The sequence below is a fragment of the Micromonospora sp. H33 genome, from assembly GCF_052068455.1.
Lineage (GTDB): Bacteria > Actinomycetota > Actinomycetes > Mycobacteriales > Micromonosporaceae > Micromonospora.
This window is the reverse complement of record NZ_JBQHDE010000012.1, coordinates 1-57671: the sequence shown is the minus strand read 5'-3', so window position 1 is coordinate 57671 and position 57671 is coordinate 1. Positions and strand designations below refer to the sequence as shown.

The 57671-nt window shown below is 73.9% G+C and carries 48 protein-coding genes (1 of these 48 running past the window's edge); 31 read left to right on the top strand and 17 right to left on the bottom strand.

Annotation, left to right across the window (positions count from 1 at the left end; translation table 11 throughout):
* Positions 1 to 3363, bottom strand: partial view of a type VII secretion protein EccCa gene (eccCa, locus tag ACTMS0_RS22745; RefSeq protein ID WP_441157277.1) — the 5' portion only. The gene continues 594 nt to the left of window position 1, outside the view; the window shows 3363 of its 3957 coding nt (coding positions 1-3363); its start codon is at positions 3361 to 3363; its stop codon lies beyond the left edge, outside the window.
* A 101-nt stretch (positions 3364 to 3464) separates the two neighbouring features.
* Between eccCa and eccD the strand changes: the two genes are divergently transcribed.
* Positions 3465 to 4868 (top strand): type VII secretion integral membrane protein EccD, encoded by a 1404-nt coding sequence (gene eccD / locus ACTMS0_RS22740; RefSeq protein WP_441157276.1) that lies wholly within the window; start codon positions 3465 to 3467, stop codon positions 4866 to 4868.
* 30 nt (positions 4869 to 4898) lie between these two features.
* Here eccD and ACTMS0_RS22735 read toward each other — a convergent pair whose 3' ends face one another.
* Positions 4899 to 5405, bottom strand: a complete 507-nt coding sequence (locus ACTMS0_RS22735; RefSeq protein ID WP_441157275.1) for an inorganic diphosphatase — start codon at positions 5403 to 5405, stop codon at positions 4899 to 4901.
* Positions 5406 to 6082: 677 nt separating this feature from the next.
* Between ACTMS0_RS22735 and dacB the strand changes: the two genes are divergently transcribed.
* The 4 genes from dacB to ACTMS0_RS22715 all read left to right on the top strand — a co-directional run bounded on the left by dacB (position 6083) and on the right by ACTMS0_RS22715 (position 11514).
* Positions 6083 to 7507 (top strand): D-alanyl-D-alanine carboxypeptidase/D-alanyl-D-alanine endopeptidase, encoded by a 1425-nt coding sequence (gene dacB / locus ACTMS0_RS22730; RefSeq protein WP_441157382.1) that lies wholly within the window; start codon positions 6083 to 6085, stop codon positions 7505 to 7507.
* A gap of 149 nt (positions 7508 to 7656) precedes the next feature.
* Positions 7657 to 8727: a zinc-dependent metalloprotease gene (locus ACTMS0_RS22725; RefSeq protein WP_441157274.1), complete on the top strand. Its 1071-nt coding sequence runs from the start codon at positions 7657 to 7659 to the stop codon at positions 8725 to 8727.
* 10 nt (positions 8728 to 8737) lie between these two features.
* Positions 8738 to 9730: a tRNA lysidine(34) synthetase TilS gene (gene tilS / locus ACTMS0_RS22720; protein ID WP_441157273.1), complete on the top strand. Its 993-nt coding sequence runs from the start codon at positions 8738 to 8740 to the stop codon at positions 9728 to 9730.
* A gap of 149 nt (positions 9731 to 9879) precedes the next feature.
* Positions 9880 to 11514 carry a gamma-glutamyltransferase family protein gene (locus ACTMS0_RS22715; protein ID WP_441157272.1) on the top strand — a complete coding sequence of 545 codons (1635 nt, stop codon included), beginning with the start codon at positions 9880 to 9882 and terminating at the stop codon, positions 11512 to 11514.
* 45 nt (positions 11515 to 11559) lie between these two features.
* Here ACTMS0_RS22715 and ACTMS0_RS22710 read toward each other — a convergent pair whose 3' ends face one another.
* Entirely contained in the window at positions 11560 to 12522 is a 963-nt protein-coding gene (locus tag ACTMS0_RS22710; RefSeq protein ID WP_441157271.1) for a GlxA family transcriptional regulator, read from the bottom strand.
* 42 nt (positions 12523 to 12564) lie between these two features.
* Here ACTMS0_RS22710 and ACTMS0_RS22705 point away from each other — a divergent pair, with 42 nt between their 5' ends.
* From ACTMS0_RS22705 to folE, 4 genes are all read left to right on the top strand, one after another.
* The gene (locus ACTMS0_RS22705) at positions 12565 to 12810 is read left to right on the top strand and encodes a hypothetical protein (RefSeq protein ID WP_441157386.1); all 246 of its coding nucleotides are present in this window, start codon (positions 12565 to 12567) and stop codon (positions 12808 to 12810) included.
* A gap of 101 nt (positions 12811 to 12911) precedes the next feature.
* Positions 12912 to 13487 (top strand): hypoxanthine phosphoribosyltransferase, encoded by a 576-nt coding sequence (gene hpt, locus ACTMS0_RS22700; protein ID WP_441157270.1) that lies wholly within the window; start codon positions 12912 to 12914, stop codon positions 13485 to 13487.
* Positions 13488 to 13847: 360 nt separating this feature from the next.
* Positions 13848 to 15866, top strand: coding sequence for an ATP-dependent zinc metalloprotease FtsH (ftsH, locus tag ACTMS0_RS22695; RefSeq protein WP_441157269.1), 2019 nt, complete (start codon positions 13848 to 13850; stop codon positions 15864 to 15866).
* Between the two features lie 35 nt (positions 15867 to 15901).
* Complete coding sequence (gene folE, locus ACTMS0_RS22690) at positions 15902 to 16567, top strand: GTP cyclohydrolase I FolE (RefSeq protein WP_441157381.1); 666 nt, start codon at positions 15902 to 15904, stop codon at positions 16565 to 16567.
* A gap of 74 nt (positions 16568 to 16641) precedes the next feature.
* On the opposite strand, the gene ACTMS0_RS22685 is transcribed toward folE, so the two are convergent.
* Positions 16642 to 17364 (bottom strand): hypothetical protein, encoded by a 723-nt coding sequence (locus tag ACTMS0_RS22685; RefSeq protein ID WP_441157268.1) that lies wholly within the window; start codon positions 17362 to 17364, stop codon positions 16642 to 16644.
* On the bottom strand, positions 17361 to 19973 hold the full coding sequence (locus ACTMS0_RS22680) for an FtsK/SpoIIIE domain-containing protein (RefSeq protein WP_441157267.1): 2613 nt from the start codon (positions 19971 to 19973) through the stop codon (positions 17361 to 17363). Before ACTMS0_RS22680 ends, ACTMS0_RS22685 begins: the two co-directional genes overlap by 4 nt.
* Positions 19974 to 20169: 196 nt before the next feature.
* On the opposite strand from ACTMS0_RS22680, the gene ACTMS0_RS22675 reads away from it, so the two are divergent.
* Positions 20170 to 20727: a hypothetical protein gene (locus ACTMS0_RS22675; protein ID WP_441157380.1), complete on the top strand. Its 558-nt coding sequence runs from the start codon at positions 20170 to 20172 to the stop codon at positions 20725 to 20727.
* Here the strand turns inward: ACTMS0_RS22675 and ACTMS0_RS22670 are convergent, their stop codons facing one another.
* Genes ACTMS0_RS22670 through ACTMS0_RS22640 form a run of 7 tightly spaced genes read right to left on the bottom strand, consistent with a single transcriptional unit; the run spans position 20728 to position 29158 of the window.
* Entirely contained in the window at positions 20728 to 21321 is a 594-nt protein-coding gene (locus ACTMS0_RS22670) for a hypothetical protein (protein ID WP_441157266.1), read from the bottom strand.
* 13 nt (positions 21322 to 21334) lie between these two features.
* On the bottom strand, positions 21335 to 22504 hold the full coding sequence (locus ACTMS0_RS22665; protein WP_441157265.1) for a M23 family metallopeptidase: 1170 nt from the start codon (positions 22502 to 22504) through the stop codon (positions 21335 to 21337).
* The gene (locus ACTMS0_RS22660) at positions 22501 to 23049 is read right to left on the bottom strand and encodes a hypothetical protein (protein ID WP_441157264.1); all 549 of its coding nucleotides are present in this window, start codon (positions 23047 to 23049) and stop codon (positions 22501 to 22503) included. The genes ACTMS0_RS22665 and ACTMS0_RS22660 overlap by 4 nt, the downstream gene beginning before the upstream one ends.
* A 4-nt stretch (positions 23050 to 23053) precedes the next feature.
* Entirely contained in the window at positions 23054 to 24988 is a 1935-nt protein-coding gene (locus ACTMS0_RS22655) for an MFS transporter (RefSeq protein ID WP_441157263.1), read from the bottom strand.
* A 1-nt stretch (position 24989) separates the two neighbouring features.
* Positions 24990 to 28433, bottom strand: a complete 3444-nt coding sequence (locus ACTMS0_RS22650; RefSeq protein ID WP_441157262.1) for an ATP-binding protein — start codon at positions 28431 to 28433, stop codon at positions 24990 to 24992.
* A 34-nt stretch (positions 28434 to 28467) separates the two neighbouring features.
* Positions 28468 to 28830 carry a hypothetical protein gene (locus ACTMS0_RS22645; RefSeq protein ID WP_093409867.1) on the bottom strand — a complete coding sequence of 121 codons (363 nt, stop codon included), beginning with the start codon at positions 28828 to 28830 and terminating at the stop codon, positions 28468 to 28470.
* A 13-nt stretch (positions 28831 to 28843) separates the two neighbouring features.
* Complete coding sequence (locus ACTMS0_RS22640) at positions 28844 to 29158, bottom strand: hypothetical protein (protein ID WP_155329903.1); 315 nt, start codon at positions 29156 to 29158, stop codon at positions 28844 to 28846.
* 341 nt (positions 29159 to 29499) lie between these two features.
* On the opposite strand from ACTMS0_RS22640, the gene folP reads away from it, so the two are divergent.
* From folP to ACTMS0_RS22610, 6 genes are all read left to right on the top strand, one after another.
* Positions 29500 to 30402, top strand: a complete 903-nt coding sequence (gene folP / locus ACTMS0_RS22635) for a dihydropteroate synthase (protein ID WP_441157261.1) — start codon at positions 29500 to 29502, stop codon at positions 30400 to 30402.
* Entirely contained in the window at positions 30399 to 30764 is a 366-nt protein-coding gene (gene folB / locus ACTMS0_RS22630) for a dihydroneopterin aldolase (RefSeq protein ID WP_441157260.1), read from the top strand. The genes folP and folB overlap by 4 nt, the downstream gene beginning before the upstream one ends.
* Positions 30761 to 31288 (top strand): 2-amino-4-hydroxy-6-hydroxymethyldihydropteridine diphosphokinase, encoded by a 528-nt coding sequence (gene folK / locus ACTMS0_RS22625; RefSeq protein ID WP_441157259.1) that lies wholly within the window; start codon positions 30761 to 30763, stop codon positions 31286 to 31288. Before folB ends, folK begins: the two co-directional genes overlap by 4 nt.
* Before the next feature lie 19 nt (positions 31289 to 31307).
* A complete protein-coding gene (locus ACTMS0_RS22620) occupies positions 31308 to 31844 on the top strand; it encodes a DUF3180 domain-containing protein (protein ID WP_441157258.1) in 537 nt (178 codons plus the stop codon).
* 118 nt (positions 31845 to 31962) lie between these two features.
* On the top strand, positions 31963 to 33174 hold the full coding sequence (locus ACTMS0_RS22615) for an ABC transporter permease (protein ID WP_441157257.1): 1212 nt from the start codon (positions 31963 to 31965) through the stop codon (positions 33172 to 33174).
* 79 nt (positions 33175 to 33253) lie between these two features.
* Positions 33254 to 33568, top strand: a complete 315-nt coding sequence (locus ACTMS0_RS22610; protein WP_441157256.1) for a hypothetical protein — start codon at positions 33254 to 33256, stop codon at positions 33566 to 33568.
* Between the two features lie 145 nt (positions 33569 to 33713).
* Here ACTMS0_RS22610 and ACTMS0_RS22605 read toward each other — a convergent pair whose 3' ends face one another.
* Positions 33714 to 34715: an ABC transporter ATP-binding protein gene (locus tag ACTMS0_RS22605; RefSeq protein WP_441157255.1), complete on the bottom strand. Its 1002-nt coding sequence runs from the start codon at positions 34713 to 34715 to the stop codon at positions 33714 to 33716.
* A gap of 2 nt (positions 34716 to 34717) precedes the next feature.
* Between ACTMS0_RS22605 and ACTMS0_RS22600 the strand changes: the two genes are divergently transcribed.
* The 4 genes from ACTMS0_RS22600 to ACTMS0_RS22585 all read left to right on the top strand — a co-directional run bounded on the left by ACTMS0_RS22600 (position 34718) and on the right by ACTMS0_RS22585 (position 39165).
* On the top strand, positions 34718 to 35407 hold the full coding sequence (locus ACTMS0_RS22600; RefSeq protein ID WP_441157254.1) for an ABC transporter permease: 690 nt from the start codon (positions 34718 to 34720) through the stop codon (positions 35405 to 35407).
* Between the two features lie 82 nt (positions 35408 to 35489).
* Positions 35490 to 36212, top strand: a complete 723-nt coding sequence (locus ACTMS0_RS22595; protein ID WP_441157253.1) for an ABC transporter permease — start codon at positions 35490 to 35492, stop codon at positions 36210 to 36212.
* Between the two features lie 199 nt (positions 36213 to 36411).
* Positions 36412 to 37416, top strand: coding sequence for a glycine betaine ABC transporter substrate-binding protein (locus ACTMS0_RS22590; RefSeq protein ID WP_441157252.1), 1005 nt, complete (start codon positions 36412 to 36414; stop codon positions 37414 to 37416).
* A gap of 156 nt (positions 37417 to 37572) precedes the next feature.
* Positions 37573 to 39165 (top strand): hypothetical protein, encoded by a 1593-nt coding sequence (locus ACTMS0_RS22585; protein WP_441157251.1) that lies wholly within the window; start codon positions 37573 to 37575, stop codon positions 39163 to 39165.
* A 27-nt stretch (positions 39166 to 39192) separates the two neighbouring features.
* On the opposite strand, the gene ACTMS0_RS22580 is transcribed toward ACTMS0_RS22585, so the two are convergent.
* Both ACTMS0_RS22580 and ACTMS0_RS22575 read right to left on the bottom strand, forming a co-directional pair.
* Entirely contained in the window at positions 39193 to 40359 is a 1167-nt protein-coding gene (locus ACTMS0_RS22580) for an NADH-quinone oxidoreductase subunit D (protein WP_441157250.1), read from the bottom strand.
* Positions 40356 to 41453, bottom strand: coding sequence for an SAM-dependent methyltransferase (locus tag ACTMS0_RS22575; RefSeq protein ID WP_441157249.1), 1098 nt, complete (start codon positions 41451 to 41453; stop codon positions 40356 to 40358). The genes ACTMS0_RS22580 and ACTMS0_RS22575 overlap by 4 nt, the downstream gene beginning before the upstream one ends.
* A 54-nt stretch (positions 41454 to 41507) precedes the next feature.
* Here ACTMS0_RS22575 and ACTMS0_RS22570 point away from each other — a divergent pair, with 54 nt between their 5' ends.
* The 7 genes from ACTMS0_RS22570 to nadC all read left to right on the top strand — a co-directional run bounded on the left by ACTMS0_RS22570 (position 41508) and on the right by nadC (position 49055).
* Positions 41508 to 42773, top strand: coding sequence for a phytase (locus tag ACTMS0_RS22570; protein ID WP_441157248.1), 1266 nt, complete (start codon positions 41508 to 41510; stop codon positions 42771 to 42773).
* Positions 42774 to 42935: 162 nt separating this feature from the next.
* Positions 42936 to 43883 carry a Rossmann-like and DUF2520 domain-containing protein gene (locus tag ACTMS0_RS22565; protein ID WP_441157247.1) on the top strand — a complete coding sequence of 316 codons (948 nt, stop codon included), beginning with the start codon at positions 42936 to 42938 and terminating at the stop codon, positions 43881 to 43883.
* Entirely contained in the window at positions 43880 to 44728 is an 849-nt protein-coding gene (gene panC, locus ACTMS0_RS22560; protein ID WP_441157246.1) for a pantoate--beta-alanine ligase, read from the top strand. Before ACTMS0_RS22565 ends, panC begins: the two co-directional genes overlap by 4 nt.
* 28 nt (positions 44729 to 44756) lie before the next feature.
* On the top strand, positions 44757 to 45194 hold the full coding sequence (gene panD / locus ACTMS0_RS22555; protein WP_441157245.1) for an aspartate 1-decarboxylase: 438 nt from the start codon (positions 44757 to 44759) through the stop codon (positions 45192 to 45194).
* A 182-nt stretch (positions 45195 to 45376) separates the two neighbouring features.
* A complete protein-coding gene (locus ACTMS0_RS22550; RefSeq protein WP_441157244.1) occupies positions 45377 to 46267 on the top strand; it encodes a septum formation family protein in 891 nt (296 codons plus the stop codon).
* 200 nt (positions 46268 to 46467) lie between these two features.
* Positions 46468 to 48162 carry an L-aspartate oxidase gene (locus tag ACTMS0_RS22545; protein ID WP_441157243.1) on the top strand — a complete coding sequence of 565 codons (1695 nt, stop codon included), beginning with the start codon at positions 46468 to 46470 and terminating at the stop codon, positions 48160 to 48162.
* Positions 48159 to 49055 (top strand): carboxylating nicotinate-nucleotide diphosphorylase, encoded by an 897-nt coding sequence (gene nadC / locus ACTMS0_RS22540; protein WP_441157242.1) that lies wholly within the window; start codon positions 48159 to 48161, stop codon positions 49053 to 49055. The genes ACTMS0_RS22545 and nadC overlap by 4 nt, the downstream gene beginning before the upstream one ends.
* A 4-nt stretch (positions 49056 to 49059) precedes the next feature.
* Here the strand turns inward: nadC and ACTMS0_RS22535 are convergent, their stop codons facing one another.
* Positions 49060 to 50142, bottom strand: a complete 1083-nt coding sequence (locus ACTMS0_RS22535; RefSeq protein WP_441157241.1) for a DUF5919 domain-containing protein — start codon at positions 50140 to 50142, stop codon at positions 49060 to 49062.
* Positions 50143 to 50261: 119 nt separating this feature from the next.
* On the opposite strand from ACTMS0_RS22535, the gene ACTMS0_RS22530 reads away from it, so the two are divergent.
* Complete coding sequence (locus ACTMS0_RS22530) at positions 50262 to 51020, top strand: type III pantothenate kinase (RefSeq protein ID WP_441157240.1); 759 nt, start codon at positions 50262 to 50264, stop codon at positions 51018 to 51020.
* Here the strand turns inward: ACTMS0_RS22530 and ACTMS0_RS22525 are convergent.
* The gene (locus tag ACTMS0_RS22525; RefSeq protein ID WP_441157239.1) at positions 51002 to 51748 is read right to left on the bottom strand and encodes a class I SAM-dependent methyltransferase; all 747 of its coding nucleotides are present in this window, start codon (positions 51746 to 51748) and stop codon (positions 51002 to 51004) included. The two genes, ACTMS0_RS22530 and ACTMS0_RS22525, sit on opposite strands and share 19 nt — an antisense overlap.
* Positions 51749 to 51839: 91 nt before the next feature.
* Here ACTMS0_RS22525 and lysS point away from each other — a divergent pair, with 91 nt between their 5' ends.
* From lysS to ACTMS0_RS22510, 3 genes are all read left to right on the top strand, one after another.
* Entirely contained in the window at positions 51840 to 53348 is a 1509-nt protein-coding gene (gene lysS, locus ACTMS0_RS22520) for a lysine--tRNA ligase (RefSeq protein ID WP_441157238.1), read from the top strand.
* A 112-nt stretch (positions 53349 to 53460) separates the two neighbouring features.
* Positions 53461 to 53811 (top strand): histone-like nucleoid-structuring protein Lsr2, encoded by a 351-nt coding sequence (locus ACTMS0_RS22515; RefSeq protein ID WP_441157237.1) that lies wholly within the window; start codon positions 53461 to 53463, stop codon positions 53809 to 53811.
* Between the two features lie 525 nt (positions 53812 to 54336).
* Complete coding sequence (locus tag ACTMS0_RS22510) at positions 54337 to 56868, top strand: ATP-dependent Clp protease ATP-binding subunit (protein ID WP_441157236.1); 2532 nt, start codon at positions 54337 to 54339, stop codon at positions 56866 to 56868.
* Positions 56869 to 57671: the final 803 nt, after the last annotated feature.

Genomic DNA, 57671 nt, shown 5'->3' with positions numbered 1-57671 from the left:
GCACTCCGCGTCGCCGAACACCACGAAGTGCGGGTCGGCCGCGAAATCCAGCACCACCGGGCGCAGGTCGGCCTCGGCGACACCGACGGGGATCCGCAGCCCGGTGGTCGCGGCGAGATCCAGGTCGGCGTACGGCAGCACCGGCGGCAGCAGCCGTACCGGTGGGGCGGCCGGCCCACGCCAGGCGGCGGCGACCCGCTTGACCAGGTCGGCGGTGTCCGCGCCCGCGGTGAGCTGCGGCAGGCCGGTGAGGAAGTGCAGACTCTCGGCGGTGATGCCCCGGCCCGGCGTCTTCTCCGGCACGTTCGCCGCCGCCCGGCGGGCCACCAGCGAGTCCGACGGGTCGCCCAGGCGCAGCTCCAGCCGGGAGCCGAACAGGTCCCGGATCACCGGCCGGAAGTCCAGCCAGCGCACGGCGGTCGCCACCACGTGCACCCCGTAGGACAGCCCGCGGGTGGCGAGGTCGGTGATCGACGGCTCCAGGTCGTCGTACTCGCCGCGCAGCGTGGCCCAGCCGTCCACCATGAGGAACACGTCGCCGAAGGGGTCGGCGGCCGGCTGGGCGGTGCCGGCCAGGGCGGCGCGTCGCTGCCGCCACGCGGCCATCGACTCCACCCCGAGGTCGGCGAAGCGGCGTTCCCGGTCGGCCAGCAGGGTGGTGACCTCGCCGACGGTGCGCCGGACGGCGGTCGGGTCGGCGCGGCCGGCCACCCCGCCGACGTGCGGCAGGTCCCGCAGCGCGGCCAGGCCCCCGCCGCCGAAGTCGAGGCAGTAGACCTGAACCTCGGCGGGCGTGTGGGTGAGCGCCAGCGCGGTGATCAGCGTGCGCAGCGCCGTCGACTTGCCGCTCTGCGGCCCGCCCACGACGGCGACGTGCCCGGCCGCCCCGTCGAGGGCGAGCCACAGCAGGTCGCGGCGCTGCTCGAAGGGCTTGTCGACGACGGCCACCGGAACCTGAAGCGCGCCGTGCAGCTCCGGGTTGCCGACGGTGAGGCCGCGTACCGGGTCGACAGCGGCCGGGCCGAGCAGCTCGTCCAGCGCCGGCGCCGGGCCGAGCGGAGAGAGCCAGACCTGGTGCGCCGGCGGGCCCTGCCCGGCCAGGCGGCCGACCAGCAGCTCCAGCAGGGTGGTGCCGCCCTCCTCCTCGGCTGCCGGCAGGGCGGGCGGGCCGACCGGCTCCGGGACCGGGACGAGGTGGGAGGTGAACGTCAGCACCCGGGCCGCCCCGGCCGCGTCGCCGCCCGGGGCCGCGCCGCGCCGGCGGACCGCCCCGGAGACGTACGCGGCCTTGAAGCGGACCAGCGGGTCGGTGCCGGAGCGCAGGTAGCCGTGCCCGGGGGAGCGCGGCAGCTCGTGCGCGTCGGGCACCCCGAGCACCGTCCGGGACTCCAGCGCCGAGAAGGTCCGCAACCCGATCCGGTACGACAGGTGCGTGTCCAGCCCGCGCAGCCGGCCCTCCTCCAGCCGCTGGGACGCGAGCAGCAGGTGCACACCGAGGGACCGGCCCAGCCGGCCGATCTGGACGAAGAGGTCGATGAAGTCGGGCTTCGCCGACAGCAGCTCGGAGAACTCGTCGCAGACCAGCAGCAGCGACGGCAGCGGAGCGAGCGGGGTGCCGGCGGCCCGGGCCCGCTCGTAGTCGCGCACGCTGGCGAAGTTGCCGGCGCGCCGCAGCAGCTCCTGCCGGCGGACCAGCTCGCCGTTGATCGCGTCGACCATGCGGTCCACCAGCGGGAGCGCGTCGGCCAGGTTGGTGATGACCGCCGCGGTGTGGGGCAGCCGGTCGAACGAGGCGAAGGTGGCGCCGCCCTTGAAGTCGACCAGCACGAAGTTGAGCTGCTCCGAGCTGTGCGTCGCGGCCAGCCCGAGCACCAGCGTACGGAGCAGCTCGGACTTGCCCGAGCCGGTGGCGCCGATGAGCAGGCCGTGCGGACCCATCCCGTCCTGCGCCGACTCCTTCAGGTCCAGCTCGACGGTGCCGCCGTCGGCGCCGACCCCGATCGGCACCCGCAGCCGGTCGCGCGGCGGGCGGGGCGCCCAGCCCTGCTCGGCGGTGAAGCTCTCCGCGTCGCCTAGGCCGAGCAGGTCGAGCAGGCCGAGGTCGCTGCCCGGCGCCGCGTCGCCGCCGTGCACCGCGGTGGCCAGCCGCATCGGCGCCAAGCGACGGGCCACCGCCTCGGCGTCGGCCAGGTCGAGCCGGTCGGCCGTGCCGACCTCGGCGTGCCCGTCGGCGGAGTGCGAGTGCAGCCGGCCCGACCGTAGTTCCAGCAGCAGGGCGTACCGGTCCAGCAGGCGCGGGGGCGGCGTGTCCAGGTCGATGACCGTGACCGCGTCGATGCCGCTCTCCCCGGTCAGGTCGGCCGCGCCGGTCAGGTCGCCCCCGTCGAGCACCACCACGACGTGGGGGCCGTCGGTGGCCGGCCCGGCCGGGCTGAACCGGGAGCGGCTGCCCAGCACCTCGTCGAGCAGCCCCTCAAGCTGGACCGCCGAGCTGGTGACCAGCCGGACCGGGCCGAGGGCGTCGGTGCGGGTGGGGTGGTGGGCGTGCGGCAGCCACTTGATCCACTCCCAGGCGGGCCGCCGCTCGGGCCCGGCGCACACCGCGATCAGCAGCTCGTCGGGGGCGTGGAAGACGGCGAGCTGGGTGAGCATCGCCCGGGCCAGCGCCTGGGCGGCGGCGGGCGACCCGCCGGGCCGGGCGGCGGTGTCGCGGACGTGGACCCGGGCGAAGCTGCGCAGCGAGAGAGCCACCGGCAGGTCTGGCACCACCGAGTACGCGTCCAGGAACCGGCGCAGCGCGCCGGCCGTCATCGGCTCCAGCTCCTCCAGCGGCCGGGTGACCGGGGGGACCAGCGGGGTGGCCAGGGTCTGCGGACCGACGGCGACGCGTACCACCGCGAAGTCGGGATCGGCGGGCCGCCGCTCCCAGACCCGGTGGCTGTCGACGGTCGACCAGAGCCGGCCGGGATCCGGGTGCCGGTAGTAGAGCCCGGCCCGCTGCCGTCCGGCGGTCTGCCGGACCCGCCGGCGCAGGCCGGTCAGGTGCCGCAGGTACTCCCGCCGGGCGGCCATCATCTCCGACTTCTTCGGGGTGCCGGAGGCGCTGCCCCAGGAGGTCACCAGCATCGCCAGCGACGACAGCCCGAACATCCCGCCGACGACGTACGAGTACGCCCCACCGCCGCGGCCGAACATCATCGCCATCGCCACGGTGCCGCCCAGCATCGGCAGCACCATGAGCAGCTGCTGCCAGCGCCCTCCGGTGACCGGGGGGATCTCCGGAGGTGCCTCCACCGGCAGTTCGCCGACCGGGATCTCCGGCGCTGGTCGTCGGGGTGGCCGCTTGATGACGACAGTGGACACTACACCTCCTGACAGCGCTCGGTAACCCGAGCCTGGCTCATCGTAGGTAAAGTCCTGTCGTCCGCGCAGCCACCAACCCCGCTCGATATGGAGATCAATCGATGACAATCGGGTTGGCCCGGGTCACCATCAACGCTCCCCAGCGGCGGCTGGACGTGGCCCTGCCGGAGCAGGTGCCGCTGGCCGAGCTGCTGCCCGAGGTGCTGCGCCACGCCGGCGAGGGGCTGGCCGACGACGGTGAGCGGCACGGCGGCTGGGTGCTGCGGCGCAGCGACGGCGCGGCGCTGGCGACCGCGCAGGCCCTGCTGCCCCAGGGCGTCCGCGACGGCGAGGTGCTGCACCTGGTGCCGGCCCGCGCGGACTGGCCGGAACTGGAGTACGACGACGTCGTCGAGGCGATCGCCGACGGGGCGCGGCGGCGCGGCGGCGCGTGGACCCCGGGTGCCACCCGGATCGCCGCCCTGGCCGGTGCGGCGGTGCCGCTGGCCGTCGGGCTGCTCGCCGTCCTCACCGGCGGTCCCGGTCACCCCGCCGGCTGGCCGGTCGCCGCCATGGTCGCCCTGCTGCTCACCCTCGCCGGGACAGCGGCCTCACGGGCGTACGCGAACGGCGCGGCCGGCGCCACCCTGGGCGGGTACGCACTGCCGTACGCCGCCGCGGCCGGCGCGCTCGCCGTCAGCAGTGGGGATCCGGTCGGCGCGGTGCCAGGGCTGCGGTGGGTCGGCGTACCCGAACTGCTCGCCGGCGCGACGGCCCTGCTGCTCGCCTCGGTGCTCGCCCTGGCCGGCGTGGCGTCCCGGGTCCGGGTCTTCGTCGCCGGCGCGATGGTGGGGCTCGCCGGGGCGGTCGCGGCGGTCGGCGGGATGCTGCTCGACCCGGCCGGCGCCGCGGCGGTCCTGCTCTGCGTGCTCGTCTTCGCGGTCGGCGCGATACCGCTGCTGGCGATCCGGCTCGGCAAGGTGCCGCTGCCGCCGATCACCCTGCCCACCGGCGATCCGGGCGGCGGCCTCGACCGGGTCCGGGACCTGCCGGACCGCGAGCGGGTCCACGCGGCGGTGGCCCGGACCGACGAGATGCTCACCGGGATGCTCGTCGGGCACGCCGTGCTGGCGGCGCTCGCCGCCGTGCTGCTCGGGCTCACCGGAGGCGTCGCCGGTCGGGTGCTGGTCGGTGTCGCCGCGACCGTGCTGCTGCTGCGCGCCCGGCTGTTCGTCGCCGTACGACACCGGGTGCCGGCCGTCGCCGCCGGTCTCGCCGGCTACGCGGTGCTCGGCGTGGTGCTCGCCGAGCGGTCGGGCCCCGGGGGCCTGCTCGCGCTGACCCTGGGCGGGCTGGCGCTGGCGCTGGTCACGGTCGCGGCCGGCACCACGTACGCCCGGCGCCCGGTCTCCCCGTACGTCGGCCGGGTCGCCGACCTCGCCGACACCGCCCTGGTGGTCTCGGTGGTCCCGGTCGCCTGCGCGGTGCTGGACCTGTACGAACAGGCCCGGGGGCTGCTCGGTTGAGCGGCCGCCGGGCCCGTCACGCTTACCGCCTCAGTGCGTGGACTCGCCGCGCTCCTCGGCCTCCCGGGCGCGCCGGTACGAGGCGACGATCTCGGCCTCGGCCTCCTGGCGGCCCACCCAGGTCGCGCCCTCGACGGACTTGCCGGGCTCCAGGTCCTTGTACACCTCGAAGAAGTGCTGGATCTCCAGCCGGTCGAACTCGCCGAGGTGGTGGATGTCGCGCAGGTGCTCCTGGCGCGGGTCCTCGTACGGCACGCAGAGGACCTTGTCGTCGCCGCCCTTCTCGTCGGTCATCCGGAACATGCCGATCGTGCGGCAGCGGATGAGGCAACCCGGGAAGGTCGGCTCGGGGACCAGCACCAGGGCGTCCAACGGGTCGCCGTCCTCACCCAGCGTGCCCTCGATGAAGCCGTAGTCGGCCGGGTACTGCGTGGAGGTGAAGAGGGTGCGGTCCAACCGGATCCGGCCGGTCGCGTGGTCGACCTCGTACTTGTTGCGGTGACCCTTGGGGATCTCAACCGTGACGTCGAAATCCATCTGCACGCTCCCTCGTATGCCCACGCTGGCAACGGACCAGCGGCGTCGTCGCTCTTCGGACAGGGCGAAACCCCGACCGATGCTCCGGACCCCGCATAGTGTTCGGACCGAAGTAGTGTCACCCAAGCAGATTTTCGCAGGGGGAGGAGGGGGTCGTGGGGAGGGAAGATTCACACTACCGTCCGGAGGAGGGCGCTGGACGGGGGACCGGCGGATCTGCTCGGGGCGGTGCCACCGGTCGGGTTCCGGTGCCCGACGCCCACTCCTCCCGCACCCCGCCCACCGGTCGCACGTACGGCTCGCCGCCCGACCGGCCCACCCACGGTCACGGTGCCCCGGCGTCGTGGCCGCCGCCCGGTGGGCCCGACCCCGTGCGCTTCCCGGCCGCCGGCCGGCCCGGTCCGGTGCCCGGCGGGCCCGGCCTGGCACCGGCCGGCAACGGTCACGCCCCGGCACCGGCCGGCGGGGCCTTTCCGCCGCCCGGTAACGGTCACGGCCGGGCTGCCGTGACCCCCGGCGCCGCACCCCGGCCCGAGCCGCTCGACCTGTGGGCGGCCGCCGCCTCCCGTCCGCCCGCCGGCCCACCGCCGTCGGGTTCGGCCCGGCCGCCGGCGGGCCCGCCCACCGAGCCCGCACCGGGCGCCGGCCCCACACCCCCGGCGCGTCGTCGCCGGCTCCTGCCGGCCGTGCTGGCGACGGTGCTGGTCCTCGTGCTGGCCGCGGTGGGTGTCGTGGTGGTCCGTCCGGGCCCGGTGGCGCAGTGGCTGGGCGAGGACCCGGCCGGCGACCGGGCCGCCGCGGGGACACCGGAGGCGGCGCCCGCGGCGGTGCTGGCCGCCGCCGACCCGAACGCGCCGCTGCCCACCCCCGCGGGGGTACGCGCCGAGATCGATTCGCTGGTCCGCGCCGCCGCGCTCGGTGACCGGGTGAACGTCTCGGTGACCGATGTCGCCACCGGCGAGTCGCTCTACGGCCGGGGCGCGGACGACGGCACCGTGCCCGCCTCGGTGACGAAGCTGGTCACCGGGGTGACCGTGCTCGCCGCGCGCGGCCCCGGGCACCGGATCCCCACCCGGGCGGTCGCCGGCGCGACCCCGGGCGAGGTGGTGCTCGTCGGCGGCGGCGACCCGACCCTCGCCGTGGACCGCAACGGCTTCTACCCCGGTGCGGCCCGCCTGGACGACCTCGCCGCGCAGGTGAAGCAGGCCCTCGGCGGCACCAGCCCCACGAAGGTGGTCGTCGACTCGTCGCTCTACGCCGGCCCGGTGCACGAGCCCGGCTGGGACGAGGACATCCCGACGCACGGCTACGGCGCGTCGATCACCGCGCTGATGACCGACGGCGCGCGCAGCGACGTGCCGCAGGCGAAGAAGGACCACGACAACGGCGACCACGCCGCCGAGCGGGCGGCCCAGCCGGACCTCGCGGCCGGCCGCGCCTTCGCCCGCCTGCTGGGCGTGCCGACCGACTCCGTGAAGCGGGGCAAGGCCCCGGCGGCCGGGGCGGACGCGACCGCCGGTGCCCCGGGCAGCGAGCTGGGAGTGGTCCGGTCGCTGCCGATGGTCCGGCTGGTCGACATCATGATCAGCGACAGCGACAACATCATCGCGGAGGCGCTGGCCCGGCAGGTAGCCCTGGCCCGGGACCAGCCGGCGTCCTTCGTCGGGGCGGCGAAGGCGATGGACGAGGTCGCCGGTGAGCTAGGCCTGCCGGCCGACGAACTGTCCCTCGCCGACGGCAGCGGCCTGTCCCGCACCAACCGGATCAGCCCGTCGCTGCTCACCGACCTGATCGCGCTCGCCGGCAACGGCACCCGCCCCGAGCTGGCCGCGATCTTCGGCGGCCTGCCGGTCGCCGCCTGGTCGGGCACCCTCGCCGACCGGTACGCGGGCGCGGCGGCGAAGGCCGGCGCCGGCGTGGTCCGCGCCAAGACCGGGACGCTGACCGGCGTACACGCGATCGCGGGCCTGGTCACCACGGCGGACGGACGGCTGCTGAGCTTCGCCGTGCTCACCGACCGGGCGCCCGCCGACGGACAGGAATCGGCCCGCGTCGCCCTCGACCGCATCGCCGCCACCCTCGCCGCCTGCGGCTGCCGTTAGGGCCTGTGTCGAAGTCACAGCCCGGTCGCGCCTCGCCGCGGCTCGCGCCGGGACTTCGACGCACGCCCTGGCGCGCGCCCCGAGCGCCCCGGGCTTCGCGCGGCGGTCGAGCCCGGGCCGGGTTGTGGCGGCGCGGGTACGGTGGGTCCATGGCGCAGTTCGTGGACTGGGATCTGGCCGCCGCGACCGCGGGGGCGCTGGGCAAGTCGGGCCCACGCGTGTCGTACGCGGAGGCCACCGAGGTGGTCACCGACCTGCGGCGCCTGACCGACGAGGCGGCCGGGCACGTCGCCGACTACACCGGGCTGCGGTCGCAGGTGTCGCACCCGCCGGTGCGGGTGGTGGACCGCCGGGACTGGGCGGCGACCAACATCGCGGGGCTGCGCGAGGTCATCGGCCCGCTGGTCGGCCGGCTCACGAAGGACAAGCAGCCCGGCGCGCTCACCGAGGCGGTCGGCTCGCGCATCACCGGCGTGCAGGCCGGCACAGTGCTCGCGTACCTGTCCGGCCGGGTCCTCGGCCAGTACGAGGTGTTCTCCGCCGACCCGGGTCAGCTGCTGCTGGTCGCGCCGAACATCGTCGAGGTGGAGCGGAAGCTGGGGGCCGACCAGCGCGACTTCCGGCTCTGGGTCTGCCTGCACGAGGTCACGCACCGGACGCAGTTCACCGCCGTGCCGTGGATGCGGGCGTACTTCCTCAGCGAGGTGCAGGCGTTCGTCGACGCCTCCGCGTCCGGCGGCGACCACCTGCTGGAGCGGCTGCGCCGGGGCATCGCCACCCTCTCCGACGCGGTGAAGGATCCGGAGAGTCGCACCAGCGTGCTGGACCTCGTCCAGACACCGGCCCAGAAGGCCGTACTGGACCGGCTGACCGCGCTGATGACGCTGCTGGAGGGGCACGCCGAGTTCGTGATGGACGGCGTCGGCCCGCAGGTGATCCCGAGCGTGGAGCGGATCCGGGCGGCGTTCAACCGCCGCCGGGAGTCCGGCAACCCGCTGGAGAAGGCGATCCGCCGCCTGCTCGGCGTCGACGTCAAGATGCGCCAGTACGCCGAGGGCCGCAAGTTCGTGCACGGTGTGGTCGACCGGGTCGGCATGGAGGGCTTCAACCGGGTCTTCGCCTCGCCGCTCACGCTGCCCCGGCTGGAGGAGTTGGGTGACCCGGACGCCTGGGTGGGCCGGGTGCACGGGCCGGCCGGCCCGCTGCCGGCCGCCGGCTGACCGTCCGCCCGTGGCCGCACTCGCCCCGCCGGTCGCCGCGATCCGGGTCGCCGTCCGACGCGCGCTGACCGGCCTGCCCGGTTCCGGACCGGTGCTGGTGGCCTGCTCGGGAGGCGCCGACTCGCTGGCGCTCGCCGCCGCCACCGCCTTCGTGGCGCCGCGACTGGGTCGTGTCGCCGGGCTGGTGACGGTCGACCACGGCCTGCAGGAGGGGTCGGCGGAACGGGCGGCGGCGGTGGCGGCCTGGGCCCGCGAGGCCGGCCTCGACCCGGTCGAGTCGGTCCGGGTCGACGTGGCCGGGCGGCCCGGTGGCCCGGAGTCCGCCGCCCGGGAGGCCCGCTACCAGGCGCTGGCCGACGTCGCCGGCCGGCACAGAGCGGCGGCGCTGCTCACCGGGCACACCCGGGACGACCAGGCGGAGACCGTCCTGCTCGCGTTGGCCCGTGGGGCCGGCCCGCGCGGACTGGCCGGGATGCCGGCCCACCGGACGCTGGACGGGGTGCCGCTGCTGCGCCCGCTGCTGGAGGTGAGCCGGGAGCAGACCCGCACGGCGTGCGCGGTGCTCGGGCTGAGCCCCTGGGAGGACCCGCACAACGCCGACCCCTCGTACGCCCGCGCCCGGGTCCGGACCGACGTGCTGCCGGCGCTGGTCCGCGCGCTCGGGCCGGGGGTGCTGGACAACCTGGCCCGGACCGCCCGGCTGGTCGCCGCCGACAACGAGGCGCTCGACGCCCTGGCCGCCGACGCGCTGGACGCCGTCCGGGACGCGGGGGGCGGGCTGTCGGTCCCCGGGCTCGCCGGTCTCACGCCCGCCGTCCGGGGCCGGGTGCTGCACGCGTGGGCCCGGGAGCTGGGCGCACCGCCGGCCGCGCTGGCGTACCGGCACGTGGCGGCCCTGGACGCCCTGGTGACCGGGTGGCGCGGGCAGGGGGCGGCGCACCTGCCGGGCGGGCTGCGGGTGGTCCGCCGCGCCGACTGCCTCACCGCGCTCGGGGCCCGCTGATCCGGCACCGTCAGTCGCCGTCGCCGGGGCGCAAGGAAGGGTCCACTGTCAACACGTGGCGTTAACAGGGGACCCTTGTACTACCGCAGGCGTTAACAAGGGGCCCTTCCTTCGTGTCCGGGAGCCGCCGGAGGCGGTAGACATGGCGGATGGCGTACCCCCGAAGGCCCCTGTTCGCCCCGCGCGGCGCGGTGGCGACGAGCCATCCGCTCGCCGCGGCGGCCGGCCTGGCCGTGCTGCGGCGCGGCGGCAACGCCGTCGACGCCGCGCTGGCCACCGCGATCACCCTGACCGTGGTGCAGCCGCCGTCCAACGACATCGGCGGTGACCTCTTCGCGATCGTGTGGGACGGCGACCGGCTGCACGGGTTGAACGCCGCCGGCCGGTCCCCGGCCGCGCTGACCCGCGAGCTGGTCCTCACCGCGACCGGGGGCGGGGGCGCCGAGCCGGTGGCCGCGCTGGGCGGCGCGCAGGGACGCGGGCCGGCGATGCCGGCCCGGGGCTGGCTGCCGGTGACCGTGCCCGGCGCGCCGGCCGGCTGGCGGGACCTCCACGAGCGGTTCGGGTCGCTGCCGTTCGCCGAGCTGTTCACCGACGCGATCGGCTACGCGGAGCACGGCCACCCGGTCTCCGCCGGGGTCGCGGCGGCCTGGGAACGGGCCCTCGCCGGGCACGCCGGCCTGGCCGGGGAGGAGTACGCCGAGTTCGCGCGGGTGTTCGCGCCGGGGGGCCGGGCGCCCCGGCCGGGCGAGCGGTGGCGCAACCCGGACGCGGCGCGGACGCTGCGGCGGATCGCCGCGACCGGGGCGGAGGACTTCTACCGGGGTCGGATCGCCGCCGCGCTGGACGGGTACGCCGCCCGCACGGGCGGCTTCCTCACCGGCGACGACCTGGCCCGGCACAGCTCGACCTGGGTGGAGCCGGTGCACACCCGCTACCGGGGGCACGAGGTCTGGGAGCTGCCACCGCCGGGGCAGGGCCTCGCCGCCCTGCTCGCCCTGCACGTCCTGGACGGCCTGGAGCTCGCGGACGTCCCGCCGGTCGAGCGGGTGCACCGCCAGGTCGAGGCGGTCAAGCTCGGCTTCGCCGACGCGCACGCCCACGTCGCCGACCCGGAGCGGGCGACCGTGCCCACGGCGGCGCTGCTCGACCCGGGGTACGCGGCCGCCCGGCGGGCGCTCGTCACCGACCGGGCCGGGGAGCCGGTGGCGGGTGACCCGGAGCGCGGCGGCACGGTCTACCTCTGCACCGCCGACGCCGACGGGATGATGGTGAGCCTCATCCAGTCCACCTACCTGGCGTTCGGGTCGCACGTGGTGCTGCCCGGGTACGGCTTCGCGCTGCAGAACCGGGGTCTGGGCTTCCGCCTCGACCCGGATCACCCCAACGTGGTCGCGCCGGCGAAGCGTCCGTTCCACACGATCATCCCGGGCTTCCTCACCCGCGACGGTGTCCCGCTCGGCCCGTTCGGGGTGATGGGCGGGCACATGCAGCCGCAGGGTCACGTGCAGCTCGTGTCGGCGACCGTCGACGGCGGGCTGGACCCGCAGGCGGCGCTGGACGCGCCGCGCTGGTACTGGCACGCCGGGCGGACGCTGCTGGTCGAGCCCGGTCTCGCGGCGGAGCCCGGCCTGGTCGCGGGGTTGCGCGCCCGGGGCCACGAGGTCGCCGTCCCGGCCGAGCCGTCGGTCTTCGGGTACGGGCAGGCGATCTGGCGACGTCCGGACGGCGGGTACGTCGCCGGCTCCGAGTCACGGGTCGACGGCGGGCTGGTCGGCTTCTGACGCCCGCCCGCCGTTTCCGGTCGCGTCGGGCTGCGGCCGCCCGAGTCAGCCCGCCGGGGTGCGGTCCCGGAAGGTGGTCCGGTACGCCTGCGGGGTGGCGCCCACCCGCCGGGTGAAGTGGTGGCGCAGGGCCGCCGCGTCGGAGAAGCCGGCGCGGTCGGCGACCTCCTCGACGGTGAGCCGGGTCTCCTCCAGCAGCCGCCGGGCCAGCAGCACCCGCTGGTTGGTGAGCCAGTCGTGCGGTGTGGTGCCGGTCTCGGCCCGGAACCGTCGGGCGAACGTCCGGGGCGCCATGTCGGCGCGCGATGCCAGGTCGTCCACGGTCAGCGGCCGGTCCAGGTGACCCATCAGCCACTCCAGCACCGGCTCCAGCGTGGGCGCTTCGGGCGCCTTGGGGATCGGGGCCTCGACGTACTGGGACTGCCCGCCGTCGCGGTGCGGGGGGACCACCATCCGGCGGGCCAGCCGGGTCGCCGTCGCCGATCCGTGCTCCTGGCGGACGAGGTGCAGGCAGGCGTCGATGCCGGCGGCGGTGCCGGCGCTGGTGAGCAGCCACCCGTCCTGCACGTAGAGCGAGTTGCACTGCACCTTCGCGGTGGGGTGGCGGCGTTGCAGGTCGTCGACGTACTTCCAGTGAGTCGTGCACTCCCGGCCGTCGAGGATCCCCGCCTCGCCCAGCACGAAGGCGCCGGAGCAGACGCTCAGCACGTACGTCCCCCGGTCGGCGGCCCGACGCAGCGCGGCGAGCGCGGCCGGCGGCACCGGCGTGCCGTGCTTGTGCGCCGGCACGGCCACCAGGTCGGCCTCGTCGACCGGCGTCAGGTCGCTGTGCGGGGTGAGGTGGAAGCCCGACGAGGTGCGGACGGGGCCTCCGTCGACGGTGCAGACGGAGAAGCGGTAACCGGGGAAGCCGTCGGCGGTGCGGTCGGTCCCGAAGACCTCGGCCAGCACCCCGAGCTCGAACGGGGCGACGTTGTCCAGGGCGATGACGGCGACGGAGCGGAGCATGTGACGAGGGTAACCCCAGGGGTGGCAGAAAATCGAGGCTCAGTGGCGATCCTGCCACTGTCCGGTCTGGCGGGTGCGGCGGAAACTGGGGACAGTCCGGTGCGCACCGGCGGCGAAACCAACACGAATATCGCGAAAGTGAGCGCCGCCATGGAGTTTCTGATCTTCCTTCTCTTCCTCGTCCTCCTCGCTGCCGCCCCGGCGACCGGCCTCACCGCCGACAGCCGGGACTCGGCGGACTGGAAGCCGACCGACGGTGGCCGTCGCTGGCGGTCCCGTGCCTGCTGAGCGTTCTGAGGGGCTTCGCCGGAAAAATCCCGGGCGGGACCGTGCCCAAAAGGGGCGGCCCCGCCGACGGGGGCCATCCGGCGTACGGCAGGCTAGGAGCCATGGCTGACGGCTCCTGGTACGACGCCGACATCGACCACGTGATCATTTCCGAGGCACAGATCCGCGAGAAGACCGCGGAACTCGCCAAGCAGGTCTCGGCGGACTATGCCGACGTCGAGGACGGGCTGCTGCTCGTCTGCGTCCTCAAGGGCGCGGTGATGTTCATGGCCGACTTCGCCCGAGCGCTGGGCCGCCAGGGCCCGCCGGCCGAGTTGGAGTTCATGGCCGTCTCCTCGTACGGCCAGGGCACCACCTCCTCCGGCGTGGTGCGGATCCTCAAGGACCTGGACCGGGACATCGCCGGCCGGCACGTGGTCGTGGTGGAGGACATCGTCGACTCCGGGCTGACCCTCTCCTGGCTGATGCGTTACCTGGAGTCCCGCTCGGCGGCCAGCGTCGAGGTGGTCGCGCTGTTCCGCAAGCCGGACGCGGTGAAGGTGCCGGTCCCGGTCAAGTACGTCGGCTTCGACATCCCGACCGAGTTCGTCGTCGGCTACGGCCTCGACTTCGGCGAGCGCTACCGTGAGCTGCCCTACGTCGGCGTGCTCAAGCCCGAGGTCTACGCCCGCTCCTGACGCGCGACGTCCGGTCGACGTTCAGCGGACTCTCAGGCAGGCGGACTACGGTGGAGGCCGGTGGCGTGGAGGCACCCTCCACGCCCGTCCCCTCGCACCGCGTGACCGGGCGGTCGGGTGGCCGGGTGCGGAGCTCCCGCTGCGCCGGCTGAAACCCCGGTTCGCCCTGCGCGTAAGTGCCCGGCTGGCGAGCTCATACCTCGCGCGCACGGTGTACCGTCGAATGACCGCGGCGCGAATTCGCGCCTCGGGGTCGAGGCCGGCCCGCACGGCGGCTCGGCCGCCGCGTTGGCGGCGACACCATCAGACGGTCAGGACGTCGATCAGGAGGATGCGGGCGTCACGGCGCTCGACAACAGTATGGAACGTACGCGTTTCTTCCGCCGACCGGTGGTCTGGATCATCCTGGTCATCCTCGGCGCCGTTGTGCTCAGTCAGCTGTTCACCGCTGGTCCCAGTTACCACCGGGTGGACACTTCCATTGCGCTCGATCACCTCAACACCGGCAACCCCAAGATCAATAAGGTCGTCTTCCAGGACAAGGAGCAGACGATCCAGCTCGACCTGGCCGACAAGGTCAAGTTCGGCGACACCACCACCGACCGGATCGAGGCGCAGTTCCCGTACGAGGTCGGCGACGAGGTCTGGAACGAGGTCCTCGAAGCCAAGGCGAACAACAGGGTCACCGGCCCGGCCGACGTCAAGGTGTCGTCCGACAGCATCTGGGTGAGCCTGCTGGTCAACCTGCTCCCCATTGCCCTGCTGGTGCTCCTGCTGCTGTTCTTCATGTCGCAGATGCAGGGCGGCGGCTCCCGCGTGCTCAACTTCGGCAAGTCCAAGGCCAAGATGATCACCAAGGACACGCCGAAGACCACGTTCGCGGACGTGGCCGGCGCCGAGGAGGCCGTCGAGGAGCTGCACGAGATCAAGGACTTCCTGCAGAACCCGGCGAAGTACCAGGCGCTCGGCGCCAAGATCCCGAAGGGCGTGCTGCTCTTCGGCCCGCCCGGCACCGGCAAGACCCTGCTGGCCCGCGCCGTCGCCGGCGAGGCCGGGGTCCCGTTCTACTCGATCTCCGGTTCCGACTTCGTCGAGATGTTCGTGGGTGTCGGCGCCAGCCGCGTCCGCGACCTGTTCGAGCAGGCCAAGGCGAACGCCCCGGCGATCGTCTTCGTCGACGAGATCGACGCGGTCGGCCGGCACCGCGGCGCCGGCATGGGCGGCGGCCACGACGAGCGCGAGCAGACCCTCAACCAGCTGCTCGTCGAGATGGACGGCTTCGACACCAAGGGCGGCGTCATCCTGATCGCCGCCACCAACCGGCCGGACATCCTCGACCCGGCGCTGCTGCGCCCGGGCCGCTTCGACCGGCAGATCCCGGTGGACGCGCCCGACATGGAGGGCCGCAAGGCCATCCTGCGGGTGCACGGCAAGGGCAAGCCGTTCACCCCGGACGTCGACCTCGACGCCGTGGCCCGGCGGACCCCGGGCTTCAGCGGTGCCGACCTGGCCAACGTGATCAACGAGGCCGCGCTGCTCACCGCCCGTAAGGACCAGCGGGCGATCACCAACGACTCGCTGGAGGAGTCGATCGACCGGGTGATCGCCGGCCCGCAGCGGCGCACGCGGGTGATGAGCGACCAGGAGAAGAAGATCACCGCGTACCACGAGGGTGGGCACGCGCTGGTCGCCTGGGCGCTGCCGCACGCCGCGCCGGTGCACAAGGTGACGATCCTGTCCCGCGGCCGGTCCCTGGGCCACACCCTGGTGCTGCCCACCGAGGACAAGTACACCCAGACCCGCGCCGAGATGGTCGACACCCTGGCGTACGCGCTGGGCGGCCGGGCCGCCGAGGAGCTGGTGTTCCACGAGCCGACCACCGGCGCCGGCAACGACATCGAGAAGGCCACCCAGCTGGCCCGCGCGATGATCACCCAGTACGGCATGAGCTCCAAGCTCGGTGCGATCAAGTACGGCACCAGCGGCGACGAGCCGTTCCTCGGCCGCAACATGGGCCACGAGCGGGACTACTCCGACGCGGTGGCCGCCGAGATCGACGCCGAGATGCGGGCGCTGATCGAGCTGGCGCACGACGAGGCCTGGGAGATCCTGGTGGAGTACCGGGACGTCCTGGACAACATCGTGCTCGAGCTGATGGAGAAGGAGACCCTCTCCACCGCCGACATGGCCCGCATCTGCGCCCGGGTGGCGAAGCGCCCGCCGATGGCCCCGTACAACGGCTTCGGCAAGCGCCAGCCCTCCACCGAGCCGCCGGTGCTGACCCCGGCCGAGAAGGAGGCGCTCAAGGCGCAGGCCCAGGCCGACGGCGCCGCCGTCGGCGGCGGCCCGGCCTCGAACAACTCGGACGGTACGCACTGAGCACCGACGACGCGGCGGCCAGCCCTCACCGGGGGCTGGCCGCCTCCGCGACCGAACCCGACGGCGACGACGCCATGGACTACGTCGCCGCCCGGCTCATCAGCGGCAAGCTCACCGGCCGTCCCGTCGAGGACACCATGGACCTCGGCCGGATCGAGAAGGCGGTCCGCGAGATCCTGATCGCGGTCGGGGAGGACCCGGACCGCGACGGGCTCCAGCAGACGCCGGCGCGGGTCGCCCGCGCGTACGCCGAGCTGTTCGCCGGCCTCCGCGTCGACCCGGCGCAGGTGCTCACCACCACCTTCGAGGCCAACCACGAGGAGCTGGTGCTCGTCCGGGACATCGACATGATGAGCCTCTGCGAGCACCACCTGCTGCCGTTCCGGGGCAGCGCCCACATCGGCTACATCCCCGGGCCGGACGGCCGGATCACCGGCCTGTCCAAGCTGGCCCGGCTGGTCGAGGTCTTCGCCCGCCGTCCCCAGGTGCAGGAGCGGCTCACGTCGCAGATCGCCGACCTGCTCATGGAGCGGCTGGAGCCACGCGGCGTGATCGTCGTGCTCGAGTGCGAGCACATGTGCATGGCCATGCGCGGCATCCAGAAGTCCGGCGCGCAGACCATCACGTCCGCCGTCCGCGGCACGCTCCAGCGGGACGCGAAGTCCCGCTCCGAGGCGATGGCCCTGATCAACTCCCGCTGACCGTTCAGTATCCGACGGCCGGCCGACCCGCCTCCGGGACGGCCGGCCGTGGTCGTGCAGCGGGTGGCGTTCGCTCAGCCGGTCAGGAGCGCGAGCAGGAGTGCGGCGCTGACCAGCGCCGCCGGGACGAGACAGACCAGCGCGCCCAGCCGGGCCGTACGGTCCGCCCGCCCACCGGCCCCGGCCGGGAAGAGCCGCCCGACCCCCAGCCAGCCCGCCGCGAACGCCACCACCGGCATCGGCAGCCCGCAGACCAGCGCGGCGACGGTCACCGGGCCCGGCCCGGTCACCAGGAGCAGCACCACCTGGATCAGCGGCACCAGGAGAGCCAGCGGCGCGTACACGAGAAGGTTGCGGGCGCCGGCGGGCCAGCCCGCCGCGGCGAGCAGCCCGCGCGCGGCCAGCGCGGCGTCCGCCGCGTCCGCACGGCTGCCGGCCATCCGCAGCGCCGCCAGCACGGCCGCCGGGCCACTCGCCATCGACCGGGCCGCCTCGGTCAGCTCCGGCGGCGTCGGCGCCAGCGAGATCGGTGGTACGCCCGCCTCGCGCAGCCGCGCCTCCTGGGCAGCCAGCCGGGTGCGTACCGTCGCCAACTCCTCCCGGGCGGCCTGGACCGCGCGTGCCTGCTCGCCCGCGGCGGTGGCCGCGTCCCGGCGGACCCCGTCCAGTTGACGGGTCGCCGCGAGGTATTCGGTCCAGGCGGTGGCGACCGGATCGCGACCGGTGCCGGCGGGCGCGGTGTCGGCGGCGGTGCGCTGGCGTCCGGGGCCGGTTGCGCGGGTACGGGCGCGACTCATGCCGGCGCTCCGTCATCGGCGAACGGGACCAGGACCATGCCCTGCTCACCCGGGCCGTCCCAGAGCACCGCCCGGCCCGCCCGTGGCCGCCACTCGACCGCACGGCCGAAGACCGTCGCGAGCTGCGCCCCGGGCACGTCCACCACCGCCACCGCGGCGATCTTGGTGACCTCACCCTCCGGCTCCAGCAGGGCCGCGAACGACGGGACGGTACGCCACCGGCCCAGCAGGTGCCGGCCGGCCGGCGGCCCCTCCCGCAGCAGGGCGCCCAGCCGGTCCGGCGGGATCTGCCCCGGCGGACCGTCCAGGTCGAAGGCGACCACGTACGCCGGCCCGGTCGCGTCGAGAGCGTCGAGCAGGCCGGCGCGGTCGACCGTCTCCACCGGGTGCCGTCCGGCCAGCTCGGCGGCGAGCGCGTCGGCGAGGGACCGGGCGTCGTCCTTTGGGGTCACCAGCACGAAGTGGGCGGTGCCCGGCGGGTGGTGGGCGGCGACGCTGCGGGCGGCGGTGACCAGCAGCCCGGCTGCCTCCGGACCGGGCCCCAGCACGGCCAGGTTGCGGCCCGGGGAGGGCCCCAGCGGCACCGCCACCGTCGACCGGGTCACGTCCAGCGCCCGGCCGAGCAGGGCCGCCGGCGCCGGTGCCCCACCCGCGAGTGCCGTCCGGTACCGGGGATCGTTGCGCAGCACCGGGCGCGCGTACCCGGCGAAGACCACCGGCGACGCGGCCCGCTCCGGACGGGCGTCCCACAGCCGGTGCCGCAGCTCCTCCACGGCGTCGGGATGGTCCTGCGGGTCGGGGAAGCGGACCATCCGCTCGTGCCCGCGAATGGCACCCCGGGGACCGCCGAGCCCGCCGGCGGTGTTCACCACCGCACTGCCCACCGGCAGCCCCGCGGCCGAGTCGTTGGTCGGTTCGAGCACCGCGCCGCCGCCCGGCAGCGCCACCCGCACCGGGAACTGCCCGAGCACCGAGTCCCGGTCCGTCCGGGTCCCCAGACCCAGATCGCCCTCGCCGGCCAGGACCAGGTGCACCCCGTACGACCGGCCGGCGCGGGCCACGACGTCGAGCCGGGCGGTGGCCTCCGTGGCGATCCGGTCCCGCCCGGCGAGAAGCAGCGGGAGGTTGTCGACCACGCAGACGATCCGCGGCAGCTCCCGGTGCTGCCGCAACTCGGCGAACCGTTGCCCGCCGGCCCGGGCGGCGGCGTCCTCCCGGCGGCGCACCTCGGTCGCCAGGAGATCGAGCAGGTCCAGCACGTACTCCCGGTCGGCCGCCATCGCGGCGGCACGTACCTGGGGGATCCACGAGCGGTCCCGCTCGGTCTGGAGGAACTCCACGAAGGACTCGCCGGCACCGAGGTCGGCGAGGTAGAGAACCAGGTCGTCCGGGCCGTACCGGGCGGTCAGGACGAGCAGGGCGGTGGTGAGAAAGGTCGACCGGCCGGCGCCGGAGCGCCCGCTGACCAGCCAGTGTGGGGTCAGTTCGGTGAAGCCCAGCGACACCGGCCGGCCACCCGCGTCGCCGACCGTCGTCGAGAGGCCGTCGACCGAGCTCGCCGTCCACAGCGGCTCGTCCCGGTCCGGCAGGAGGTCGGTCAGCGCCAGCCGCGAGCCGGCCTCCACCTGGTCGGCCAGCCGGCGGCAGACCCTCCCGACGAGGTCGGCGGGCGGGTCCGGCTCGATGAAGACGGGTGAGTTCAGGCCGCCGGGCGGGTCGCCGTCGGTGTCCGGGGTGTCCGCCGGGGCGCCGCCCGGTGCGGCCGGATCGGGGTGCGCCACGGCCGGGGCGGCGCGCGGACCGGCGAACGACGTGCCGGGTGGGTCCCCGAGCAGCGCGTACGCGGTGCGGATCGCGAGAGGCGTGGCGCGGGGCACCGGCGGGCGGCCGGCCGGCCAGCCCGCCACGAGCAGGTGCAGACCGCTGGAGCGGCCCTGCTCGGCGAGCGCTTCGATCCGCGCCAGGTCCGTGGGGCCGGTCGGCTCGGGCAGCGCCGCGATCACCAGCAGGAGGACGCGGTCGTGCCGGCGGCGGCCGCTCGCGCCCGGCGCCACCCACTGCTCTGCCTCGGACAGCACCGCGCGCAGGCCGGTGACGTCCGTCGCCGGGGGCGGCAGGATGCCGGCGTCCGCGAGCGCCGCGAACGGCGCCAGCACGGTAGCCGTCCCGTCCACCGCGCGGACCAGCAGCGACCCGGCGGGCGTGGCCGCCAGCAGACGCAGCAGTACGGCCCGCAGCAGGCCCGCCACCCGGGGATCCCGGGCGTCGGTGTCGATCGCGAGGTTCCCCGTGCCGAGCAACGGAACGAGGGCGGGGAAGCGGGCGTCGTCGAGCGGGGCCGCCGTGCCGACCCGGACGAAGGACGGTGGGCCCTCTCCGGCCGGAGTGGACGGTGTGAGCGTGTCCAGGGCCGCGCCCGCCCAGTCCGGTGCCAGCAGCGCGGCGGCGGTACGCAACCGGTCGGCCAGCTCGTACTGGCGGCCGTGGTCCGCGGGAGCGGGACGGACGCCGTCGAGGACGTCCACGGCGGCGATCGCGGTGGCGGCGGCCCGGCGGTGCAGGGCGGCGGCCCGGCTCGCCCGTGTCCTCGGACCGGCCACCGTGTCCACCCCCTCTGCGCGAGGTCGGCAACCCCTCCCCGCGCAGAGACGGTAACCCAGGATGACCCCCTCCCGGCGGACGTGAGGCGGCGGTGCGCCGGTGTTTGTTGTGGATGTCACCGGAGGGGACGGGCCCGTCACGATCCGCGAAATCTGGGGCATTGGGTCTCCCGGTGCCAGCCGCTAGCCTCAGGGGGTGGAATCAGTGCAGCCCCCCGCCGGTTCCCAGGTCTCCCGCGTACCGGCGCAGCGGCCCCCGTCGGACCAGCTGGCGCCCCCGCCCCCCGCGCCGGCACCGGTCCCGCCGCGCCGCCGGGTCCGCACGATCCTCACCGTGACCGCGGCGGTGCTGACGGCTCTGCTGCTCGGCGGGCTCGCCGTCGGCTACCTGCTGTACGACCGCGCCACAACCCCCGACCGCAGCGCCCCCGACGTCGTAGTAAGCGGCTACCTCCATGCGTATCTTGTGGACCGCAACGACGCACGGGCGGGTGTATTCACCTGCCGCGAAGGCGCTTCCGTAGCTGAACTGCGGGCTCTGCGAGACGACCTTGTTTCGCGAGAAGAACGCTTCGCCACGGATATTTCGGTCAGCTGGGGGAGTCTCTTGGTCCGGCGGGAGGGTAACGAAGCCATTGTTGAGGTACCGCTCATCATCTCCGCCTATGTCGATGGGATCGCACAAAGCGACCGACAGCCGTGGCGATTCACCACGCGCCTGACCGATGACTGGCGCGTCTGCGCCGGATCAAGGGCGGGCTGATCATTCGATCCAAAGCAGGTGAACCGGCACCTCCAGGGTGGTGGGAGACTGGCCGCGCCAGGCCCACCGGTACCACTCGACCTCCCGGGTGATCCGGACGCAGATGTCCCCGTCGGTGCCCGAGTACGTCTCGGTGACCGCCCGTAGGTCCCGGTGCTCGACCGAGTCGACCACGTGCACGACACGCCGGCCGGCGACGGCATCCGCCTCGAAGACCGGTGTCGGGGCGCGGTGCGCCGGCGCGTCCAGCGACACGAGGCGGTCGGTCTCCCGCCCGGCGGCTTCGCGGCGCGCACCGACGGTCTCCACCCAGACCCGGTCCACCGGCACCAGCGGGGCGAAGACCTCGACCTGGTCGGCCTCCGCCCGGTACCACTCGTGCTCCGGGATGACCGGCACGTAGGTGCGGCTGCCCTGCACCACGCGGTCGTCGGCGCGGAGGTCGCCCCGCCACCCCAGGCCCGGCAGCCCGACGAGAACCCGGCGCCCCCGCAGGTCCACGCGGGCGGTGGCCGGCACGATCTCGATCGGTCGGGGCGGCAGCGGTGCCCAGTCCGGCTGGCCCGCGAAGGGGTCGGGCAGCGGGTCCGTCATGGCAGTCGGTGCCTCATTCCGCACCCCGCAGCGGCGCTCCGCGGTCCCGCATGAACGGCACCGGGTCGATGGCGCCGCGGCTGCTGCGGTCGCCGTCGGTGTGCACCTCGAAGTGCAGGTGCGGCCCGGACGAGTTGCCGCTGCTGCCGACCTGGCCGATCACGTCGCCCGCCTCGACCGTCTGGCCCACCCGGACCCGGGGTTTGGTCACCATGTGGCAGTAGCGGGTGACGATCTCGCCGGCGTGCAGGATGTCGACGAACCAGCCGCAGCCGCCCTTGTCGGGCCAGCCGTCCACGTCGCAGCTCAGCCGGCCGGCCCGGTCCGGGTCGCAGCGGGAGACCAGCACCCGCCCGGTGGCGGCGGCGCGGATCAGCGTGCCCTTCGGCGCCGCGATGTCCACCCCGTTGTGCGCCGGGCGGTCCGCGGTGCGGAAGCCCGAGCCGACGCCGCCGGGGATCGGGGCGGTCCATCCGGACGCGGCGATCCGGCCGGCGGCCGCCGCGTCGCAGGCCTGGCCCCCGCCGACCGGCACGGTCCGGGCCGCACCGCCAGCCAGCGCGTTGACGATGGTCGACGCGAGCGTCTCATGCTTGGCGTACGCGTCCGGGAAGGCGCTGATCTGCACGGCCTGCGCGGCCCGGGTCAGCGGCATCCGCTCCCAGCCGGGCACCTGGAGCAGCTTCTCGTAGAACTTGCGGGCGGCGTACTCCGGTGTCATCCGCTGGGTGACCGTGCCCCAGCTCGCCCGCTGCTGGAACAGGCCGACCGAGTCGTGGTCGGAGCCGACGCCCTCGTTCGGACGGGTCTGCGAGCCGGGCACCGTCGGGTTGGCGAGGTTGCGCAGGCGGGACTCCTGCATGGCGGTCGCGACCGCGATCACCCAGCCGCGGGGCGTCACCTTCATCTCCTGGCCGACCTTGATGATGCGCGCGGCGTTGCGGAGCTGGATCTCCCCGTACTGCGACATCCGGGGCATCTCACCGCTGATCTCGACGCGGAAGTCGCCGGTGCAGTCCTGGCTCGCCAACCGCAGCTGGTCGCCGCCGTCTCCGCCCAGCTCGGTGAGGAAGAAGGCACCGGCCCCGCCGGTGCAGCAGAGCAGTGCGAGGGTCGCGGTGAGCGCGGCGGCCAGCGCGCCGGCGCGGAGCGGACGTCGGTGGAGTCGCTTCCCGTCGCTCATTCCTGCTCCCAGTCCACCGCGTCCACCAGCCACCGGCCGTCCGGTGCCACCAGTTCGAGCCGGAGTCGCCCGGTGTCGAACGGCACCAGCACCTCGACGAAGGTCTCCGACCGCGGTTGGACCGTCGGGTCACCGGCCACCCGGCCGGCGGGGACGCCCGTCGGGTCGGCGCCGGCGAGCTTCTCGGTCAGCGCCGGCGTGGACAGCGGCCGTAGGCCGGCGTGCCACTGGTCGGCGGTGAGGCCAGGCCGCCCGCGCCAGGCGGCGACGAACCGGTCGGTGGCCTGCTCCGGCGTCAGTTCGCCGGCACGGGTGACCGGCGTGGGCGGCGCCCCGGTCGCGATCGCCCCGTCGTCGCCCGCGGTCGGTGCCACGGTCGTGATCGGCCGGTCCGGGCGGTTACTGAGCCCCACCCCCGGATCCGGAGGGCCGGCGACCAGCCGGGCGGCGCCGATGACGCCGAACACGACGACGGCGAGGGCGAGCGCGATGCCGATCCGGGATCGGAGCACCCGGGTGAGGAGAGACTCGACCGCCCGTCGCACGGCGTCACCGGGCCTCGGAGCGGATCCGCGGCGTGCTGCGCTCGGGGGCGGCGTCGGCCGAGCCCGGCCGGTAGACCACGAAGGACGGGCTCTCCTCGGGGACGTCCGGCTCGGTCCACGTGGCGGGCTGCCGCCGCTGCCGGGGTGCGGCCGGCCGGCCGCCAGCCGCCCGCTCCTCGGGTGCCGGTGCCGGCTCGCCCGGTCGCTCCCGGCCGTCCGGTCGGCTCGCGCGATCGCCGACGTGCACCGGATCCTCGCGTCGGGCCTCCGGTCGCAGGACCGTCTGTTCCGCGACGACCGGCCGGCGTCGCCCCATCGTCGGTTCGGCGGTGCCGCCGGGCTCGGCGACGTCGAGGCGGGCCGCCGCGCGCATGTCGCGGAAGAACCGCCGGTGCCAGGAGCCGGCCGAGCTGACCGCCTCGCTGCTGTCCTTGCCGCCGAGCTGGGTGATCCGCCGGTAGGGACGCAGCAGCAGCCAGCCGACCACTCCGCAGAGCCACACCAGGACGACCTGCAACCAGCCGGGCAGGGTCGGCGTGCTCATGATGAGGTCGACCGCGAACAGGTAGATCGCGGCGCCGGTGCCGAAGATGGCGATGTTGAAGATCGCCGCGACGACGGCGTTGCCCAGTCGTCGCAGGCCGGCGCTGGCGGGCCGCAGCAGCCCCACCGTGCCGAGGATCGGTGCGGCGATCACCGCCCAGCGGAAGATCAGGAAGCCCAGCAGCACCAGCACCGACGCGGTCAGGTCGAACATCGCGAAGAGCAGCGCGGCGAGCACCGCGATAAAGCCAGCTCCAACGCGGTCCATGTCCCGGACGCCCTGGAGGTACTCGTACGCCTCCGGGTCCTCCTTCTCGATCTGCTGCGCGACCCGGGCCCACTGCTGCTGCTTTATCTTGATTGTCAGGTCTCGTGTTGCCGGGTTGGACCGGAGCCTCTCTGCCTCATCCCAGGACAGGGACTTTGCATCGTAGAGGGCGCGACCGTACTTCTTGGCGGTCTCGCTGTCGGCGGAACCCAGTACTCCCCGCAACCAGTTTCGGTAGAGCATCGCCTCGGTGGCCGTGTCACTCGCGCGCACAGCTGGCGGTCGCTTGTCGACGCAAGCCTCCGGATTCGGCAATACGCACTTGTCCGGTGGGGTGTCCTTGGAGGACGGCCCGACCGCGTCGTGGACGACGCCGAGAGTGGTGATCAGGGTGCCGTCCGCGACATTGGCGGACTTCACCGGCCACGCGGCCAGGGCGGTCACCGCCACCATGACCAGCAGCGCCCACCCCGCGGTCGTCATCGCGTTGCTCATGTCCGACTGGCGGGAGCGCCAGAGCAGGTAGAGACCGACCACGCAGAGCGTGACGATGCCGAAGACGCTGAAGACCTTCTGGTAGACGGCCTTGGTCGCCTGGTCCACCAGCGGATCCGCCCACCCCCACATCGACCCTGGGTCCCAGGCGCGCTCCCGCAGGGCGTTCGACGCGCCGACGATCGCCGTCGCGATCATGAATTCGCCGTTCGCCACCGTATTGGTGAACTTGTAGTCCGGATGCATGACGGCGGTGGCGCAGCCGGTGTCGACGTCGTACGTGGTGTAGCTGTATCCGGCGTAGCCGTAGTCGCTGTAGAAGCCCTTCGGCCCGGGCTGCTTCGCGGACTCGGGGCGGGAAGCGAACCAGCCGGCGATACCGGAATCCGGGGCAGTCGGGGTCGGGGCGTTGCGGCAGCTGACCTCGTCCTCGGCGACCTCCTCGAGCCGCGCGACGCAGGCGCGGAAGTCGGCCTGCCACTCCTGGGTGGTGCAGAGGTCGCTGGGGGCCTGGGCGGTCAGCGGCGCGACCGGTGCGGCCGACGCGCCGACCGCCGGCCAGCCGATCGTGGCCCCGGCCAGGATGCCGAGGACGAGCAGGAGTGCCGCTGTCCGAGCCCGGACCCTGGCCATCTCACGCCTCCAGATCCGGTGCGACGGACGGCAACAGCCCGGCCGTGGCGGCGATCGCCGCCGGCGTGGTGTCCAGGTGGTCGAGCAGGCCGTCCACGTACGAGACGTCGACCCGGACCTTTTGCACCCGCCCGTCGACGTCCCGCATGACGAACTCGCGGAAGCCCAGCCGGGCGGCCGACGTGGCGTCGGCGGTGGACAGGGACGCGAGGGTGGCCTCGTACCCGTCGTTGACCGGCACCCGCAGCAGGCGCAGCGCCTCGGAGGCGATCTCCGCGTCCTCGGCGATCCGGCCGACGAAGACGGTGGAGACCAGGTTCTGCACGTCGAGGCCGAGGATGTCCTTCGGGTTCTGCGAGGCGACGAGCGCCGCGAGGTTCCACTTGCGGGAGTCGCGGGCGAGCCGGACCAGGAACGACCGGCCGGAGCGCCACCCCTCCATGAAGTGCGCCTCGTCGAGGCCCACCAGCTTCCGTGACGACATCGAGCCGCCGTAGCAGCGGCGGACCGCGAGCCGGTGGGCGGTGTGCAGCATGGGGAGGGCGAGCGCCTCCTCGGCCGACCAGTACTCGCGCTCGATCTTCAGGTCCGGCAGACGCAGCCCGGCCATGGTGATCACCGTGAGCGCGGCGTCGGGACCCAGCAGCCCCTCCGGCGGACGGCCGAAGAACAGCATCGCCAGCGGCATCTCGGCGGTGTCCAGCAGGAGGTTGGCCAGCTCCTTGCCGGCATCGTCGTCGAGTTGCCCCAGGCAGGTCACCACATCGTCCAGTGTGGACGTCTCCTCCGCCGGCACCTGGCGTACGGCGTGGCGGAAGAGGGTGGCGGTGGACGCCTCGCGGGCCACCTGCGGCGGCACCAGCATCATGCAGATGTCCTGGACGAGCATGCGGCGCTCGGCCCGGGCGTTGGAGACCGCGATCTCGAACTCCCGGTCGCCCGCCGCGCCCGCCGCGAACTCGCTGCGCAGCGGGGTGGGGATCAGCGAGTACGGCGCGAGCGTGCCGTGCTCCGAGCCGGTCAGGTTGAGCACCCGCGCGTACGGCGCCAGCTCCGGCATGGCGCAGAGCCGGGCCAGCGGGCCGGACGGGTCGAGCAGCGTCACCTGGACACCGCGCCGTGCGGCCAGGTAGCCGAGGGCGCCGAGCAGCGTGGACTTGCCACCGCCCGGCTCGGCGACGAAGACCGCGAGCCCCGAGCGCTCCCGGACCTCCATGGGGAAGTGCAGGTCGAGGAAGACCGGCCGGCGGCACGTGCCGGCCGTCCGCCCGATCAGGTCACCACGGCGGTCGCCGACGGTGGAGGCGGCCTGCGGAAGCGCGGCGGCGAGGAGGTTGACCGGCATCCGCCGTACGTAGCCGGTGTTGGCGATGGGCTCGCCGGGGATGAACTCGCGGGCCAGCCAGTCCTGGTTCTTCGGGTGCTGGAGGGAGATCCGCAGCTCCCGGGAGTAGAGCTGGATCAGCCGGCGAGCGCGTTCCAGGCACTCCTCCCGCGTCCGGCCGCCCACCGCGATCCGGTGCCAGCCGTGCGCGCGGGCGGAGTCGACGGGCAGCCCGGTGGTCATCTCGTCGCCGATCACGAGCGCCCGCTTGGCGAGGCGTTCGAGCTCGGGCGGGGCGTCGATGCCGTGCTCGGCGTAGTCGAGCTGCTGGGAGCGGATCATCCGTAGCCGGTGCTCCAAGTTGCGGAAGGAGTCGCCGGAGCCCAGGATGTCGACCCGGCTCGACAGCTCCATCGGCCACGGCAGCCGCTCGTGGAAGTGCAGCCAGGGCTCGTGCCGCTCGGGAATCTCAAGCGGCTCCATCCGGCCCACGGCGAGCACCGCGACGTGCCGCTCCTCGCCGGTCATCCGGTTGACCAGCTTGACCGTGGAGCCGTACGGGGTGCGGTAGCGCTCCACCTGCTCGGTCAGGGCGAGCAGGTCGCCGCGCTCCCAGCGGCCGTCGGTGACCGGGGAGAGCTGACCGGGCGGTGCCATGCAGAGCGCCACCGAGCGGTAGAGCAGCCACTCCAGCTCCTGCGCCGTGACCCGTCGTCCGCGCATGCCGAAGGCGCCCAGCACCTCGTCGAACTGCTCGACGGTGCGGCCGAGCTTGCGCCGCTCGCCCTCGGCCACGCCGCGGCCGAAGGTCCGCAGCATCCGCTCCACCAGCGAGTCGCCCAGCGAGCGGCGGGCGAAGGTGACCCCCAGGTACGTCTGCCCCTCGGCGTGGTTGACCGACATCAGGTGCCGTTGGGCCGCCACGAGGTGGTCGCCCCAGCCCGGGGTGCCGGGCACGTCGGGCAGCGGCGACGGGGTGTGCGCGTCGATGGTGCGGGCCCACTCGTCGGCGGGGAACGGGCGGGTGGTCCGGCGCAGGTGCAGCCGGAACCCGGCCAGGCCGGCGTACTGCTCGCTGATGGCCGAGAGCAGCGCCTCCCGCTCGGCGTCCGGGCGGAACGCCCAGCGCACCTCGGGCAGCCAGTACCAGGCGGTGACCGTGTTCGGTGTGAAGGTGAGGTGCCCGGCGATCTCGGTGATCGCCAGCTCGACCGACGGGTCCCGGTCACCGAACTTGATCTTTGGTGCCTTGACCCGGACCGGCTTGGTCGGGCGGTCCGGGCGGGCGGCGGAGCGCTGTCGCGGCGGCGTCACGTCCCGCGTGCCCGTGCGGTCGGGCAGGTGCTCCCCGGCCCGGCGCGGTCGGGGCCCGGTCGCGGTCGAGCCGGTGGTGGCCGGCTCGTCCACCGGGGGGCGCAGCGCCGGGAGCCGGTCGCCGACCTGGTGCGGGACGCGGGTGGGCCGGGCGGGCGGCTCGACCTCGTCGTCGTACGGCTCGGACGCCGGCGCCTGTTCGACCGGTGCCGGGGGCGTCACGACCGGCTGCTCCCCGGTGGCCCCGTGGGCGCGGGGCGGGGCATCCGTCGACTGCTCGCCGGTGGCCCATCCGGGCCGGCTCCGCGGCGGGGCGATTGTCGGCTGCTCGCCCGCCGGCCATCCGTTGCCCTCCGGCCGCGGCTCGACCGGTGTGGACGGTGGCCGGACCGGCTGGACCCGCGCGGCCGGAGGGGCCGGGAGGGCCGGTTGCCGTCGTGCCGGAGGAGACGCCCCCGCGTCGGCCGGGTCGACGGCGGCGGGTTGGTGCGGGATCGCCGGTTGCTCGCGTACGGGCGGACGCGTCGGCGTGGACCGCGCCGGGCGGGTCCCGCCGAACAGGTCGAGGAAGGGAGAGTCGATGTCCGTGCCGTCGGCGGGAGTGGGCTCCGCCGGCGCCCGCCGCTGGAGAGGGCGGGGAGCCTGGAAGACGCCGACCCCGCCGTGGTCCGGCGTGGTCACCAGGGCCGGGTCGAGGGCGGCCTCGTCCAGGTCCGGGTCGTCCGCGTAGTCGTACGACCGCGTAGGGTCACCGTGTGGCGCGGCCGGGCGTCCGGCCGGGGATCCCGGCGTGGAGGAGCGACTCATGCGACCGCCTCACCCGCGTCGTTGCACTGCCCGGTCATGCCAGTTCCTCCCGGATCCTGATCCGGCTGCCGACCAGGCGGGGGTCGCGCTGCTCGGCGGCCGGCTCCCGGGTGCGCCGCCAGTCGGTCAGCGCGGTGCGGATCACCATGCGCGCCGGCCGGTCCGGGTCGACGTACCGGAAGACGAACGAGGTCGTCACGATGGCGAGCGCGATCTCCCATGCCGGGAAGAGCTCGACCTGCAACGTGAACAACCAGTGGATGAACATGTAGAGGGGAACGAGCAGCATGAACAGCCCGTACTGGGCGTACGGGAGATGGACGGGAAGGGTGTAGCCGGGCGGCCCGAGGTAGACCAGGCGAGCCCGGTAGATGTCGTCGTCGGTGCGCAGCCGCATGTCGTGCCCGCGCCTATTCGAAGATCAGGTCGATCAGGTAGTCGCCGACGAAGAAGAGGGTGGCGGCTCCGGCGATGAAGGCCAACCCGACGATCGCGATGGCCGAGCTGGTCAGCACCTTGGAGATCTCACCCCGGCTGGCCCGCCCGATGAAGATGACGCCCAGCACGGCCAGCAGGATCGGGGCGATCTTGCTGGCGAAGAAGGTGACGACCCCTTCGGTGTCGATGCCCTTGGGCGCCGGCTCGGCGAGTGGCGTCGACGCCAGGGTCGAGAGAGCGTGGGCGGCGGCGGACGACGCCGTCTCCATCAGCTCGATGGCGATCACTGGAACCTCCCCATATCGCGGCCGGCGGCGCCGCGGCGGTGCAGTAGGCATGCCTGGCGGGAACGGTGCTCACGTCGCGCGGCCACGACGCCGCGTTCGTCACCCACCACGGCGAGTGGTGAGCTCTGGGCGGATTTTCCCGCTTCGGCCCTCCCTCCAGGCTTCGCCATCTCGATGCTGGGCAATTCCAAAGCGTACGGCCACCCACTGTTTGCGACAACCCGCGAAGAGTCGGCCCGATCCGACCTCGGCGTCCGATCGTACACCTGTTCTAAACCGCATGTCAGCACACCCGAGGCGGGCTGCACGGGACCGTCGGCAGGGACCGGTACGGTCTACCCGTGACCGATCTGGTACGGGCTCCGGCCCCGGTGGTGATGGGCGTCCTGAACGTCACGCCGGACTCCTTCTCCGACGGCGGACGGTACGCCGACCTCGACGCCGCCGTCGCACACGGCGTGCGGCTGCGGGCCGACGGCGCCCACCTGGTCGACGTGGGCGGCGAGTCCACCCGACCGGGCGCCGACCGGGTCGACGCGGAGACGGAGGCGGCCCGGGTGTTGCCGGTGGTCCGCGAGCTGGCCGCCGCCGGTGTGCGGGTCAGCATCGACACCACCCGGGCGCGGGTCGCCGAGCTGGCGCTCGCCGCCGGCGCGGCCGTGGTCAACGACGTCTCCGGAGGGTTGGCCGACCCGGACATGGCCCGAGTCGTGCGGGACGCCGGCTGTCCCTGGGTGCTCATGCACTGGCGTGGCCACTCCCGCGCGATGCGCGAGCTCGCGCGCTACGGCGACGTCGTCGCCGACGTCCGGGCCGAGCTGGCGCAGCGGGTCGAGGCGGCCCTGGGCGCCGGCGTCGCGGCCGACCGCATCGTCATCGACCCGGGGCTCGGCTTCGCGAAGACCGCCGCGCACAACTGGGAGCTCAGCGCCCGGCTGCCCGAGCTGCTCGACCTGGGCTTCCCGCTGCTCTTCGCGGCCAGCCGCAAGTCCTACCTGGGCACGCTGTTGGCCGCGCCCGACGGCACCCCACGGCCGACCGGGGGCCGCGAGATCGCGACGGTCGCCACCAGCCTGCTCGCGGTGGCGGCCGGCGCCTGGGGCGTCCGGGTGCACGACGTCCGGGCCACGGTGGACGCGCTGGCGGTCTGGCAGGCGACCGGCTCGCCCCGCGTGGTCCCCGGCGGGCGTGCGGGCGACGGGCCCCGGCCCGCTTCGGCCGTCGGCCAGGGAGGAGACCGATGACCGACCGCATCGTCCTGACCGGGCTGCGGGCACACGGCCGGCACGGGGTGTACGACTTCGAGCGCGCCCAGGGGCAGGACTTCGTCATCGACGCCGTCCTGGAGCTGGACCTCGCCCCCGCCGCCCGCTCCGACGAGGTGACCGACACCGTCCACTACGGCGAGCTGGCCGAGCAGTTGGTCGCGGTGGTCACCGGGGAACCGGTCAACCTCATCGAGACGCTCGCCGACCGGCTGCTCGCGGTCTGCCTGACCGACCCCCGGGTGCACACCGCGACGGTCACCGTGCACAAGCCGGAGGCGCCGGTGCCGCACGCCTTCACCGACGTGGCCGTCACGATGACCCGGACGCGTACCCGGTGACCCGCGCCCTGCTCTCCCTCGGCAGCAACCTCGGTGAGCGCCTCGACCACCTGCGGTCGGCGGTCACCGCGCTGGGTGATTCGGTGCTGCTGGTCTCCGGTGTCTACGAGACCCCGCCGTGGGGCGACACCGACCAGCCCGCGTACCTGAACGCGGTGGTGCTGGCGGAGGATCCGACCGCGACCCCGGACGACTGGCTGGAGCGGGCCCGGGCGGCGGAACGCGCGGCCGGGCGCGAACGCGACCCCGCGCGGCGGTTCGGGCCGCGCACCCTCGACGTGGACGTGATCGCGGTCTGGACGGACGACGGTGAGCCGGTGCTCCGCGACGACCCGGAGCTGACCCTGCCGCACCCCCGCGCCCACCTGCGGGCGTTCGTGCTGCGGCCGTGGATCGACATCCAGCCGTACGGGCGCCTGCCCGGGCACGGCTGGCTGACCGACCTGCTCAACGCCGAGCCGATCGCCACGGACGCGCTGGAACTGCGTCCCCGTCCCGATCTGGCGTTAGAGTCGACGGCATGACGCAGTGGAGCCGTCCGGCATGACGCAGGCGCAGTCGCCACCTCCGGGTGGCAAGGGTTCCGGTCGGATGGGCCCCACGCGGATCTCGACGCTGGTGGTGGCCGGTCTCGCGGCCGCCGCGGTGGCGTGGTTGCTGGTCAGTTTCCTCTACTACGACTACCTGCCCGACCTGCCGTGGCTGCCGGTGGTCACCCTGGCCGCGCTCGCCGTGCTGGAGGCGTACGCCGCGGTCAACACCCGCGGGCGGATCGAGCGGAGGCCCGGTCGCGAGCCGGTGAATCCGCTGCTGGTCGCCCGCTTCGTGGTGCTGGCCAAGGCATCGGCGCTGGCCGGTGCGATCTTCGCCGGCTTCTACGGCGGCCTGACCGGGTGGCTGTTCGTGGAGAGCACGGACGCCGCGATGGACGACCGGCCCGTGGCCGGCGCAGGCCTGCTCGCCTCCCTGGCGCTGGTGGCGGCGGCGCTGTGGCTGGAGCGGTCGTGCCGGGTGCCCGAGCAGGAGGACGACGAGGATCGGGAGCCCGGCGACCGGGAGGGCCGCCCCGGTCGGCGCTGAGCAGGGGCTTTCGCCACGCTTCGCGCGCGGGTACGGTGCCTGCGACCGGAGAGCAAAGGCCGCGCCGGTCCGCCCGCGCGTCGGACCCTGGACGGGCGGCCACCTGGAAGGCGGGCGCATGGGGTACGACGAACCGGGGCGGGAGTCCGCCGAAACCTCGTCCGGGATCCCCGCCTCGGTGCTGGAGAACGTCTTCGACGACCCGGCGCACGGCGAGCCCGGCCGGGACCGGCTCGCCGTCCACGTCGTGTGGGAGGTCCTGCTCCTCGTCGGACTGGCCGGCGTCGCGTACCTGCTCTGGCGGGAGGACCCGGACAGGTTCCGGGGTGACGGGCTGCGCGAGCTGCTCGTCGACGCGGTCGTGCTCGGGCTGCTGGCGTTCGCCGCCGGGGTGAGTCTGCGTACCGCCGCCGTCAACCTGGCGATCGGGCCGGTGGCCGTCGCGGTGGCGCTGCACGTGGCCGAGCAGGGCGACCGGGGGTTGGGGGCGGCCGTGGGCCCGGCCCTCGTCGCCGCGGCGCTCGGCGGGCTGGTCCTGGCGCTCGCGGTGGTGGTGCTGCACGTCCCCAGCTGGGCGGCCAGCCTCGCCGCGGGCGCGGGGGTGATCGTGTTCATCGAGCAGCGTTCCGCGCCCGTCCTGCCGCAGGGCGACTACGACCCGGCGCGGGACGCGCTGTACCTCGCCGCCGGGTTCGCGGCGGTCGCGGTGCTCGCCGGGCTGTTCGCCGCGCTACGGCCGGTCCGTCGGCTGGTCGGCCGGTTCCGGCCGGTCGTCGACCCGGCCCGCCGCCGGGGCGTGCTTGCGGGCGTCGTGGCCGGCGTCGCGCTGGTCGTGTCCACCGTGCTGGCGGCGCTGGCCGGGGCTCTGCTGGGGACCGGCGACGTCGGTCCGGTCGCCCCGGTGACCGGACTCGACTGGACGGTCCTGGCCGTCGGCACGTGCCTGCTCGCCGGGACCAGCGCCTTCGGCCGCCGCGGTGGGATCCTCGGCACGCTGCTGGCGGTGTCGCTGGTGACGCTCGTCGTCGCGGACCTCCGGGCGGAGGGTCACTCCGTGAGCCGGTGGGCGGTCGCTGCCGGGGCCCTCGGCGTCGGGTTGGTGGTCACCCGGCTGGTCGAGACGTACGGACGGCCCCGCGTCGACGCGTCCGGGACGGACGGGAACCCGGATCCGGACGGCCGGATCAGCAGCGGCTGGGCGGTGCAGCGCGCCGACCCGATCGGTGACTGGCCGCCGGCCCTGCCGACCCACCATGCCGAGAACCCGGTGGACCCGTGGAACGTCCCGAAGTGGGAGAGCGGCCGGGGCTGGGACTCCGGCGACCGGTGAGCCCGGCGCCCCCCGCTCGACGGCGCGCAGCCCCGCGTCCACCGGGTCGGCGGTGATCTCGCCGGTTAGGCTCGGCGACATGACCGACACACCATCGACGTCCCCCACCGGGCGGTCGTTCGAGGAGCTGGACGCACTGTCCACCGAGGAGCTGCGCGAGCAGGCGTTCGCGGTGGCCCGGGAGCGCCGCGACGTGGGCTTCTTCTGGTCGGTGCTGCGTCACCTGCCGAACGCCGACGAGGCGGCGGCCCTCGACGGGGCCCCGAACTCGGTCGGGCCGACCATCGACGAGGCGGTGGCGCTGTGGCGGGAGCTGACCGGTCACGGTTACGAGGAGTCGGCTCCGCTGCTGCGGGCGGCCTTCATCGACTACCTGATGAAGCACCCGAAGTGACCGCGGCCGGGGTCGGTGGCCGCGCCTGACGCTGACGGCGGCCGCGCCACCTGACGGCCACGGCGGCCGCGCCACCTGACGGCGACGGCCACCTGACGGTCACGGCGACCGACGGCCGTAGGAGGACGGCGGTAACCGGCCGCCGTCAGGACGCCGGGCGCCCGAGGTCGAGCAGCCGCGCCCGGGTGAGCACACCGACCGGCCGGTCGTCCTCGGTCACCACCACCCGGTCGGCGGCGGAGGTCAGCAGGACGCCCAGCGCGTCGTACGCCGATCCGCCGAGCGGGACCCTGGGCAGCCCGTTCACCGCCGCCGCGGGCAGCGGCTCGACCGCCTCCCGGGTGACCGGCGTGACGGCCAGCCGGCGGATGCCCCGGTCGGCGCCGACGAACTCGCGCACGAACGGCGTGGCCGGCGTGCCCAGGACGGCGGCGGGCGTGTCGTACTGCTCCAGCCGGCCGCCCTGGGAGAGCACCGCGATCCGGTCGCCCAGCCGGACGGCCTCGTCGAGGTCGTGGGTCACCAGCACGATGGTCTTGCGGACCTCGGCCTGCAACCGGAGGAACTCCTCCTGCAACCGGGTCCGCACGATCGGGTCGACCGCCGAGAACGGCTCGTCCATGAGCAGCACCACCGGGTCCGCGGCGAGCGCCCGCGCCACGCCCACCCGCTGCCGCTGGCCGCCGGACAGCTCGTGCGGGTAGCGGCGGCCGAACTGCGCCGGATCCAGTCCGACCAGTTCGAGCAGCTCCGCGACCCGCTGGCGACGGCGTTCCCGGGGCCAGCCGAGCAGTTGGGGCACGGTGGCGACGTTCGCGCTCACGGTCTGGTGGGGGAAGAGGCCGACGTTCTGGATGACGTACCCGATCCGGCGGCGCAGCCGCACCGGGTCGACCCGCGTCACGTCGTCCCCGCCGAGCAGGATCCGGCCGCCGGTCGGCTCGACGAGCCGGTTGATCATCCGCAGTACCGTCGACTTGCCGCAGCCGGACGGCCCGATCAGCACCACCAGCTCACCGGCGGCGACGTCCAGGGTCAGCTCCCGGACCGCCTCGGTGCCGTCCGGGTAGCGTTTGCTGATCGCGTCGAGCGTGATCGACGCCGCCCGCGCCCCGGCGTCGGCGGGCCCCTCCGGGGTAACGTCCACACATGTCCTTCCGCCTGAGCTACCGGGTCGAGCCGGGTAACCCGTGGTTCTCCTGGCAGTACGTGCGGGACAACTCTGACACGATCCTCGCCGCGCTGCGTGACCACACCTCGTTGACCGCGCGGGCGGTGCTCATCGCCGTGCTGGTGGCGCTGCCCCTGGCGGTGGCGGCGTACTGGTTCCGCCCGCTGGCCGGCCCCATCCTGGCGGCCACCGGCGTCCTCTACACGATCCCGTCGCTGGCGCTGTTCGCGTTCCTCGCGCCGTACCTGGGCATCGGGGCGGTGACCGTGCTCAGCGTGGTGGCGCTCTACGCGCTGCTGGTGATCGTGCGCAACGCGCTGGCCGGGCTCACGCAGGTGCCTCCCGAGGTGCGGGAGGCGGCGGAGGGGATGGGCTACGGCCGTTGGGGGCGCCTGTTCCGGATCGAGTTGCCGCTCGCCCTGCCCGGCATCCTGACCGGGCTGCGGCTGGCGACGGTGTCCACGGTGGCCCTGGTGACCGTCGGTGTGGTGATCGGGCGGGGCGGCCTCGGCCAGCTCATCTTCGCGGGTTTCCAGAACAACTTCTACAAGGCGCAGATCATGACCGGGACCCTGCTCTGCGTCCTGCTCGCCCTTGTGCTGGACCTGCTGCTCGCCGCTGTGGGCCGCCTGCTCACCCCGTGGCTGCGGCGCCGGAGCCCGGCGTGAGCGCCGCGGTGCGCACGGTCCGGGTGTCCGGTGGCGGCGCGTCCCGGCGGGCCATCCCCGGGGGTACGGGAGGACGGTGGCGGTGAGCCCGATCGAGGCGGCTCTGGTCTGGCTCAACGACCCGCTGAACTGGACCAACCCGGGCGGCATTCTGGACCGGCTGGGCGAGCACCTGTCGATGTCGGCGGCGGCGGTGGCCCTGGGCTGCCTGGTCGCGTGGCCGATCGGGCTCTGGCTGGGGCACACCGGGCGGGGCGGGGGGCTGGTCGTGCTGGTCGCCAACCTCACGCTCGCCGTCCCGACGTTGGCTCTGCTCGCCATCCTGCCGCTCACCTTCCTCGGGTTCGGCCGGCCGGCGGTGGTGGTGGCGCTGGCCGTCTTCGCGGTGCCGCCGCTGCTGGCCAACGCGTACACCGGGGTGCGTCAGGCCGACCCGGAGGCCCGCGACGCGGCGCGCGGGATGGGTTTCTCCGGCTGGCAGCTGCTGCGCCGGGTCGAGCTGCCGCTCGCGGTGCCCTACCTGGCCGCCGGTTTCCGGACGGCGACCGTGCAGGTGGTGGCGACCGCCGCGCTGGCGTCCTTCGTCAACGGTGGTGGCCTGGGGCAGATCATCCGCGCCGGGTTCGGCCTGGACATCGCCGCGGGCGGTGGGCAGATCCTCGCCGGCGGCCTGCTCGTGGCCGGGCTCGCCGTGCTGGTCGAGCTGCTCCTGGCCCTGGTCGAGCGCCTCGTCACCCCGCGCCCGCTGCGCGGCGGCCGGCGCCGCGCGAACCGCCGTGCGGCCGATGCGGTCGCCGGCACCTGAGCGGCGCGGCGGCCGGCGCGGCCCCTGGAACGCCGCCGGCGGTTGATCCGCGGGTGACGATCCGGTGACAAAGCCCGGCCCAAGTTTGTCGGACCCCGTATGGAGGATGTTGGGTGGACAACGCGGGCGGTTAAGGATCGCCCGTCGGACACGCGGCCGGCCCGGAGGGGTCGCGCCGGGACACGGAAGGCGGGCACACATGCGAGCACGCACACGCCTGGCGATCGGCGCGGTCGGCGCCCTCACCGCGGCCGGGCTGCTGACCGGCTGCGGGGAGGCCGGCTCGTCCGGCACCGACGCGCCCGAGCAGGCCGCGTCCGGGGCCGGCTGCGCCCCGGTCGCCGGTGACCAGCTCGTCGTCCTGGAGGACGACAAGAAGCTCCAGAACACCGACAACGTCATCCCCGCCGTCAACGGCGACGTCGCGACGCCGCAGCTTGTCGCCGCGCTGGACAAGGTCTCCGCAGCGCTGGACACGCCCAAGCTGATCCAGCTCAACAAGGCCGTCGACGTCGACCGCAAGACGCCGGCCGTCGCCGCGGGCGAGTTCGCCACCGCCAACAACGTGACCGCCGGCATTGCGAAGGGCCCCGGCGGCCGCATCGTGGTCGGGGCCGGCAACTTCAGCGAGAGTCAGACCCTCGCCGAGCTGTACAAGATCGCGCTCACCGCGGCCGGCTACCAGGTGACCGTGCAGCAGATCGGCAGCCGCGAGCTCTACGAGCCGGCCCTGGAGAAGGGTGAGATCCAGGTCGTTCCGGAGTACGCGGCGACCATGGCGGAGTTCCTCAACACCAAGGCGAACGGGCAGAACGCCGAGCCGGTCTCGTCGCCGGATCTGGAGAAGACGGTCGCCGCGCTGAAGGCCGCCGGTGACAAGGCCGGCCTGGCGTTCGGCGCGCCCTCGGCCGCCCAGGACCAGAACGCGTTCGCCGTCACCAGCGCCTTCGCCGACAAGTACGCGGTGCGCACCCTCTCGGAGCTGGCCGAGAAGTGCTCGGGCCAGGCCACGGTGCTGGCCGGCCCGCCGGAGTGCCCGCAGCGACCGAAGTGCCAGGCCGGGCTGATCCAGGTCTACAACTTCAAGGCCGGGTCGTTCAGCTCCCTCGACGCGGGTGGTCCGCAGACGAAGAACGCGCTGAAGACGGGCGCCGCCAGCGTCGGTCTCGTCTTCTCCTCCGACGGGGCGCTCGCCGCCGGCTGACCGTCCATCCGGCGGCACGATATGGGCCGGCAACCGGTCGCCCTGGGGCACCGGCGGCCGGCCCGCGCCACCTGCGAAAACTACTCTTGAGTAACCAGGTCGGAGGGCGCTCTCGGCCGTTCCCAGGTGGCGCAACTCTCGGTAGGCTGCACAGCCATGCCCGCCCCGGTAGACACCGACGACACGCGCAATCCGTCGCTGCTGACGGCACTCTTCTGGGTCGGCGTGGCCCTCGCGCCCGTGGCGGCGCTGATACTTCTCGTTGCGGACGGTAACGGTCCGCTACGCTTCGCAGCCGTCCTCGCCATCCTGGCCGTTGTGCTGATCGGGCTGTCCATCGCGTTGCGGGTCGACGGCGGCACGGGGAGCGAGGAGCTGCGCCAGGAGATCGAAGCGCTTCGGCGGGAGCTGCGCGGCGAGATCGTGGCCACCGCCCAGCGCGGTAACCAGGCCCTCGACCAGGCCCACCGGGCCCACGAGGCGGTCGGCGCCCTACGCCGGCGTCTCGACGCAGGCACCGCGGCGCCGGCTGGCCCGGCCGACGCGGGCCGCGCCCGGGTGGGCGTCGCCGACGAGCCGGCCGAGAACGCCCGCTGGGGTGCCTCGGAACGCGAGGACGAGGGTCCGGCCCGACGCGCCGACCCGCACCCGAACGACCGCCCGGCGGCGGGCTCGGCAGGCGTGTACGGCGGCGACCGGCCCGCCACCGGGTCCGCCGGCGTGTACGGCGGGGATCGACCGGCCGCCGGCGGGTACCCCGCTGACCGTCCGAGCACCGGCTCGACCGGGGTGTACGGCGGTGACCGCCCGGCGCCGGGCGTGTACGGCGGCGGCGACCGCCCCACCGGCGGCACCTACGGCGGTGAGCATCCGGCTCCCGGGTACGGCGCCGAGCGGGCGGGCTACGGCTCCTGGTCGGCGGACGACGGCCAGCCCGGCCACCGGCCGGTGGGCGTGGTGCGGCACACCGAGACCGTGCACGTCACGACCCGGCACACCATCGTGGACGGCGCCGGCCCGGTGCTCGGCGAGACCGGCACCCGGTACGGCGGCTACCCGGGCCGCCGGTCGCCGGGTCCGGAGGAGCGGCCCTGGACCGGGGACGGCGAGGACCGGTCCTGGGCCGGCCAACCGGAGTCGGACGACCGGTCGTGGTCGGGCCGAGACGAGCGTGACCGGCGTGACGACCGCGCATGGGGCGAGCGCGACGAGCCCGCCCGACCCGGGCAGCAGTGGGAGGACCGCGGCTGGTCCGAGCAGCGCGACGACCGCGGCTGGGGCGGTGAGCAGTCCCGGGACACCTCCGCCGAGGCGTACGGCCGGGGCCGGTCGACCGTGCCGGACGGTGGTGGCGAGGACGGCGAGTACTGGTCGCAGGCCCGCGCCGGGGACCGCTGGGCGGCCGTCCGCGAGGACGACCGGGGTCGTGAGCTGCGGATGGGCGAGCGGCGGGCCGAGGTGCTCGCGGACCAGACCGGCACCGAGTTCCGGGTAGCGGACCGGTGGGCGTCGGTACGCCGGGACGAGCCGGGGCGGGACCGTGAGGACGCGTGGCGGGGTTCGTGGGCCGAGGCGGAGGACCGGCCGGCGCTGCCCGCCGGCGGCGTGCCGGTGCCGGACGAGTGGCAGGTGCCCCGGCAGCGGCAGCCGGAACGCCAGTGGTCGTCCGAGCCCGGTCACTACGGCTACCCGCCCCAGGACGACGGCCCCCGTGCGGGCGGCCCCCGCCCGACGGACTACTGGCGCTGACGCGTCCGGGCGGGCGCCCGGGCCGGTCTACTTGTCGATGTCGCCGACCACGAAGAACATCGAGCCGAGGATGGCGATCAGGTCCGGGACCAGGCAGCCCGGCAGCAGTGTGGCCAGCGCCTGCACGTTGGCGTACGACGCGGTGCGCAGCTTGAGCCGCCACGGCGTCTTCTCACCGCGCGACACCAGGTAGTAGCCGTTGATGCCGAGCGGATTCTCGGTCCAGGCGTAGGTGTGCCCCTCGGGAGCCTTGAGCACCTTCGGCAGCCGCGTGTTCACCGGGCCGCTCAGCCGGTCCACCCGGTCCAGGCACTGCTCGGCGAGTTCGAGTGACGCGTACACCTGGTCGAGCAGCACCTCGAAGCGGGCGTGGCAGTCCCCGGCCGTGCGGGTCACCACCGGCACGTCGAGCTGGTCGTACGCCAGGTACGGCTCGTCCCGGCGCAGGTCCAGGTCGAGCCCGGAGGCCCGGGCGACCGGCCCGGACGCGCCGAACGCGGCGGCGTCCGCCGCGGACAGCACCCCCACCCCGACGGTGCGGGCCAGGAAGATCTCGTTGCGCCGGATCAGGTTGTCCAGGTCCGGCAACCGCCGCCGTACCTCGGCGATGGCGGACCGGGCCCGGCCGGTCCAGCCGGCCGGCACCTCCTCCTTGAGCCCGCCGACCCGGTTGTACATGTAGTGGACCCGCCCGCCGGACGCCTCCTCCATCACCGCCTGGAGGGTCTCCCGCTCGCGGAACGCGTAGAACATCGGCGTGATGGCGCCGATCTCCAGCGGGTACGAGCCGAGGAACATCAGGTGGTTGAGAACTCGGTTCAGCTCGGCGAGCGCCATCCGCAACCAGGTGGCCCGCTCCGGCACCTCCATGCCCATCAGCCGTTCCACGGCGAGCACCACGCCCAGCTCGCTGGAGAAGGCCGACAGCCAGTCGTGCCGGTTCGCCAGCACGATGATCTGCCGGTAGTCACGGACCTCGAACAGCTTCTCCGCGCCCCGGTGCATGTACCCGACGATCGGCTCCGCGCTCACCACCCGCTCGCCGTCGAGCACCAGCCGCAGCCGGAGCACGCCGTGCGTGGACGGGTGCTGCGGGCCGATGTTGAGCACCATGTCGGCGCCGAGCTGCTCCCCGCCGGCGCCGGTGCCGACGGTCAGTTCGCGGAGGTCGGCGTCCGTCGTCATGCCCGTCATCGTGCCACGAGCGGGTCGAGGGCGACGCCGACCGGTTGGAGCAGCCACCAGTGTCCACCGAGGCCGGCCGGGTCGGTCAGCTCGGCCACCGCCGACGCGGCGGCCAGCGCCCGCACGTACCCCACCGGGTCGGCGGAGGCCCGGCTCAGCGGCGGTCGCCCGCCGTCGGCCCCGAGCGCCCGCAGCGCCTCCCGCTGCATGACCAGGGAGTACGCACACCGCGCGACCCGCTCACCGGCGGAGGCGACCGAGTCCATGGCGACGTGCGCGGTGACGTCACAGGACCCATCCGGCACCGGCCGAACCTGCCGCCCACCCCGATACCCGGCCAACGACCCGTCAAGGGGCCGACCCCGCCGCAGGTGCCCGTAGTCCACAGCCAACGCCAGCCCCCGCTCCACCTTCCCAACTGCCTCCGCCCAGGCTTCATCCCGTCCCCGCCCGATCTCCGCCCGCACGCCCACCTCGTTGATCAAGAGGTTTTGGTCGGATTCCGGGCCTCCGCCACCCGAAAACTTCTTGATCAACGGGGTCCTGGGCGGGAGGGGCCACCAGGTGGAGAGCCAGTCGGCGTCCTCCGGGGTGACCTGATGGCCCACGGTCTCCTCGCCTGAGGTGGGGTCCACCAGGATGTAGCGCCAGCCATTCGAGGCGGGGACGGCCAGGTCCAGGGGGACGTTGTCGAGCCATTCGGTGGCTAGGAGCACTCCGGTGATGCCGGAGGGGATCTCGTTCATCCAGGTGATCTGGGCGGGCAGGTCCTCCGGGCGCGGGGCGAGTTCGACGGCGGTGAACCGTACCCGCTGAGCCAGCGGCACCACCGCGGCGGGCGGCGACGAAACCCCGGCCGTGAGCAACGCGGCGAGGGAACGCACGAGTTCACCGCGACCCGCCCCGACGTCGACCACATCGAGTACCGGCGGATGCTCGAGGGCCGCGTCGACCTGGTGGATCAGGCGGAGCAGCGCCGAAGCGAAGGCGGGTGAGGCGTGCACGCTCGTGCGGAAGTGGTCGGCCGGTCCGGGGCCGGAGACGAAGAAGCCGCCCGGGCCGTACAACGCGCGGTCCATCGCGTCCCGCCAGCGGATCGACATCAGTTCATCCCTCGTTCAGGGGCCGTCACCGTGCCGACCCTACGGTCAGCCGGTATGAGACGACTGGTGATCCCCGCCCTGGCGGTCGTACCCCTGTTGTTGGCCGGCGTCCCGGCCGGCGCCGCACCGGGCGACGAGCCCCGCGCGGTGCGGGCCATGGCCGAGACCCCCTCGCTCTTCGACGACGCGGCCGGCGGTGACGCCGACGCCGACGACCCGGCGATCTGGGTGCACCCGACCGACCGGGCCGGCAGCCTGGTCGTGGCGACCGCGAAGAACGGCGGACTGCGCGTGTACGACCTGCGGGCGCGGGAGCGGCAGGCGATCCCCACCCCGCCGGCACCCGGCCCCGAGGACGAGGCGGGCCGGTTCAACAACGTGGACCTGGTGCACGGCTTTCGGCTCGGGCACCGGAAGGCCGACCTGGCGGTGGTGACCGACCGGGGGCGGGACCAGCTGCGCTTCTACCGGATCGACCCGGCGACCCGGCGGCTGGTCGACGTGACCGCCCCGGACGTGCCGTTCGCCTTCAGCCGCGACCAGGCCGAGGTGAACACGCAGCGGACGGCGTACGGGCTGGGCACGTTCACCGACCGGGACGGGCACGTGTACGCGGTGGTCAGCCGGCGCAGCACCCCGGAGGTGGGGGTGTTCCGGCTGGTGGAGCGGGCCGGGCGGGTCACCTACCGGCCGGTGGACCGGCTCACGCTGCCGTCGACGTACGCGCTGCCGGACGGCACCACCTGGTCGCCGTGCAGCGAGCCGGGCGACGGCCCGCAGGTGGAGGGGACCGTGGTCGACCCGGCCACCGGCGTGGTCTACCTGGCGCAGGAGAAGGTCGGCCTGTGGCGGACCCGGCTGGACGGCGGCCGGTTCGCCGGTACGCCGGTGCCGGTGGAGCGGGTCCGCGAGTTCGGGATCCCGGCGAGCTACGACGCCGAGGAGGAGGACTGCGTGACCGACCATGCGGCCGACCCGGGCTTCGGTGGCCGGATCGCGCAGGACGTGGAGGGCCTGGCGATCTACCCGACCGGCTACTCCACCGGCACCCTGGTGGTGTCCAGCCAGGGCGACGACACCTTCTACACGTACGACCGGCGCACCAACCGCCCGACCGGCCGCTTCGCGGTGGCCGACGGCCGGGTGGACGGCGCGCAGGAGTGCGACGGCGCAGCGGTCGTCGCGACGCCGCTGCCCGGCTTCCCGGGTGGCCTGCTGGTGGTGCACGACGGCCGGAACACCCCGGAGACCCCGGGTGAGGACGGCGACGCCCGTCCGGACACGAACTTCAAGTTCCTGGACGCCGGCTTCCTGGCGTGAAAGGAAGGGCCCCTTCTTAACGCCTCCGGTAGAGGAAGGGGCCCTTCTTCACACCACCCCGTGTGACCGGTGAACGTTTTCACACAGTCTTGTTTCAGCTCCGTCGCTGCGGCGCATACTTGCGGTCGACCGGTACCCCTTCTCGAGGACTGGATCGTCACGATGAGCGCTCCGCTGCGCCCGCGTCGCGGGCCCGCCGCACGGCCGGCCGACGCGCCCGCTCCCCGTTTCCTGACCGTCGGCGTGATCGGCGCCGGCCGGGTCGGTGCCGTCCTGGGGGCCGCCCTCGCCGCCGCCGGCCACCGGGTGGTGGCCGCCGCCGCGGTCTCCGGCGCGTCGCGCGCCCGGCTGGCGCTGCTGCTCCCCTCGGTCCCGCGCCGCTCGGCCACCTCGGTGGCCCGGGCCGCCACCGACCTCCTGCTGCTCGCGGTGCCGGACGACGCGCTCGCCGGCGTGGTCACCGGGCTCGCCCGCAGCGGCGCGCTGCGCCCCGGCCAGGTGATCGCGCACACCTCCGGCGCCCACGGCCTGGCCGTGCTGGCCCCGGCCGCCGAGGTCGGTGCCCGCCCGCTGGCTCTGCACCCCGCCATGACCTTCACCGGTACGCCGGACGACCTGACCCGCCTGGCCGGCATCTCGTACGGGGTGACCGCCCCGGCGGAGCTGCGGCCGCTCGCCGCCCGGCTCGTCGCCGACCTCGGCGGGGTGCCGGAGTGGATCGGCGAGGCGGAGCGCCCGCTCTACCACGCGGCGCTGGCGCACGGCGCCAACCACCTGGTGACCCTCGTCAACGAGTCGGCCGACCGGCTGCGCGACGCCGGGGTGGCCCAGCCGGAGAAGGTGCTCGCCCCGCTGCTGCGGGCCGCCCTGGAGAACGCCCTGCGCCTCGGCGACGACGCGCTGACCGGCCCGGTCTCCCGGGGCGACGCCGGCACGGTCGAGCGGCACCTGGCCCGGCTCGCGGCGACCGCGCCGGAATCCGTGGCCCCCTACCTGGCGTTGGCACGACGGACCGCGGACCGCGCGATCGCGGCCGGGCGGCTGCGCCCGGTCGACGCGGAGCCGCTGCTGGACGTGCTGAGTGGGAGGGACCGGGAGGTGGCCGCGTGACCGAGCTGGTGCACACCCGCGCCGAGCTGGCGGCGGCGCGCAACGGGTTGACGGGCACCGTCGGCGTCGTCATGACCATGGGTGCGCTGCACTCCGGGCACGAGACGCTGCTGCGGGCCGCCCGCGAGCAGGCCGACAGCATGATCGTCACGATCTTCGTGAATCCGCTCCAGTTCGGCCCGAACGAGGACTTCGACCGGTACCCGCGCACGCTCGACGCGGACCTGGAGATCTGCCGGCGGGCCGGCGCGGACGTGGTCTTCGCGCCCGCCGTGACCGACATGTACCCGGACGGCCAGCCCCGGGTCCGGGTCAACCCGGGCCAGCTCGGCGAGGAGCTGGAGGGGCAGAGCCGGCCCGGCTTCTTCCACGGCGTGCTCACCGTGGTGCTGAAGCTGCTCCAGCTCACCCGCCCGGACCTGGCCTTCTTCGGCGAGAAGGACTACCAGCAGCTGACCCTGGTCCGCCGGATGGTCCGCGACCTGGACGTGCCGGTGGAGATCGTCGGGGTGCCGACGGTCCGGGAGCCGGACGGGCTGGCGCTGTCCAGCCGCAACCGCTACCTGTCGCCCGCCGAGCGTGGGGCCGCGCTGGCCCTGTCGGCGGCGCTGCGCGCGGGGGCCGAGGCCGCCGACGCGGGCGCGGACGCCGGAGCCGTCCTGGCCGCCGCGCACGCCGCCTTCGGCTCCGGTACGCCGGGCGCCCAACTGGATTATCTGGTGCTCACCGACCCGGATCTGGAGCCCGGGCCGGTCGCCGGGCCGGCGCGGCTGCTCGTCGCCGCCTGGGTCGGCACCACCCGCCTGATCGACAACGCGCCCGTCCGCCTCGCCCCGCGGTCCTGACCCCACCACATCATCGAAAGGCGCCCCGATGCTGCGCACCATGCTCAAGTCGAAGATCCACCGGGCCACGGTGACCCAGGCCGACCTGCACTACGTCGGGTCGGTGACGGTGGACCAGGATCTGCTCGACGCGGCCGACCTGCTGCCCGGCGAGCAGGTGGCGATCGTGGACATCACCAACGGTGCCCGGCTGGAGACATACGTGATCCCGGGCGAGCGGGGCAGCGGCGTGATCGGCATCAACGGCGCCGCCGCCCACCTGGTGCACCCGGGTGACCTGGTCATCCTCATCTCGTACGGGCAGATGGACGACGCCGAGGCCCGCACGTACCAGCCCCGCGTGGTGCACGTCGACGCCGACAACCGCGTCGTCGACCTGAACACCGACCCGACGACCGCCGCCCCCGGCACCGCGGGCGACCCGATCCCGAACCCCCTGGCCGCCGCCCTCTCCTCCCTCTCCTGACCCCGAACTCGCGGCGATCTTGCAGTTTCGGCCCCTTTTATGGGGCGATGCGTCCGGTTTGTCGGGGCGCAAACTGCAAGATCGCGGCGGCTGGGGCGTACATCCGGTCTGTCACCGGGACGTCATTCACGGTTACTCTGGTCGGACCGTCCCATTGGGCGGGCGTCGGCTGGGGAGGCGGCGTGGGGGACCGGGTCGGGCGCGGCGTCATCGCGGTTCTTGCCGTGGGAGCGCTGCTGGCCGGGTGCGCGGGTCCTGGTGACGGTGATCTGACGGACGACTGGCGTGCGGTCCCGGCGGCCGGCCCCTTCACACCCGAGGGCGGGGTCTGCCACGCCGACGTCGCCGACGTGGTGACGCTGGCGGCGTACCAGCCGGTCGACTGTGCGGCGCAGCACCGGGTCGAGGCCGTGCACGTGGGGGCGTTCCCCGCCGACCAGGCCGCCCCACCGGCCGGCGGTTCGGCCGACTTCCGGGGCGCCTTCGCCGAGTGCGACACCCGCGCGACCGCGTACGTGGGCGACGACTGGCGCGCCGGCCGGCTGCGGCTATCGGTGGCGGTGCCCTCGGCTCCCGGCTGGACGTCCGGCTCCCGCTGGTACCGGTGCGACCTGACCGAGGTGAGCACCGCCGAGGCCGCCGCCACCGTGGTCGCCCGCACCGGCAGCCTCCGGGGCGCGCTGGCCGGCCCGTCGCCGTTGCGCCTCGGCTGCCAGCAGAGCCGGCGGGACCGGGGCGGGGGCGTGGAGACGCTGCTCCCGGTGGACTGCGGCACCCGCCACGACGCCGAGTTCGTCGGGGTGTGGCGGGCGCCCGACCGGCCGTACCCGGCCCGGGACGCCGACTGGGCGCCCCTCTACGCGGGCTGTCGCAGCACGATCGCCCGGTACGTGGGCGTACCCGACGACGTGACCCTGCGGTTCCGCGGCGACGTGGTGGTCCGCCCACCCGGTGCGGGCCGGTGGCGGGTCGGCGACCGGGGGGTGCGCTGCTACCTGTGGCTCAGCGACCGGGCGGTGACCGGCTCGCTCAAGGGCACGGGCCCGTCCGGTCTGCCGGTCCGCACCCGCTGACATGGACCGGCTGAGGCGGACCCGCCGAGGAGATCCACCGATCCGGTTCGCCGGAACCCTCGGGTGACGGGTGACGGGTGACGGGTGACGGGCTTGACCGGGCGACCGGCGCGCACCGGCCGCCCCCGGCACGACGTAGCCCAAACCACTCGTCCCGCCCCCGCCGCCCCGCGTGAGGCGCCTTCGGGTTGACTGGAGGCATGGACCTACCGACCGTCGACCTGCCGGCCCTGCCCCGCCTGCTGGCCGCCCCCGCGCCCGGCTGGGTGGAGACGACCGACGTGGTCGTCGTCGGCTCGGGCGTCGCCGGGCTGACCGCCGCGCTGCACCTGCGTGAGGCGGGTCTGCACGTCACGGTGGTCACCAAGGTCGACATCGAGGAGGGCTCCACCCGGTGGGCGCAGGGCGGCATCGCGGCCGTGCTCGACCCCCACGACACCCCGGCGGCGCACGCCTCGGACACCGAGATCGCCGGCGTCGGGCTCTGCGACCCGGCGGCGGTCCGCGTCCTGGTCGAGGAGGGGCCGATCCGGCTGCGGGAGCTGATGCGGATCGGCGCCGAGTTCGACCGGAACCCGGACGGCTCGCTGATGCTGACCCGGGAGGGCGGGCACCGGGCGGACCGCATCGTGCACGCCGGCGGCGACGCCACCGGGGCGGAGGTGCAGCGGGCGCTGCACGCCGCCGTCCGCCGGGACCCGTGGATCCGGCTCGTCGAGCACGCCCTGGTGCTGGACCTGCTCCGCGCCCCCGGCGACGGCCCGGACGGGCTCGGCCCGGCCTGCGGCGTCACGCTGCACGTGCTGGGCGAGGGCAGCGAGGACGGCGTCGGCGCGGTCCTGGGCCGCGCGGTGGTGCTCGCCACCGGCGGGATGGGCCAGATCTTCGCGGCCACCACCAACCCGGCCGTCTCCACCGGCGACGGCGTGGCGCTCGCCCTGCGGGCCGGCGCGGCCGTCACCGACGTGGAGTTCGTCCAGTTCCACCCGACCGCGCTCATCGTGCCCGAGGCCGCCCGAGTACCCGGTGCCGGGCACGCCCAGCAGCCGCTGGTCTCCGAGGCGCTGCGCGGCGAGGGCGCGTACCTGGTGGACGGCGACGGCAAGCGGTTCATGGTCGGGCAGCACGAGCTGGCCGAGCTGGCCCCCCGCGACGTGGTCGCCAAGGGCATCCACCGGGTGCTGCTCGCCACCGGCGCGGACCACGTCTTCCTCGACGCCCGGCACCTCGGCGGCGACTTCCTCGCCCGGCGGTTCCCGACGATCGTGGCGTCCTGCCTGGCCATCGGCGTCGACCCGGCGACCGACCTGATCCCGGTCGCCCCGGCCGCCCACTACGCCTCCGGCGGCGTCCGCACCGACCTGCGGGGCCGCACCTCGATCCCCGGCCTGTACGCCTGCGGCGAGGTCGCCTGCACCGGGGTGCACGGCGCGAACCGCCTGGCCAGCAACTCGCTGCTGGAGGGGCTGGTGTTCTCCCGGCGAATCGCCGACGACCTGGCGACCGGCCTGCCGGAGCAGGCGAAGCCGGCGGGCACCGGCGCCTGGACCGGCGGCGAGGGCTGGGTGCTGCCGGCCACCGGCACGCCGGCCCTGCAACGGGCGATGACCCGGGGCGCCGGGGTGCTGCGGTCGGCCACGACGCTGGCCGGGACGGCGGCCACGCTGGGCGCCCTGGGGGACGGGCGGGGCAGGCCCCGCACCCCGGACTGGGAGGCCACCAACCTGCTCACCGTGGCGTCGACGCTGGTGGCCGCCGCGTACGCCCGCGAGGAGACCCGGGGCTGCCACTGGCGGGAGGACTTCCCCGTCGCCGACGAGCGGTGGCGCGGCCACCTGGTCGGCTCGATCGGGGCGCAGGGCCGGCTGACGCGAACGTGGGAGGAGACGGCATGAACGAGGCGACCGAGCAGGCGTTGCGCGACGCTGGTCTGGACCCGGAGCCGGTACGCCGGGTGGTGACCGAGGCGCTCGTCGAGGACCTGGGCCCGGACTTCCTCGACGTCACCAGCGTCGCCACCATCCCCGACGCGCAGACCGACACGGCCGACCTGGTGGCCCGCGCCGACGGCGTGGTGGCCGGGCTGCCGGTGGCCGCGGCCGTGTTCGAGCTGGTCGGAGAGGTGACCGGCGCCAGCCGTACGGTGCTGGTGACCCTCGTGGCCCACGACGGGCAGCGGGTGGCGCTCGGCGACGTGCTGGCGACGGTGACCGGCCCGACCCGGCTTCTGCTCACCGCCGAGCGCACCGCGCTCAACCTGCTCTCCCGGATGTCCGGGGTGGCCACCCACACCCGGGCGTGGGCGGACGCGCTGGCCGGCACGAAGGCGATGGTGCTCGACACCCGCAAGACCACGCCGGGCCTGCGGGCGCTGGAGAAGTACGCGGTCCGCGCGGGCGGCGGCACCAACAAGCGGATGGGCCTGCACGACGTCGCGATGGTCAAGGACAACCACAAGCTGGCGGCGGGCGGGGTCGCGGCGGCGTTCCGGCGGGTCCGCGAGGCGTTCCCGGACGTGCCGGTGCAGGTGGAGGTCGACACGGTCGCCGAGGCGATCCAGGCGGTCGAGGCGGGGGCCAACTTCCTGCTGCTCGACAACATGAGACCGGAGATGCTGAGCGAGGTGGTGTGCGCGGTCGGGAACCGGGCCCAGTTGGAGGCGACCGGCGGGCTGACCCTGGGCCGGGCGGCCGAGTACGCGGCCACCGGCGTGGACTTCCTGTCGGTCGGCGCGCTCACCCACTCCTCGCCCATCCTGGACATCGCGCTGGACCTGCGGACGGAGTGACCCGTCACGCCGCACGGGTCAGCCGAGCGTCCACCAGGTTGAAGATCACCCGGTTCTCGGTGTCGTGCCGGCCGTCGAGGCCGTACTTGGCGCGGAACAGCTCCACCACCCGGCGGTACACCTCCGGGGCCAGCTCGTCGGCCTCCCCGAGGTCGAACACGTCGCCGGCGGCCTCCGGCCGGTCCAGCACGACGGTCAGCCCGCCCAGGCCGTGGCGGGCGACGTTGCGGACCAGGTCGCGCCCGGCGATGTACCAGTCGCCGTCGACCCGGACGTAGAGCGCCTCGCAGGTCTCCAGCTCCCGGCCGGCCTGACGCAGGCAGAGCCGCAGCGCCAGGCAGGACTCGAGGTCCTGGACCGGGGCGGTCTCCCACAGCTCGGTGAACCGGTCGGCCACGAACTCGCCGAGCGGCGTGGAGACGTACGCCTCGATCTGCTGGGTGTCGAAGGTGCTGCCCCGGACCGGGAAGAACGAGATGAACGCCTTGCCGTCCCAGCGGTACATCTGCACCGACGGCGCGGCGTTGTAGACGCGTACCTGAAGGCGCGTCCGGCTGGACTCCGGCAGCTCCTCCCGCAGTCGGGCCAGGTGCCAGATGTTGTTCAGGATGGCCACCGAGGCGTCCCGCCGGCGCAGCTCCGCCCCGCGCAGCCGGACCGCCGGCGAGTCCGGGTCGAGCAGCAGCATCCGGACGGTCGCCCCGTTGGCGAGGGCGCAGCGCAGCGCGTCGGAGAACCGGTCGGCGTACGGGCCCTCCAGCATGCTGGTCCACGTCTCCAGGATCGCCACCGTCTCCCGGGACTGGGCCACCCGCTCGATCAGGGCGTCCCGGTCGAGGCGGGGGTGCTCGATGATGCTGGCCGTCTGGAGTTCCCGGAAGAGCGGGTTCAGCACGACGTACGTCAGCAGGGTCATGATCAGCGCGGCGCCGACGTTCAGGTAGAGGTCACCCCGGAAGGTCTGCCCGGACCGCCAGGCCTGGACGATCATCCAGAGCGCCCCGCCGGCGAGGGCGACGAGGACGAGCACATGCCGGCGGCGCCGGCGCAATGCGTTACGCCCGCGGATCAACCACATCCCCGACATGTCCGCTCCCCGTCCGGCGCGCCGTGGATAGACCGATGTTCATGTCCCGATGTCGACCAGGATACGGTTCACCGGCCGCTGCGCGCTTCGCCGATATCGGCGTTGTCTAGGCTGCGAGCGTGCTGCTCTGCATCGACATCGGAAACACCAACACCGTGCTGGCGACCTTCGACGGTGACAAGCTGGTGCATTCGTGGCGGATCAAGACCGATGCGCGGTCGACGGCGGACGAGCTGGGCCTGATGTTCCGCGGCCTGCTCGCCGGGGACGCCGTCGAGATCACCGGGGTGGCCGCCTGCTCGACGGTCCCGGCCGCGCTGCGCTCGCTGCGGACGATGCTCGACCGCTACTACGCCGACCTGCCGCACGTGATCGTCGAGCCGGGGGTGCGGACGGGCGTGCAGCTCGCGATCGACAATCCCAAGGAGGTCGGCGCCGACCGGGTGGTCAACACGCTGGCCGCCTACACCCTCTACGGTGGGCCGTCGATCGTCGTGGACTTCGGCACCACCACGAACTTCGACGTGATCAGCGGCCGGGGGGAGTTCCTGGGCGGCGCGTTCGCGCCCGGCATCGAGATCTCCTTCGACGCCCTCGCCGCCCGCGCCGCACAGCTCCGCAAGGTCGAGGCGACCCGGCCGCGCTCGGTGATCGGGAAGAACACCGTCGAGTGCCTCCAGGCCGGCCTCTACTTCGGCTTCGCCGGCCAGGTGGACCGGATCGTCGAGCGGATGAGCGAGGAAATGGGGGAGGTGAAGGCGGTGATCGCCACCGGCGGCCTGGCCTCGCTGGTGATCAACGAATGCCGGACGATCACCCACCACGAGCCCATGATCACCCTGATCGGCCTGCGGATGGTCTACGACCGCAACGTCTGAGCGCGGATCGCCAGCGTCCGGTACGGCAGCTCGATCGTCTCGCGGCCGGCCAGGTCCGGGTCGGTGTCGAGCAGATGCCGCAGCTCCCGGTCGACCCGCGCCCGCTGTTCCCGGTCGGCGACCAGGTAGTGCGAACGGGTGCGGACCATCCCGAGCAGCTCGTCCGGGGTCAGCGTGGTGACGTGCGGGAACTCCGCCCACTCCGGCTCCGTGAAGTTGCCGCCGAACCCGGTCACGAACCCCCGCAGGTGGTCGACGGTGTCCCCGATCTCGGCGATGCGGCTCAGCTCGTTCACCCACCCGACCCGGTCGTCGCGCAGGTTCCAGACCGCGGCGAAGACCCCGCCCGGTCGCAGCACCCGGGCGATCTCCAGGTGCGCCCGCTCCCGGTCGAACCAGTGGTACGCCTGCCCGACCAGCACCGCGTCCGCGTACCCGTCGGGAAGGGGGATCGACTCGGCGCTGCCGGCCAGGGCCGGCGCGCCCGGCGTGGTGGTCTCGAACTGCGCCCGCATCCCCGGGTCGGGTTCGACGGCGGTGACCTCGTGGCCGAGGGCGAGCAGACCGCGGGCGAGGATCCCGGTGCCGGCGCCCAGGTCGACGGTACGGGCGGGCGTGGCGAGCCCGGCCATCGCCCAGCGCAGCGCGGCCTCCGGGTAGCGGGGGCGGAACCGGTCGTAGTCGGCCGCGGCGGCGCCGAATGACAGCGCCTCAGTGGGGTGGGTCATGGCCGGCAGGTTATCCCGTAACACCCGTGCGGACCCTTGAGTACGCTCGGGGCCTGAACCCGCCCGAATTCTCCTTCTGAGGAAGCCTGCCGTGACCGAGCAGAACGCCGTGCCAGTCGACCCCGCCGACGACCTTCCCGAGCAGATGAAGGTCCGCCGGGAGAAGCGGGACCGGATGCTCGCCGAGGGTGTCGAGCCGTACCCCCTCGGCTACCCGCGCACCAGCACGCTCGCCGAGATCCGGCAGAAGTACGCCGACCTGCCCACCGATACGGCCACCGGGGACCGCGCCTCGGTCACCGGGAGGGTGATCTTCATTCGCAACACCGGCAAGCTCTGCTTCGCCACCCTGCGGGACGGCGACGGCACCGAGCTGCAGGCGATGCTCTCCCTGGATCGGGTCGGCGCCCAGCGGCTGGAGGACTGGAAGCGCCAAGTGGATCTCGGCGACCAGGTCGGGGTGACCGGCGAGGTGATCACCAGCCGGCGCGGCGAGCTGTCCGTGCTGGCGGAGGAGTGGGCGATCACCGCGAAGGCGCTGCGCCCGCTGCCGGTGGCGCACAAGCCGCTGAGCGAGGAGGCCCGGGTCCGGCAGCGCTACGTCGACCTCATCGTCCGTCCGCAGGCGCGCCAGATGGTGCGTACCCGGGCGACCGCGGTCCGCAGCCTGCGCGACTCGCTGCACGAGCGGGCCTTCCTCGAGGTGGAGACCCCGATGCTCCAGTTGCTGCACGGCGGCGCGGCCGCCCGCCCATTCGTGACCCACAGCAATGCACTCGACACCGATCTGTATCTGCGAATCGCGCCGGAACTGTTTCTCAAGCGCGCGCTGGTCGGCGGTGTCGACCGGGTCTTCGAGATCAACCGCAACTTCCGTAATGAGGGGATCGACTCCTCGCACTCGCCCGAGTTCGCGATGCTGGAGGCGTACGAGGCGTACGGCAACTACGACACGATCGGCGAGCTGACTCGCTATCTCGTCCAGCGGGCGGCGATCGCGGTCAGTGGCTCGACCGTGGTGACCCACGCGGACGGCCGCGAGTTCGACCTCGGTGGTGAGTGGCGTTCGGTGACCCTCTTCGGGGCCCTTTCCGAAGCGCTCGGCGAAGAGGTCACGGTCCGCACCGAGCGGGCGCGCCTCGTCGAGTACGCCGAGAAGGTGGACCTGTCGGTCGACCCGAAGTGGGGTCCGGGCAAGCTCGCCGAGGAACTGTTCGAGGAACTGGTCGTCCCGGGTCTGGTCGAGCCCACCTTCGTGCGGGACTACCCGGAGGAGACCAGTCCGCTGGTCCGGGCGCACCGCAGCGAACCGGGGCTGACCGAGAAGTGGGACCTCTACGTGCTCGGTTTCGAGCTGGGCACGGGGTACTCCGAGCTGGTGGACCCGGTGGTCCAGCGGGACCGTCTGGTGGCCCAGGCGCAGCTCGCCGCGCGCGGTGACGACGAGGCCATGCGGCTCGACGAGGACTTTCTCCGGGCGATGGAGTACGGAATGCCGCCCGCCGGTGGCATGGGAATGGGAATCGACCGGCTACTCATGGCGCTGACCGGCCTGGGAATTCGGGAAACCATCCTGTTCCCGCTGGTCCGCCCCGAGTGATCGGTCGACTTCTGGGACTCTTTACCGCGTCCTATTGACGCGCCGCGCGCCATACGGGTTATTGTTGCCTGCGAGATTCGCAGGTGCACCCTGCTCGAAAGGAATGTGGGACGTGGCCAAGCAGATCATTCATAAGCTGGTCGATGACCTGGACGGCGGGGACGCTGACGAGACCGTCAAGTTCGCCCTGGACGGCGTTCAGTACGAGATCGACCTGTCGAGCGTCAACGCCGAGAAATTGCGGGACGTATTCGCGACGTACATCGCCCACGGCACCAAGGTCGGCCGGGGCGGCGTGGTCGTGGGTGGCCGGGCCGCCCGGGGCCGGGGCGGCGCCACCGCCGACCGCGAGCAGAACAGGGCGATCCGTGCCTGGGCCAAGAAGGCCGGCAAGGATATCTCCGACCGGGGCCGCATCCCGCAGGAGATCGTCGACGAGTACCACGCCCGCGCCGGCCACTGAGCAGCGCGCGGCCTCGACGCCGGTCCGGAGCACCGCTCCGGGCCGGCGCCGCCGTTTCCGGGCCCGCGCGGACGCTGTGACGCGCTGGCGGACGTCTTGGCGGCCGGTCGGCTCGGAGCCGGCGGGGTCGGGCCGGTGGGCCGGAAACCGGGACCCGGTCGGCGGGAAGAAACCCCGGCGGACGGGCGTTGTCCACAACCGGTGGAGATTCTGTCCACAGCCTGTGGATGAGTCCCGGCGGCCCGGGTCCGGGTCGTGAGGCGCCCCGCACACCCTTCGGGTGGTGTCCGGGAGGTCGCCGAATTTCGCTCTGCGCGTAGAGGTCGGGCTACCGGAACACCTTCTGAGCGCGGACGGTTGTGCAAAACGACGCGTACGCGGCATTTGGCGGGGACACACGACCTCAGCTGAGTCGGTCCGCGGCGATAGAGTAATGAGGCACGGACGCCCGTCCCGGACGTCCGCGCACCGGCCCCGCCAAGATCTAGACCATCAAGGCGCACGGCACGTGAGGAGCACGAGGGCATGTTCGAGCGGTTCACCGACCGAGCGCGACGGGTTGTCGTCCTGGCCCAGGAAGAGGCCCGGATGCTCAACCACAACTACATCGGTACGGAGCACATCCTGCTGGGCCTGATCCACGAGGGTGAGGGTGTCGCGGCAAAGGCCCTGGAGAGCCTCGGCATCTCCCTCGAGGGCGTCCGTCAGCAGGTCGAGGAGATCATCGGCCAGGGCCAGCAGGCGCCGAGCGGGCACATTCCGTTCACGCCGCGGGCCAAGAAGGTGCTGGAGCTGTCGCTGCGCGAGGCGCTGCAGCTCGGCCACAACTACATCGGCACGGAGCACATCCTGCTCGGTCTGATCCGCGAGGGCGAGGGCGTCGCCGCCCAGGTGCTGGTCAAGCTCGGCGCCGACCTCAACCGGGTCCGCCAGCAGGTGATCCAGCTGCTCTCGGGCTACCAGGGCAAGGAGCCCGCCGCGGCCGGTGCCGCGCCGGGTGAGGCCGCGCCGTCGACCAGCCTCGTGCTGGACCAGTTCGGCCGTAACCTGACCCAGGCCGCCCGCGAGGGCAAGCTCGACCCGGTCATCGGGCGCGAGAAGGAAATCGAGCGGGTCATGCAGGTGCTCTCCCGCCGCACCAAGAACAACCCGGTCCTGATCGGTGAGCCCGGCGTCGGCAAGACCGCCGTGGTGGAGGGGCTGTCCCAGAAGATCATCAAGGGCGAGGTGCCCGAGACGCTGAAGGACAAGCAGCTCTACACCCTCGACCTCGGTGCCCTGGTCGCCGGTTCCCGTTACCGCGGTGACTTCGAGGAGCGCCTCAAGAAGGTGCTCAAGGAGATCCGCACCCGGGGCGACATCATCCTCTTCATCGACGAGATCCACACCCTGGTCGGCGCGGGTGCCGCCGAGGGCGCGATCGACGCGGCGAGCATCCTCAAGCCGATGCTGGCCCGCGGCGAGCTGCAGACCATCGGCGCGACCACGCTCGACGAGTACCGCAAGCACCTGGAGAAGGACGCCGCCCTCGAGCGCCGCTTCCAGCCGATCCAGGTGGGTGAGCCGTCGCTGGCCCACACCATCGAGATCCTCAAGGGCCTGCGGGACCGCTACGAGGCGCACCACCGGGTAAGCATCACCGACGCCGCGCTGGTGGCCGCCGCCACGCTGGCCGACCGGTACATCTCCGACCGCTTCCTGCCGGACAAGGCGATCGACCTGATCGACGAGGCCGGTGCCCGGATGCGGATCCGCCGGATGACCGCGCCGCCAGACCTGCGCGACTTCGACGAGCGCATCGCCCAGGTGCGTCGCGACAAGGAGTCCGCGATCGACGCGCAGGACTTCGAGCGCGCCGCCCAGCTGCGTGACAAGGAGAAGCAGCTCCTCGGTCAGAAGGCGCAGCGGGAGAAGGAGTGGAAGGCCGGTGACCTGGACGTCGTCAGCGAGGTCGACGACGAGCAGATCGCCGAGGTGCTCGGCAACTGGACCGGCATCCCGGTCTACAAGCTGACCGAGGAGGAGACCTCGCGCCTGCTGCGCATGGAGGACGAGCTGCACAAGCGCGTCATCGGCCAGGAGGACGCGGTCAAGGCGGTCTCGAAGGCCATCCGGCGTACCCGGGCCGGCCTGAAGGACCCGAAGCGCCCGTCCGGCTCGTTCATCTTCGCCGGCCCGTCCGGTGTCGGTAAGACCGAGCTGTCCAAGGCGCTCGCCGAGTTCCTCTTCGGCAGCGAGGACGCGCTGATCCAGCTGGACATGTCCGAGTTCCACGACCGGTACACGGTCTCCCGGCTGGTGGGTGCCCCTCCCGGCTACGTCGGCTACGACGAGGGCGGGCAGCTGACCGAGAAGGTGCGGCGTCGGCCGTTCTCGGTGGTCCTCTTCGACGAGATCGAGAAGGCCCACCCGGACGTGTTCAACACGCTGCTCCAGATCCTGGAGGACGGTCGGCTCACCGACGGTCAGGGCCGGATCGTGGACTTCAAGAACACGGTCATCATCCTGACCACCAACCTCGGCACGCGGGACGTCGCCAAGGCGGTGTCGCTGGGCTTCCAGGCCTCTGAGGACTCCGAGTCGAACTACGACCGGATGAAGCAGAAGGTCAACGACGAGCTCAAGCAGCACTTCCGGCCTGAGTTCCTCAACCGGATCGACGACACCATCGTCTTCCACCAGCTGCGTGAGAGCGAGATCCTCTCGATCGTGGACATCATGATCCAGCGGATCGAGACGCAGCTGCGCAACAAGGACATGGGCCTGGAGCTGACCGACAACGCCAAGAAGTACCTGGCGAAGAAGGGCTTCGACCCGGTGCTCGGTGCGCGTCCGCTGCGTCGCACGATCCAGCGCGACATCGAGGACAACCTGTCCGAGCGGATCCTCTTCAACGAGCTGACCCCGGGTCAGATCGTCGTGGTGGACTGCGAGGGCGACCCGGACAACATCGACAAGTCCAAGCTCGTCTTCCGCGGTGCGGACAAGCCGGTCGAGGTGCCGGACGCCGTCCCGGCCGACCTCGGTGGCGCGGCCACCGCGGGCGCGGACGAGTAAGGGCAAACCGCACGACGGGCGACGGCCCGGTGGCACCCGCCACCGGGCCGTCGCCCTTTCTGCGTTCGTCGCCAGCCCGGTAGACCCGGCCGAGGTCGCGACGGTTGGCCGGCGCCCACCTCGCCCCCAGCACGCCGGACCGCCGTGCGGCGGTTCCCTGCCGGCCCCGCACCGTTTTCGGCGAGTCGTGACTGGCGCGCCGGAGATCTTGGAAGCTTTCGGTCCCTCCGGGGGCCATCTCCTTCCAAGATCTCGAGGGTGTGCTTGCGTCCCGATGGCTGCGCGGGGTGGTCTTGGGTGGGATGTCCGGTTCCGGCTGGGGTGTCGTGGGCGGGGTGTCCGGTATCGGGGTCGGCTGTGCCGTGGTCGGGGCCACTCCGGTCGTGGAATGGCCGGGTGGGGCGGGTCGTTGTACATGCGGTGACCGCAGGGCGTCCCCCGAGGCGTCCGGCCGGGATCCCCGAGCCGCCCCTTTCTGCGGGGTGGTGGTGAGCCGGAATGGCCGTGGGCCCGGATCGGTTACATCCCCGGACCCCCGAGCACCCCCGCCGGGCTGGTCCTTTGGAAATCACCCTTTCCTGTCGCGTGCGGCGCCTTCCCCCCTTTTGCGTGCCGGCGCGGTTTCCCCCGAGCGAAAGGCTTCGACCAATCATGCGTACCGATCTTCTGCGTAAGACCGTTCTGACCGCTGCTGGTGCCGCGTTCGTCGGCGGTGCCCTCGCCGGTCCGGCGACCGCGTTCGCCGCCCCGGCGGACAAGCCGGGCGCCCAGGCCGACCGTAAGGGCCACGGCGAGAAGAAGCG

Coding starts and splice junctions, on each gene's coding strand:
- ACTMS0_RS22570 (WP_441157248.1), top strand. CDS start 41,508: ATGAGACGACTGGTGATCCCCGCCCTGGCGGTCGTACCCCTGTTGTTG.
- ACTMS0_RS22585 (WP_441157251.1), top strand. CDS start 37,573: ATGCCCGCCCCGGTAGACACCGACGACACGCGCAATCCGTCGCTGCTG.
- folB (WP_441157260.1), top strand. CDS start 30,399: ATGACCGACCGCATCGTCCTGACCGGGCTGCGGGCACACGGCCGGCAC.
- ACTMS0_RS22615 (WP_441157257.1), top strand. CDS start 31,963: ATGGGGTACGACGAACCGGGGCGGGAGTCCGCCGAAACCTCGTCCGGG.
- ACTMS0_RS22725 (WP_441157274.1), top strand. CDS start 7,657: ATGGCGCAGTTCGTGGACTGGGATCTGGCCGCCGCGACCGCGGGGGCG.
- ACTMS0_RS22685 (WP_441157268.1), bottom strand. CDS start 17,364: ATGAGTCGCGCCCGTACCCGCGCAACCGGCCCCGGACGCCAGCGCACC.
- ftsH (WP_441157269.1), top strand. CDS start 13,848: ATGGAACGTACGCGTTTCTTCCGCCGACCGGTGGTCTGGATCATCCTG.
- ACTMS0_RS22735 (WP_441157275.1), bottom strand. CDS start 5,405: ATGGATTTCGACGTCACGGTTGAGATCCCCAAGGGTCACCGCAACAAG.
- ACTMS0_RS22535 (WP_441157241.1), bottom strand. CDS start 50,142: ATGTCGGGGATGTGGTTGATCCGCGGGCGTAACGCATTGCGCCGGCGC.
- nadC (WP_441157242.1), top strand. CDS start 48,159: ATGAACGAGGCGACCGAGCAGGCGTTGCGCGACGCTGGTCTGGACCCG.
- ACTMS0_RS22590 (WP_441157252.1), top strand. CDS start 36,412: ATGCGAGCACGCACACGCCTGGCGATCGGCGCGGTCGGCGCCCTCACC.
- ACTMS0_RS22525 (WP_441157239.1), bottom strand. CDS start 51,748: ATGACCCACCCCACTGAGGCGCTGTCATTCGGCGCCGCCGCGGCCGAC.
- eccD (WP_441157276.1), top strand. CDS start 3,465: ATGACAATCGGGTTGGCCCGGGTCACCATCAACGCTCCCCAGCGGCGG.
- ACTMS0_RS22575 (WP_441157249.1), bottom strand. CDS start 41,453: ATGTCGATCCGCTGGCGGGACGCGATGGACCGCGCGTTGTACGGCCCG.
- ACTMS0_RS22650 (WP_441157262.1), bottom strand. CDS start 28,433: ATGAGTCGCTCCTCCACGCCGGGATCCCCGGCCGGACGCCCGGCCGCG.
- ACTMS0_RS22610 (WP_441157256.1), top strand. CDS start 33,254: ATGACCGACACACCATCGACGTCCCCCACCGGGCGGTCGTTCGAGGAG.
- ACTMS0_RS22510 (WP_441157236.1), top strand. CDS start 54,337: ATGTTCGAGCGGTTCACCGACCGAGCGCGACGGGTTGTCGTCCTGGCC.
- ACTMS0_RS22580 (WP_441157250.1), bottom strand. CDS start 40,359: ATGACGGGCATGACGACGGACGCCGACCTCCGCGAACTGACCGTCGGC.
- hpt (WP_441157270.1), top strand. CDS start 12,912: ATGGCTGACGGCTCCTGGTACGACGCCGACATCGACCACGTGATCATT.
- ACTMS0_RS22665 (WP_441157265.1), bottom strand. CDS start 22,504: ATGAGCGACGGGAAGCGACTCCACCGACGTCCGCTCCGCGCCGGCGCG.
- ACTMS0_RS22655 (WP_441157263.1), bottom strand. CDS start 24,988: ATGGCCAGGGTCCGGGCTCGGACAGCGGCACTCCTGCTCGTCCTCGGC.
- ACTMS0_RS22670 (WP_441157266.1), bottom strand. CDS start 21,321: ATGACGGACCCGCTGCCCGACCCCTTCGCGGGCCAGCCGGACTGGGCA.
- ACTMS0_RS22645 (WP_093409867.1), bottom strand. CDS start 28,830: ATGCGGCTGCGCACCGACGACGACATCTACCGGGCTCGCCTGGTCTAC.
- ACTMS0_RS22620 (WP_441157258.1), top strand. CDS start 31,308: ATGACGCAGGCGCAGTCGCCACCTCCGGGTGGCAAGGGTTCCGGTCGG.
- ACTMS0_RS22600 (WP_441157254.1), top strand. CDS start 34,718: ATGTCCTTCCGCCTGAGCTACCGGGTCGAGCCGGGTAACCCGTGGTTC.
- panD (WP_441157245.1), top strand. CDS start 44,757: ATGCTGCGCACCATGCTCAAGTCGAAGATCCACCGGGCCACGGTGACC.
- ACTMS0_RS22545 (WP_441157243.1), top strand. CDS start 46,468: ATGGACCTACCGACCGTCGACCTGCCGGCCCTGCCCCGCCTGCTGGCC.
- ACTMS0_RS22565 (WP_441157247.1), top strand. CDS start 42,936: ATGAGCGCTCCGCTGCGCCCGCGTCGCGGGCCCGCCGCACGGCCGGCC.
- ACTMS0_RS22710 (WP_441157271.1), bottom strand. CDS start 12,522: ATGCTCCGCTCCGTCGCCGTCATCGCCCTGGACAACGTCGCCCCGTTC.
- ACTMS0_RS22715 (WP_441157272.1), top strand. CDS start 9,880: ATGGCGTACCCCCGAAGGCCCCTGTTCGCCCCGCGCGGCGCGGTGGCG.